This window comes from Vibrio cortegadensis (genome assembly GCF_024347395.1).
Classification (GTDB): domain Bacteria; phylum Pseudomonadota; class Gammaproteobacteria; order Enterobacterales; family Vibrionaceae; genus Vibrio; species Vibrio cortegadensis.
Genome location: NZ_AP025474.1, coordinates 1 through 57671 on the forward strand (window position 1 = coordinate 1; position 57671 = coordinate 57671).

50 protein-coding genes and 7 pseudogenes (1 of these 57 running past the window's edge) are annotated in these 57671 nt (G+C 41.0%); 32 read left to right on the forward strand and 25 right to left on the reverse strand.

Going from position 1 to position 57671, the window contains the following annotated elements; all coding sequences use genetic code 11:
• The first annotated feature begins 416 nt into the window (after positions 1 to 416).
• Complete coding sequence (locus tag OCV39_RS20065) at positions 417 to 1175, forward strand: PhzF family phenazine biosynthesis protein (RefSeq protein ID WP_261890183.1); 759 nt, start codon at positions 417 to 419, stop codon at positions 1173 to 1175.
• Positions 1176 to 1351: 176 nt separating this feature from the next.
• Positions 1352 to 1903, forward strand: coding sequence for a class IV adenylate cyclase (gene cyaB, locus OCV39_RS20070; RefSeq protein ID WP_171757239.1), 552 nt, complete (start codon positions 1352 to 1354; stop codon positions 1901 to 1903).
• Positions 1904 to 1980: 77 nt separating this feature from the next.
• Here cyaB and OCV39_RS20075 read toward each other — a convergent pair whose 3' ends face one another.
• Entirely contained in the window at positions 1981 to 2484 is a 504-nt protein-coding gene (locus OCV39_RS20075) for a hypothetical protein (protein WP_113797768.1), read from the reverse strand.
• A 771-nt stretch (positions 2485 to 3255) separates the two neighbouring features.
• Between OCV39_RS20075 and OCV39_RS20080 the strand changes: the two genes are divergently transcribed.
• Both OCV39_RS20080 and OCV39_RS20085 read left to right on the forward strand, forming a co-directional pair.
• The gene (locus OCV39_RS20080) at positions 3256 to 4329 is read left to right on the forward strand and encodes a replication initiation protein (RefSeq protein ID WP_113797760.1); all 1074 of its coding nucleotides are present in this window, start codon (positions 3256 to 3258) and stop codon (positions 4327 to 4329) included.
• Positions 4330 to 5066: 737 nt separating this feature from the next.
• A pseudogene (locus tag OCV39_RS20085) lies at positions 5067 to 5208 on the forward strand (recombinase family protein); the annotation flags it as partial.
• Here OCV39_RS20085 and OCV39_RS20090 read toward each other — a convergent pair.
• The gene (locus tag OCV39_RS20090; RefSeq protein ID WP_261890184.1) at positions 5183 to 5560 is read right to left on the reverse strand and encodes a hypothetical protein; all 378 of its coding nucleotides are present in this window, start codon (positions 5558 to 5560) and stop codon (positions 5183 to 5185) included. The pseudogene OCV39_RS20085 and the gene OCV39_RS20090 sit on opposite strands and share 26 nt — an antisense overlap.
• A gap of 97 nt (positions 5561 to 5657) precedes the next feature.
• Between OCV39_RS20090 and OCV39_RS20095 the strand changes: the two genes are divergently transcribed.
• From OCV39_RS20095 to OCV39_RS20130, 8 genes and pseudogenes are all read left to right on the forward strand, one after another.
• Positions 5658 to 6350 carry a hypothetical protein gene (locus OCV39_RS20095; protein ID WP_261890185.1) on the forward strand — a complete coding sequence of 231 codons (693 nt, stop codon included), beginning with the start codon at positions 5658 to 5660 and terminating at the stop codon, positions 6348 to 6350.
• Between the two features lie 402 nt (positions 6351 to 6752).
• A complete protein-coding gene (locus OCV39_RS20100) occupies positions 6753 to 7934 on the forward strand; it encodes a XylR family transcriptional regulator (protein WP_261890186.1) in 1182 nt (393 codons plus the stop codon).
• Complete coding sequence (locus OCV39_RS20105) at positions 7921 to 8895, forward strand: aldose epimerase family protein (protein WP_261890187.1); 975 nt, start codon at positions 7921 to 7923, stop codon at positions 8893 to 8895. The genes OCV39_RS20100 and OCV39_RS20105 overlap by 14 nt, the downstream gene beginning before the upstream one ends.
• A 161-nt stretch (positions 8896 to 9056) precedes the next feature.
• A complete protein-coding gene (xylB, locus tag OCV39_RS20110) occupies positions 9057 to 10505 on the forward strand; it encodes a xylulokinase (protein ID WP_261890188.1) in 1449 nt (482 codons plus the stop codon).
• Between the two features lie 645 nt (positions 10506 to 11150).
• A pseudogene (locus OCV39_RS20115) lies at positions 11151 to 11857 on the forward strand (IS5/IS1182 family transposase); the annotation flags it as partial.
• Between the two features lie 184 nt (positions 11858 to 12041).
• A complete protein-coding gene (gene xylA / locus OCV39_RS20120; protein ID WP_261890189.1) occupies positions 12042 to 13361 on the forward strand; it encodes a xylose isomerase in 1320 nt (439 codons plus the stop codon).
• A gap of 363 nt (positions 13362 to 13724) precedes the next feature.
• Entirely contained in the window at positions 13725 to 14261 is a 537-nt protein-coding gene (locus OCV39_RS20125; protein WP_261890190.1) for a hypothetical protein, read from the forward strand.
• 9 nt (positions 14262 to 14270) lie between these two features.
• Positions 14271 to 16442, forward strand: a complete 2172-nt coding sequence (locus OCV39_RS20130; RefSeq protein ID WP_261890191.1) for a beta-glucosidase — start codon at positions 14271 to 14273, stop codon at positions 16440 to 16442.
• 548 nt (positions 16443 to 16990) lie between these two features.
• Here OCV39_RS20130 and OCV39_RS20135 read toward each other — a convergent pair.
• Complete coding sequence (locus OCV39_RS20135; RefSeq protein ID WP_261890192.1) at positions 16991 to 18670, reverse strand: sulfatase family protein; 1680 nt, start codon at positions 18668 to 18670, stop codon at positions 16991 to 16993.
• Positions 18671 to 18919: 249 nt separating this feature from the next.
• Here OCV39_RS20135 and OCV39_RS20140 point away from each other — a divergent pair, with 249 nt between their 5' ends.
• Positions 18920 to 19687, forward strand: a complete 768-nt coding sequence (locus tag OCV39_RS20140) for an SDR family NAD(P)-dependent oxidoreductase (RefSeq protein WP_261890193.1) — start codon at positions 18920 to 18922, stop codon at positions 19685 to 19687.
• 24 nt (positions 19688 to 19711) lie between these two features.
• Positions 19712 to 20470 carry a FadR/GntR family transcriptional regulator gene (locus tag OCV39_RS20145; protein ID WP_261890194.1) on the forward strand — a complete coding sequence of 253 codons (759 nt, stop codon included), beginning with the start codon at positions 19712 to 19714 and terminating at the stop codon, positions 20468 to 20470.
• Between the two features lie 39 nt (positions 20471 to 20509).
• On the opposite strand, the gene OCV39_RS20150 is transcribed toward OCV39_RS20145, so the two are convergent.
• The gene (locus OCV39_RS20150; protein WP_261890195.1) at positions 20510 to 21406 is read right to left on the reverse strand and encodes an SMP-30/gluconolactonase/LRE family protein; all 897 of its coding nucleotides are present in this window, start codon (positions 21404 to 21406) and stop codon (positions 20510 to 20512) included.
• A gap of 186 nt (positions 21407 to 21592) precedes the next feature.
• On the opposite strand from OCV39_RS20150, the gene OCV39_RS20155 reads away from it, so the two are divergent.
• The 6 genes from OCV39_RS20155 (at position 21593) to OCV39_RS20180 (ending at position 27525) form a co-directional block, all read left to right on the forward strand.
• Positions 21593 to 22789 (forward strand): mandelate racemase/muconate lactonizing enzyme family protein, encoded by a 1197-nt coding sequence (locus OCV39_RS20155; protein ID WP_261890196.1) that lies wholly within the window; start codon positions 21593 to 21595, stop codon positions 22787 to 22789.
• Between the two features lie 4 nt (positions 22790 to 22793).
• Positions 22794 to 23705, forward strand: coding sequence for a dihydrodipicolinate synthase family protein (locus OCV39_RS20160; RefSeq protein ID WP_261890197.1), 912 nt, complete (start codon positions 22794 to 22796; stop codon positions 23703 to 23705).
• Between the two features lie 15 nt (positions 23706 to 23720).
• A complete protein-coding gene (locus tag OCV39_RS20165; RefSeq protein WP_261890198.1) occupies positions 23721 to 24803 on the forward strand; it encodes a glycerol dehydrogenase in 1083 nt (360 codons plus the stop codon).
• A 93-nt stretch (positions 24804 to 24896) separates the two neighbouring features.
• Complete coding sequence (locus tag OCV39_RS20170; protein ID WP_261890199.1) at positions 24897 to 26093, forward strand: cellulase-like family protein; 1197 nt, start codon at positions 24897 to 24899, stop codon at positions 26091 to 26093.
• Between the two features lie 62 nt (positions 26094 to 26155).
• Complete coding sequence (locus OCV39_RS20175) at positions 26156 to 26620, forward strand: YtfJ family protein (protein WP_261890200.1); 465 nt, start codon at positions 26156 to 26158, stop codon at positions 26618 to 26620.
• A gap of 446 nt (positions 26621 to 27066) precedes the next feature.
• Positions 27067 to 27525 carry a DUF2846 domain-containing protein gene (locus OCV39_RS20180; protein WP_261890201.1) on the forward strand — a complete coding sequence of 153 codons (459 nt, stop codon included), beginning with the start codon at positions 27067 to 27069 and terminating at the stop codon, positions 27523 to 27525.
• Positions 27526 to 27910: 385 nt separating this feature from the next.
• Here OCV39_RS20180 and OCV39_RS20185 read toward each other — a convergent pair whose 3' ends face one another.
• On the reverse strand, positions 27911 to 28741 hold the full coding sequence (locus tag OCV39_RS20185) for a uracil-DNA glycosylase family protein (protein WP_261890202.1): 831 nt from the start codon (positions 28739 to 28741) through the stop codon (positions 27911 to 27913).
• A 10-nt stretch (positions 28742 to 28751) separates the two neighbouring features.
• On the reverse strand, positions 28752 to 29324 hold the full coding sequence (locus OCV39_RS20190) for a hypothetical protein (protein WP_261890203.1): 573 nt from the start codon (positions 29322 to 29324) through the stop codon (positions 28752 to 28754).
• Between the two features lie 186 nt (positions 29325 to 29510).
• Between OCV39_RS20190 and OCV39_RS20195 the strand changes: the two genes are divergently transcribed.
• Together OCV39_RS20195 and OCV39_RS20200 are read left to right on the forward strand one after the other, a co-directional pair.
• Complete coding sequence (locus tag OCV39_RS20195) at positions 29511 to 29858, forward strand: hypothetical protein (protein WP_261890204.1); 348 nt, start codon at positions 29511 to 29513, stop codon at positions 29856 to 29858.
• 50 nt (positions 29859 to 29908) lie between these two features.
• Positions 29909 to 30824: pseudogene (locus OCV39_RS20200) on the forward strand (IS5 family transposase).
• 100 nt (positions 30825 to 30924) lie between these two features.
• Here OCV39_RS20200 and OCV39_RS20205 read toward each other — a convergent pair.
• The 7 genes and pseudogenes from OCV39_RS20205 to OCV39_RS20235 form a co-directional block, all read right to left on the reverse strand.
• Entirely contained in the window at positions 30925 to 32076 is a 1152-nt protein-coding gene (locus OCV39_RS20205) for a tyrosine-type recombinase/integrase (RefSeq protein ID WP_261890205.1), read from the reverse strand.
• A 663-nt stretch (positions 32077 to 32739) separates the two neighbouring features.
• A complete protein-coding gene (locus OCV39_RS20210; protein ID WP_017103369.1) occupies positions 32740 to 33222 on the reverse strand; it encodes a tetratricopeptide repeat protein in 483 nt (160 codons plus the stop codon).
• A 517-nt stretch (positions 33223 to 33739) separates the two neighbouring features.
• A pseudogene (locus tag OCV39_RS21145) lies at positions 33740 to 34322 on the reverse strand (hypothetical protein).
• A gap of 38 nt (positions 34323 to 34360) precedes the next feature.
• On the reverse strand, positions 34361 to 35026 hold the full coding sequence (locus tag OCV39_RS20220; RefSeq protein ID WP_017053113.1) for a glutathione S-transferase N-terminal domain-containing protein: 666 nt from the start codon (positions 35024 to 35026) through the stop codon (positions 34361 to 34363).
• Positions 35027 to 35114: 88 nt separating this feature from the next.
• Positions 35115 to 35741 (reverse strand): LysE family translocator, encoded by a 627-nt coding sequence (locus tag OCV39_RS20225; RefSeq protein WP_017053112.1) that lies wholly within the window; start codon positions 35739 to 35741, stop codon positions 35115 to 35117.
• Positions 35742 to 35809: 68 nt separating this feature from the next.
• Complete coding sequence (locus tag OCV39_RS20230; protein WP_017103371.1) at positions 35810 to 37465, reverse strand: SgrR family transcriptional regulator; 1656 nt, start codon at positions 37463 to 37465, stop codon at positions 35810 to 35812.
• A gap of 97 nt (positions 37466 to 37562) precedes the next feature.
• A complete protein-coding gene (locus OCV39_RS20235) occupies positions 37563 to 37724 on the reverse strand; it encodes a hypothetical protein (RefSeq protein ID WP_017053110.1) in 162 nt (53 codons plus the stop codon).
• A 262-nt stretch (positions 37725 to 37986) separates the two neighbouring features.
• Between OCV39_RS20235 and OCV39_RS20240 the strand changes: the two are divergent.
• Positions 37987 to 38689: pseudogene (locus OCV39_RS20240) on the forward strand (IS110 family transposase); the annotation flags it as partial.
• Positions 38690 to 38859: 170 nt separating this feature from the next.
• Here OCV39_RS20240 and OCV39_RS20245 read toward each other — a convergent pair.
• Complete coding sequence (locus tag OCV39_RS20245; protein WP_171757227.1) at positions 38860 to 39747, reverse strand: PhzF family isomerase; 888 nt, start codon at positions 39745 to 39747, stop codon at positions 38860 to 38862.
• Between the two features lie 51 nt (positions 39748 to 39798).
• A pseudogene (locus OCV39_RS20250) lies at positions 39799 to 40110 on the reverse strand (RidA family protein); the annotation flags it as partial.
• 607 nt (positions 40111 to 40717) lie between these two features.
• Between OCV39_RS20250 and OCV39_RS20255 the strand changes: the two are divergent.
• Both OCV39_RS20255 and OCV39_RS20260 read left to right on the forward strand, forming a co-directional pair.
• Positions 40718 to 41548: a LysR family transcriptional regulator gene (locus OCV39_RS20255; protein ID WP_171757226.1), complete on the forward strand. Its 831-nt coding sequence runs from the start codon at positions 40718 to 40720 to the stop codon at positions 41546 to 41548.
• 348 nt (positions 41549 to 41896) lie between these two features.
• The gene (locus tag OCV39_RS20260; protein WP_261890206.1) at positions 41897 to 42319 is read left to right on the forward strand and encodes a TIR domain-containing protein; all 423 of its coding nucleotides are present in this window, start codon (positions 41897 to 41899) and stop codon (positions 42317 to 42319) included.
• Between the two features lie 79 nt (positions 42320 to 42398).
• Here OCV39_RS20260 and OCV39_RS20265 read toward each other — a convergent pair whose 3' ends face one another.
• Complete coding sequence (locus tag OCV39_RS20265; RefSeq protein ID WP_261890207.1) at positions 42399 to 42542, reverse strand: hypothetical protein; 144 nt, start codon at positions 42540 to 42542, stop codon at positions 42399 to 42401.
• An 80-nt stretch (positions 42543 to 42622) separates the two neighbouring features.
• On the opposite strand from OCV39_RS20265, the gene OCV39_RS20270 reads away from it, so the two are divergent.
• A complete protein-coding gene (locus OCV39_RS20270; protein WP_261890208.1) occupies positions 42623 to 43252 on the forward strand; it encodes a hypothetical protein in 630 nt (209 codons plus the stop codon).
• Between the two features lie 234 nt (positions 43253 to 43486).
• Here the strand turns inward: OCV39_RS20270 and OCV39_RS20275 are convergent.
• Positions 43487 to 43590, reverse strand: a pseudogene (locus OCV39_RS20275) (integrase); the annotation flags it as partial.
• Between the two features lie 294 nt (positions 43591 to 43884).
• On the opposite strand from OCV39_RS20275, the gene dmeF reads away from it, so the two are divergent.
• Positions 43885 to 44799 carry a CDF family Co(II)/Ni(II) efflux transporter DmeF gene (gene dmeF, locus OCV39_RS20280; protein WP_390903279.1) on the forward strand — a complete coding sequence of 305 codons (915 nt, stop codon included), beginning with the start codon at positions 43885 to 43887 and terminating at the stop codon, positions 44797 to 44799.
• Positions 44793 to 45209, forward strand: coding sequence for a MarR family winged helix-turn-helix transcriptional regulator (locus tag OCV39_RS20285; protein WP_113797781.1), 417 nt, complete (start codon positions 44793 to 44795; stop codon positions 45207 to 45209). Before dmeF ends, OCV39_RS20285 begins: the two co-directional genes overlap by 7 nt.
• 243 nt (positions 45210 to 45452) lie before the next feature.
• Here the strand turns inward: OCV39_RS20285 and OCV39_RS20290 are convergent, their stop codons facing one another.
• The 3 genes from OCV39_RS20290 to OCV39_RS20300 form a co-directional block, all read right to left on the reverse strand.
• Positions 45453 to 46604 (reverse strand): M20 aminoacylase family protein, encoded by a 1152-nt coding sequence (locus OCV39_RS20290; protein WP_171757251.1) that lies wholly within the window; start codon positions 46602 to 46604, stop codon positions 45453 to 45455.
• An 83-nt stretch (positions 46605 to 46687) separates the two neighbouring features.
• Entirely contained in the window at positions 46688 to 48259 is a 1572-nt protein-coding gene (locus tag OCV39_RS20295; RefSeq protein WP_261890209.1) for a BCCT family transporter, read from the reverse strand.
• Between the two features lie 18 nt (positions 48260 to 48277).
• On the reverse strand, positions 48278 to 49444 hold the full coding sequence (locus OCV39_RS20300) for a M24 family metallopeptidase (protein ID WP_017051256.1): 1167 nt from the start codon (positions 49442 to 49444) through the stop codon (positions 48278 to 48280).
• Positions 49445 to 49767: 323 nt separating this feature from the next.
• Here OCV39_RS20300 and OCV39_RS20305 point away from each other — a divergent pair, with 323 nt between their 5' ends.
• The 4 genes from OCV39_RS20305 to arsB all read left to right on the forward strand — a co-directional run bounded on the left by OCV39_RS20305 (position 49768) and on the right by arsB (position 53406).
• Positions 49768 to 50445 carry a helix-turn-helix transcriptional regulator gene (locus OCV39_RS20305; protein WP_017051255.1) on the forward strand — a complete coding sequence of 226 codons (678 nt, stop codon included), beginning with the start codon at positions 49768 to 49770 and terminating at the stop codon, positions 50443 to 50445.
• A 21-nt stretch (positions 50446 to 50466) separates the two neighbouring features.
• The gene (locus OCV39_RS20310; RefSeq protein WP_017051254.1) at positions 50467 to 50850 is read left to right on the forward strand and encodes a RidA family protein; all 384 of its coding nucleotides are present in this window, start codon (positions 50467 to 50469) and stop codon (positions 50848 to 50850) included.
• Positions 50851 to 50956: 106 nt separating this feature from the next.
• Positions 50957 to 52135, forward strand: coding sequence for a diaminopropionate ammonia-lyase (gene dpaL, locus OCV39_RS20315; RefSeq protein ID WP_113796404.1), 1179 nt, complete (start codon positions 50957 to 50959; stop codon positions 52133 to 52135).
• Between the two features lie 215 nt (positions 52136 to 52350).
• A complete protein-coding gene (arsB, locus tag OCV39_RS20320) occupies positions 52351 to 53406 on the forward strand; it encodes an ACR3 family arsenite efflux transporter (protein WP_261890163.1) in 1056 nt (351 codons plus the stop codon).
• Between the two features lie 1658 nt (positions 53407 to 55064).
• Here the strand turns inward: arsB and OCV39_RS20325 are convergent.
• The 5 genes from OCV39_RS20325 to OCV39_RS20345 all read right to left on the reverse strand — a co-directional run.
• Positions 55065 to 55205, reverse strand: coding sequence for a hypothetical protein (locus tag OCV39_RS20325; RefSeq protein WP_261890164.1), 141 nt, complete (start codon positions 55203 to 55205; stop codon positions 55065 to 55067).
• Positions 55206 to 55291: 86 nt separating this feature from the next.
• Positions 55292 to 55429, reverse strand: coding sequence for a hypothetical protein (locus OCV39_RS20330; protein ID WP_170961624.1), 138 nt, complete (start codon positions 55427 to 55429; stop codon positions 55292 to 55294).
• Between the two features lie 304 nt (positions 55430 to 55733).
• Complete coding sequence (gene gabT / locus OCV39_RS20335; protein WP_113796410.1) at positions 55734 to 57005, reverse strand: 4-aminobutyrate--2-oxoglutarate transaminase; 1272 nt, start codon at positions 57003 to 57005, stop codon at positions 55734 to 55736.
• A 127-nt stretch (positions 57006 to 57132) separates the two neighbouring features.
• On the reverse strand, positions 57133 to 57558 hold the full coding sequence (locus OCV39_RS20340; protein ID WP_113796412.1) for a universal stress protein: 426 nt from the start codon (positions 57556 to 57558) through the stop codon (positions 57133 to 57135).
• Between the two features lies 1 nt (position 57559).
• A protein-coding gene (locus OCV39_RS20345; RefSeq protein ID WP_113796414.1) for a TRAP transporter large permease crosses the window boundary here: on the reverse strand, positions 57560 to 57671 show its 3' portion. 1211 nt of this gene lie beyond the right edge of the window; the window shows 112 of its 1323 coding nt (coding positions 1212-1323); its start codon lies beyond the right edge, outside the window; the stop codon is at positions 57560 to 57562.

Here is a 57671-nt window from a genome sequence, read left to right on the forward strand (position 1 = left end):
ATGATGTTAATCATACTTTTCCCTTAGTCAGACCAATCTCTACTCATTCTCAGCATAAACGTATACCACTCGCAATGCTGCTATCACTAATGTGACGCTTGAAACAACCACAGCCATGACTAATTTAATAAAATTACTCTCTCTTACCCCATAAACTTGTCAATGCTCAGCCTGAGCATTGACAAATTATTCATACCATACAAACCACATAGCAACTCCTGTATTTGAATAACAGAACAATCGAATCGATAGCATAAAAACAAATTTTCTTGCTTCACTATAGTAGTGATTCAAATGTAAATGCTATCTTTAACCCTGAAGTAAAAGTGGGGGAGTTTGATGATCTTCAATCATATAACTAAGTTATATAGCCTCAAATCAAAGATGGAGCACTCAATTTAAACAGTGAGTTAAACATGATTAAAGCCCAAATATATGACGTATTTTGCAATAAAACTGCCAAAGGGAACCCTTGCAGTGTTGTCGAGTTAGATGAGTGGGCAAGTGATGAGCTGTTACTGCAAATAACTCATAAACAAAACCAGCCAGTGACATCTTTTATTGTCCAATCTGGCGACAGTTTTTACATTCGTTGGTTTACACTTGATGGTGAGATAAACCTCTGTGGACATGGAAGTTTGGGAGCAGGAGCTGCATTAATTTCAAAATATCAGGTGAGAGAAATCACTCTCAATAGCCAATATGGCCAAGTCGTAGTCTCAGAAAAAAATGGTTCATACAAAATAATCATGCCGATGTGGCTACCAAAAAACTGTTCGCTGCCTTTAGACATATCAGGCTTAATTTCTCCTCCTATAGAAACTTTCTCAACACGAGACTTGGTTCTAGTTTTAGACTCTGAAGACGAAGTCATTAACTTTAAACCAGACTTCTCACAATTAGAAAAAATTACAGACTTTCATGCTCTTATTATTACAGCAAAAAGATCTGAGGATAGTTATGTTTTACGCTATTTCGCTCCTAAAATCGGTATTTTTGAAGATTTAGCGACAGGTTCAGCCCAATGTTCGCTTGCTCCCTATTGGTTTCAACAGCTAGGCACTGGAACTTTATCTGTTAGTCAACTTTCAAGTACTGGCGGATACTTCGAAGTTGAAAAAGGTGTCGATTCAACAATCGTATTGTCAGCTCAAGTCAAAATTAGAAAACCATAATGAAGATATCATTTCCCCTCGATATTAAGCGTCTGATTTTGAATCATTATAATAGTAAAGTTGATACTAATCATAAGCAGAAAAGCATACTCACATTGATAACACTTTGTTTCTTACATTAGTGTATTCTCTTTATTATCAATACGATAATTCCTAATTTTTTATAGAAGTAATATATGAATAGTGATCATTTTAAAGGTAAATATGAAGTAGAATTGAAGTATCGGCTTCGTTCTAAAACTGAATTCCTAAAAGCTTTAAGTCATATCCCCCATGAAATTATGCTTCAAGATAATGCAGAATCTGATTGGTACTTTGATACTCCAGATCAACTTCTACAGGCCCAAAATAAAAGCCTTTGCATTCGAACAATGGAGCCGTCAGGAATTAAATTGTGGATAGTAAAAGGTCCTGAAACAGATAAATGTGAAGCAACAAACATTACTGATGCTGATCGTGCTGTAAGTATGCTTGAAACAATGGGGTACGAAGTCGTACTCAAAGCTAAGAAAACACGCAGTATCTATTTCATAGGACAATTTCATATCACCGTAGATTCATTAGCTGGTATCGGTGATTTTGCAGAATTTGCGATTATGACGGACAACGAATCAATGCTTTCTATTTACAAAGCAGATCTCGAAGCTTTAGCCAATCAATTTAACTTAACTCAAGCGAGTTTACAGAAAAAATCGTACAAAGAAATGTTCGAGGAAAGAGGAGCCTGACAAACCATATTGAAAGACATGAATCGTGATGATTTGACTCATGATCCCTTTTCGTCTTTATTGAGCAATATTGCTCTCTAAAAACCTTGAGCCCATAAATCATATTCATCAATGATATAAACTTCTTCTTCTGTTTTTTCTCTCGGGTAATAAGGAAGTGCAAGTAGCACCGATGAAGGTAAAAGTTCCCACTCCGGGGACATTTTCATCCGAACGAGCTTAGAACCATCAGGCTTTTGAACATACATATAATACCCATCTGAGTGTGTATTTGCGTAACTTGCTATCTGCACAGTATCACCGGATGGTAATTTGACCATTCTTCCTAATGGAAATAATTGATGTAATGCAAAACTCACATGTGCATCTTCTAAATAACCTTGTTTGAACCTGTGCAAACCAATGGCAGAAGACGTTGCCCTTTTTGTCCAACCGACGAGCAGAAGCCCCTTCATCGAGTCTTTAAAGGGCTTACCTTTTGGTATTCCTTCATTTGATATAAATTGGACTAAGATAGAATCTCCATCCACATCAATAATATGAAGGTACTGCTCACCTGTTTTATCTGCTAATAATTTCATTTCATATGACGCATTTGATTCCATTTGCCTATGATACCATGTCTAACACAAGCCATCAGGTTAAGCGAATAACCAATACTTAAGCTTCACTGGCGATAAGGTTTCTTGTGTTTAACGATACCAAATAAGCTGACTAAGATGGTGAATGTACATCCTTCTTGCCAAACGACCTTAAATCACATGGGAATACTCTTAATGATTAAACAGGATTTCATGAGCACGGTGAGTTGGAGGTATGGTGAGGCACTGAAAGTATACCTTTAGAGCAAAAAATCTACTTATCTCGATTATCGAGTCGCTTGTTCAATGAGCGTCTTGCTTTGATTGGAGCAGTAAGCAAACAATAATAAGAAAAATCCCCGCCCACCCAAGCAATGAAATTCGTTCCCCCACGACAAACACAGCTAATACAGCTAATACAGTTGCAACTACAGGCTCAAACAACGTGATTATGACACCCTACTGTAGATCTCATAATGATAGAAGATGAAATAAACCATGGGTAGTTGTCAATGCTCAGGCTGAGCATTGACAAGTTCCTCTAACAAAAAAGTCAAGAATGCTTGCACATGAATTAAAATAAGCAAACATCAAACCTCTCAGTTATTGCGGATTTTCTCTCAAAATAACACAGATATAGATCGTTCATTTTCTAATGTCTTTTCATGCCATTTTCTCATCCTATTAATAACACATTTTAGGTGTCAGCTAGGCTAAACACCTAGATAGTGGTATCTTATACCTAGATTAGGTAAGCATGAGATTTTTAAAATGGCCAATAAACCACATCATTACCCAGTAGTCAGTGACAATCTTCCTAAGCATATTAAGAAGGGTCATCAAATGGTCTTCAGCCGACAGGATCTCTCAGCTCGCGAAGCCGATATGTTTGCTTTAATGATCGCCAATATGTCAGAAGGGGATTGGGATCGAACCACTCCTCACTACGAATTCACAGCTCATCAATTGTCCGAGTGGTTAAATGTCGACTCAAAACACATTGGCAGTAACTTGAGTCCTGTTGCAAATCGCTTAGCCAGTAGGAAAATTGGTATCAAAGTTGAGTCAGAAAAAAATGACACTGAATTTGATTACCGCCCCTTGTTTAAACATATCGCCTATAAAAATGGGATCCTGACCATGGTGCCCAATGATATGTTGAAATCAGAGTACATCGATTACAACCAAGGCTTTGCTTTAATCAATACGCAAAATTTTCTCAATGTGAAAAAAGAGTACTCCAAACGCCTTTATGAACTATTAAGTCGCTTTAAAACAGGCGGTACAGGCATGCACGTTCAGAAGCTAAACGAGCTCAAAGGAACGTTTGGTTTACTGGATGAAAGCGGAAAACTAAAGAAAGACAAAAGTTCGTTCAAAAATAACAGCGTATTTATGAAGCGTTGTATCCGTGACAGCATTGAAGAACTTTCGACCAATACAAGCACACGCAAAGAGTTACTGTTTTTAGACAGTGACAAAGGTGAAAAAGGTTATGAGCTGGTTAAACAAGGCCGCTCTATTGTGGGCATTAAATTTTTGTATCGTTGGGTCAAATCTGACAAATTTGAAGAGCTCAACTTACAAGATGTGCAAAGCGTTATTCGAGAGCTAGAACTCAAGCGTCTACAACATGGACAAAAACTCACGATTGAAGAGTTAGATAAATTGGCCAACGCATACCGCTTTATTGGACGTGATGAAACCGCACAACAAATTGAACTCAGCATTGCAAAGCGCACTTCAACGACAGAACAAGAGCCACAAGACAGCACCAATGAGCTTGAAAGCATGCTCGAGAAAATTGATTCGCTTAAAGCGATAGGTGATAACCCTGAATACTAAAATACTGTGATAGATAACACATTTCAGGCATTTACACCTAAATTTCGTTATCTATACAGTAATAAGCGACAGAAATAAGGCTCAACAGCACTATAAATAACATAATTTAGGTATACAAATACGGCTGGAGTATCATAAATCAAGTATATACCTAGCCAAAAGGCCCAATAAGGAAAAAACCAAGTATCAAAAGGCTTAAATCACTCTAATTTTGATCATAACACCTAGAAAATGTCCTCTAAAGTGAAAAAATTGTCAGCATTGCACCTAATTTGTGTTATCTAAATACCTAATATAAGATCAATTACACCTTAATTTTGTTAGCTAAACACCTTAAATAAGATCAACAAGGCCTTATAAATGATCATTAACACCTTAATCATGTCATCTAAACACCTAATAAATGATCATAACACGCCTTTTAGTTATTTAAATTCAATTAGTTACAAGCATCTATAGATCTAATAGTTTTTATAGTTAACATAGATTAAATAGCTAAATATAGATTTTATAGTCAATGTGGATAAGTGGAAAATCAAAGATTTACACACTTAACCACATCTGCAGCAACATTTTCTTTTTAATTTTTTATAATATTCATTAAGTCCATGATTTAATATCAAATTACGTTTATTTACGTACCACCTCCAATAGCTAGGATGTAACTTATCAAAAACATAGAGAACGAAAGTTAGACTCATGGGTTATTGGTATTATCCTTAGTAGATCCAAAATAGAAATTAAAGCTTGAAACTAAACGTGATCAAATTGAAAAAGTACTTAGCAATGGGATTAGGCGTGCGTCCTACGGCTAAGTTAATCGACAAAGCGCTAAGTACATTAAGAGATTATATTAATCGCCGTAACATCCACTTTTAATTAGCAATTCTCTTTTGGTGTCTGCTATATCTTTTGTTGTCCAGATTAGTGTTATTTCTTTATCTTCGATGGATATGATTCCGTGCAGTGTATGCATACTAGAGATCTCTGCACGTTTCGCTATCAACTCATCTAAGGTTAACGATATTTCCCTTTTTGTTTGAGGGTTAAAATCAAAGTTAGTTTGATCACTTCTAATCATCCAACTTGAGTAGGTAGCACTATCAAAAGGGCTCTCATCAGCTAACGTTCCAAAAATGATAACACCAGTCAAACTATCATCTGCTACTTGTAACTTTATTCGTTCTCTTATTTGCTCTATCTCTATGTTTTTTCGATACTTATGTGTCATTGTCTTCTTGGTTTTGTGAATATATATAAGCAATTTAGAATCAATTCAGTATTGAGTCTGAGATTGCTGTCATATTTAAGATAAGCAGGAGAGTCCATTGAGTTCATTAGTTAGTCTGTTGATGGAAAAGCACAGAGATATTTTGCTCGATGTTGAGTTAAAAACATTGTTCCAAGATGAAAACTTGTCAGGATTATTTTTAGCTAGTCCACACAAAAGTTACGAAAGTAGTTCATGTAAGTTGATGATCGTCGGTCAGGAGACAAGAAGTTGGAGAAATAGAACATGTCACTTCAAAAATGAATATTCTGTAACTGATCAAGCAGTTCTGGAATCAATGGAGTGCTCAAGTGAATTTAATACTAAAGCTCCAAAAAGATCTCGTTTTCGTCAGTTTTACAAAAAATCATCAGTGGCTTTAAATTCAAACAGTTTGGATCCTGAGAATGCGGCGGTTTGGGCAAACCAGTTTTGTGTGAGCCATTACGGAAAGAGTCCGGTGAAAGCTCCTTCGTTTAAAGTAATTGAATCTCTTTCTGCCAAATTACTCAGAGCGCAATTTGAAGTTCTTAAACCCAACGTGGCTATTTTTACGGTTGGCTCTGCCCGAGACCGGTTTATAAAAGATACCTTTCCTGAGCTTGAAACTCAAAGTGTGATTCATCCTAGGAGATTGTGGCATTTTAAAATAGGTGATACCCATTGCTTTAGAACTAACCACCCTCGTTGGAGTGGTTCAAAGCGCTACATCGACGAGGCACTCACCTTGGCAAAAGAAGTATATCCATAAAGGTATCGGATAGTTTTTTACCTGACATCACACAAATTAAAACTATGCTGCTGTCTGTTAAATATCGTAATTGTTTACGGACCATGATTGATGGATAGTCTTGCTATGACCGCAAAGCAGGGGGGATCGCGTGATTATAACTATGCGACTAAATCCTAACTCGCTAATAGCATCAGTTGGCGAAGATACAGCTGTTCTATACAGAGATAATACCGACGACTGGGAACAGATAATCTATCGATGTTTTCGACCGTTCTATTGCTCAAAAGCTAGATATGCCCTGTGTACCAATGTTCACGACATTGGGTGATCTAGTATATATTTTGAGTCAACTTCAGTTACAACCATCTATTATTTCGAATAAGTAAGGGGTACCGCCTCTTATTATCGTCTGGATATAATATGTCAGATAACAAAGCCCCAAAAATTGCCTTACTCTTCAACGCTAACAAAGTTTATGACCGCGATGTCATGAGCGGGATTGGCGAATACATCCACACCACTAATGTAAAATGGAATATTTTCGTCGAAGATGATTTTCGAGTTTCTAGAGAAGCCGTTCTGAACTGGAATGGAGATGGTATCATCGCCGACTTTGATGACGTCGAGCTATCAGAGATCCTTTTAAAGAAAAATATACCTGTTGTTGGGATTGGCAGCTCATATCGAGATGAGGCCAACTATCCTGACGTCCCTTATGTTGCTACAGATAACCTGTCTGTTATAGACAATGCGTACGAACATCTACGTGATAAGGGCGTTAATGAGTTTGCGTTTTATGGTTTACCTGAGACAGAAGGAAAGAGATGGGCGCGAGAAAGAGAGTTGTGTTTCCAAGATATAATGAACACCGGTGGGCATGATTACTGGGTTTATCGCGGCTTAGGTACATCATCGCTTACTTGGGAATATGGCATGAATCGCCTGACTGAGTGGCTAAAAAGTCTGCCTAGAGGAACTGGTATTATTGCTGTTACCGACTCTAGAGCCCGACATCTGCTTCAAGCTTGCGACCATGCTGGCATAATTGTGCCTGATCACCTTTCCATAATTGGAGTAGACAATGAGCGTGTCGCCAGACATTTGACTCGAATCTCTCTCTCGTCGGTAGACCATAACTGCAAAAAAATTGGGTATGAATCAGCAAAAATGCTTCATCACGTTCTTGAAGGGAAGCATATAAAAAAGAGTCGAGTGGTTGTCCCATCGGTTCGAATTTATGAGCGTGAGAGTTCGAACTATCGCTCTGTTAGTGATCCTGAGGTCGTAAAGGCTGTGCACTATATAAGAACCCACATAAGAAACGGCATAAAGGTCTATCACGTACTGGATGAACTTCGATTGTCTCGCTCAAATTTAGAGTCACGGTTCAAGAGTGAGTTGGGCTGCACTATCCATCACGAAATTCATGAGACGCGCCTCAAATTGGCATGCTCTTACCTAGAAAGTACGGAACTGAAAATAGGTGAGATATATAGCATGTGCGGCTACCCATCACTTCAATACATGTACTCAGTGTTCTCTAAATCTCTAAATATGACACCAAAGGAATATAAGGACAAAGTGACAAATGAAGTTGTATAGATTAGATAACAATAACGTAAAGGTTGATATATCACCTATTGGTGCATCGATTGTTAACTTTTTCGTTGCTGATCGAGAAGGAAAAGAAGTCAATATCGTTCTTGGGCATGATAACGAAAAGTCATACGAGAACAATGGCTCTTATTTTGGAGCGGTTGTTGGTCCAATAGCCAATCGTGTAGAAATGGGTCGGTTTACTATCGATGGAAAGGAATACCAACTCACACAAAATGATGGGACGAATTCGCTTCATGGTGGTGAGGCTGGACTGGATGGTAAGCTATGGAAAATCGTGAGCGAAACGGAATCTGAAATAATATTATCCACGAAAACTTTGGAAGGTGAAGGCGGCTATCCTTGTGATATAGCTTTCAGCGTCACTTACTCCTTGAATGACAATGGAGAGCTAAAAATTAGTTACGTAGCGACCCCTGACAAGCGCACCCCTCTCAATGTAACTCAGCATGCGTACTTCAATTTAAGTCAGGAAGATGACGTTTTAGGGCATCATTTACGTATAGATGCAGACAATTTCTTATCTATAAATAACAAGCTTCTTCCCGATAGCATTGATGACGTGTCCGACACGCCATTTGACTTTAGAGAGCCAACTTTAATAGGTGACGCTATTAAAGGTGAACACAGTCAGGTTGACGTCGCTGGAGGTTTCGACCATTGCTTTGTCTTAAATCACAAAGGCTTTAGCATGGAGGCTTATGGCGAGAAAACTGGCATTCATCTTAGGGCAAAAACCGATTTACCTGGTGTGCAGCTATATACTGGCAATTCTCTTGAGGGAGTCATTGGGCGAAATGGGGATGTTTATAAACGTAATGCTGGTTTCTGTCTCGAGACACAATACTTCCCTAATCAGGTGAATATGAATAATGCGGAAGAGTGTATATTTTGCCCCGACAATCCGTTTCTGTCGACTACTGTTTATCTGGCATCTATTGATTAGAAAAAACACCTGTCTTAAGACTGATTTTATATGCATTACAAATAATGGGATCGCTAGCACATATAACAATCTGCAAATATGAATTGTGAAATATCGCAATTGCGGCAGTCGGCTAAAGATAAGATATTCCAGAGAAATAATTACGGTTTAAGGTGAGATGTATGTTTATTGGTATTGATTTAGGAACTTCGGGTATAAAGGCTATCGTCCTCAATAGTGCTGGAGATATTTTAGCATCTGAAACAGTGTCGCTTACGGTTTCAAAACCGAAGCCCCTATGGTCTGAACAAAATCCAGAAGATTGGTGGAATGCTACGTGTGAAGCGATGTGCGGGCTAGGAAGGCAGATAGATCTATCTAACATCGAAGCAATTGGTTTAGCAGGTCAAATGCACGGAGCGGTACTGCTTGATAACAAAGGTGATGTTCTTAGGCCCGCTATTTTGTGGAACGATGGTCGCTCTACAGAAGAATGTCGAGAAATTGAAGAGATGATCCCATGTTCTCGCGAAATTACTGGCAACATGATGATGCCGGGATTCACAGCACCAAAACTATTGTGGGTTAAAAAGAACGAGCCTGAAATTTTTGAACAAGTAGATAAGGTTCTTCTGCCAAAAGATTACATCCGCTATAAAATGACAGGTGATTTCGCGTGTGATATGTCTGATGCTGCGGGGACAATGTGGCTTGATGTAGGACGACGTGATTGGAATGATGAACTTCTCGAAAGTACTGGTCTTGATCTATCTAACATGCCGACCCTGTTTGAAGGAACTCAAGTTACTGGTTCTGTACTTCCTGAGATTGCAAAAATCTGGGGAATGCCGTGCGCCCCAGTTGTTGCTGGCGCTGGCGATAATGCAGCAGGAGCAATAGGCGTAGGCGTTATTAAACCTGGTCAAGCAATGCTCTCGCTTGGGACTTCAGGCGTTTACTTTGCAGTTAGTGATAAGTTCATGTCTGCACCTGACAACGCGCTTCACAGCTTCTGTCATGCAATCCCTAACGTATGGCACACGATGTCAGTGACGTTGAGCGCGGCATCTTGTCTGGCGTGGTTTGCTAAGCAGCATGATACTTCGGTTGTCGAGATCATTGGCGAAGCCCAGTCACTCGATAAGGAAACAAGCATTATATTTCTGCCTTACTTGTCAGGTGAGAGAACTCCTCATAACGACCCCATCATCAAGGGTGTTTTCTACGGAATGACTGAAAAAACATCTCGAGCTGAATTGGCTAAGGCTGTTTTAGAGGGCGTGAGCTTTGCTCTTGCTGATGGCCTTGACACTTTGCATGAGGCAAGCGACGTGCCGAACGAAATTATGTTGATTGGTGGCGGTGCTCGTAGCGTTTACTGGCGACAAATGCTTGCTAACGTTACGGGCGTTACTCTGAACTATCGTGATGGTGGTGATATCGGTCCTGCTCTTGGTGCGGCTCGTCTTGCTCAAATTGGTGTCAATAAAGACTGTTCAGTTGAAGATGTATGTCCTCTTCCTGCTCTTGTTGAAACTTACACGCCAGATGAAGAGCGCTACGCTCAATATCTTATGAAGCGAGCTTCGTTCAAAGAACTTTACTTGCGACTCAAAGGATTCAAAGGTTAGACTGAAAAAACTCAAGTAAAAAATGCTGTTTGGTTAAGTATTAGATCTTGGACCTGAACGGATATTTGGGTGGTAAAAGAGGATTGAACATGGAAATGTTCGGTCCTTTTTTATTTGGAAGAACAAAATGACTCAGGCTTTCTCTCAGTCGCTTAAGCTGTTGGCGGTATCTGGGTTAACTGTTTATTAAGCTTCATGTTTTGTATTTCTTCTTGGTACTAAAGTTTTATGTTACCCGCTGAGTTTGATACTTATGCTAGAGTTGATTCGACTCTTTAAACTATCTAGTCACCTAAATAATCATTATTAGGATTATGGGCATCAACCCGGTCATCCACATCTGCGTCATTATTGGGTTATTAATATCTGACTACATATCTAGTTCGTCTTGAGACATTTCGCTTGAGTTAGGCCTACTCTTTATTTCCTTATCTAGTTGTAATAGCTTTGGGATAAATGATGTCGATACACATGAAGTTATCAGTGCTGAGGCGTGACTCGATGAATATTACTCGCAAATATGTGGGTGATTGGGTGAGGGGGATATCCTAGAAATGAAGCGGAAAGATCTGCCTTTGGGCTGATTTGATCATTAACAACCTCGTTATAATCTTTTTTGCCAAAAACAAACCACAACTCCAAATCATGCTAAGAACATCGTTAGCTGAGATTCGATGGGAACTGCTACTGGACGTTATGAAAAGCACAGGTCGTATTTATGATAAGCCTGAGCACAGAATGGCCTTTTAGTGGGGGGCTGTACCAAATAAGGGTACTCCATGGCGAGAGCTTCTTCCAACGTTTGGCTAATAGATCACTGTCTATCGATGGTTGATTTTTGGTAAAAATGATTTTTTAGATTAATTTTCAATCAGTTATAAATAATATATTTTCAATGGGACTTCTTCGATGATTATTTTGTTTGAACACATCAACATAGAACAAAGTGCGTGACTGAAAGCAAACAGGTAAAACCGTGGAGGGAATTCAACGAAAATTCATTGGCAGTAGGTAGTGGAGGTTTACCGATTTGTTTTGATTTATCAGAAAGGCAAGGCAACTACATATTGCATGTTGAAAGTTTAGTAGGACAACTGAATGAAGTTATTACCATTATTTGTGATAAGAGGATGACGGCGGATTTTTCCGTTCTTTATTCGGGAGTATGGGGGAGTCATTGTCATTGCTAAGCGCTATTACGAATAAGGTATAGACAAAGAAGGTATGGATTGTCGCTCATATAAGTCATGTCACTTAGTCGAAAATGATTTCGCTAGGATCAAGCTATTTCAATTAGACATGAAAAACTAGAAAAAAATAGTGTCAGTATGTTATTTCAGGTATTGATATTAAGTAAAAATAATCATCAGTTTTTAACGGATGCCAATTCTTATTGGCGTTTTTTTTGGGTTTTATTTGACCTCGAACACACAAAACACCCGGGTTGGTGTTTTTGTTAAAAATCATAATTGCAGGAAATAGCATAAAAAAAGATGATGCCTACGAAATAAAAATTACTTACTAATGGAGCAAATTATGACCGAGCATTTTGCTGGTATCGAAAAGATCCAATACGAAGGTTCAGAATCTACTAATCCGCTATCTTTCAAAGCTTACGACCCTAAGAAAGTCATTCTAGGCAAGACAATGGCTGAGCACCTACGCTTTGCTGCTTGTTACTGGCATAACTTCTGCTGGGAAGGTAGTGATCCGTTCGGCATGAACACATTTGACCGCTCTTGGTTGAAAGGCGCGACTCCAATGGAAATTGCGAAGAAGAAGGCTGATGCTGCTTTTGAATTTTTCACTAAACTTGGCGTTGAATACTACTGCTTCCACGACACGGATATCGCTCCTGAAGGCAACAACCTAGAAGAGTACGCTAGCAACTTCCATGAAATGGTTGACTACTTAGAGCAAAAGCAGAAAGAAACTGGTATGAAGCTTCTTTGGGGTACTGCGAACGCATTCTCTAACCCTCGTTACATGTCTGGTGCTGCTTCTAACCCGAACCCAGAAGTTTTCGCTTACGCTGCGACTCAAGTATTTAACGCAATGGGCGCAACTATGCGTCTAGGTGGCGAGAACTACGTTCTTTGGGGTGGTCGTGAGGGTTACGAAACTCTTCTTAACACTGACCTACGTCAAGAGCGTCAACAACTTGGTCGCTTCATGCAGATGGTTGTTGAGCACAAACACAAGATTGGCTTTAAAGGCACTATCTTAATCGAGCCTAAACCTCAAGAACCAACTAAGCACCAGTACGACTACGATACTGCGACTGTTTACGGCTTCCTTAAGGAATTCGGTCTTGAGAACGAAATTAAAGTTAACATCGAAGCTAACCACGCGACTCTTTCTGGTCACAGCTTCCATCATGAAATCGCAACTGCAACATCTTTGGGTCTTTTTGGCTCTATTGATGCTAATCGCGGTGACGCTCAACTAGGTTGGGATACAGACCAGTTCCCTAACAGCGTAGAAGAAAACTCGTTAATCATGTACGAAATCTTGAAAGCCGGTGGTTTCACAACTGGTGGTTTCAACTTCGATACTAAGCTTCGTCGTCAATCAATCGATTCTGCTGACCTATTCCACGGTCACATCGGCGGTATGGATACAATGGCTCTAGCTCTAGAGAAAGCGGCTAAGATGATCGAGAACGATGTCTTAGGTGAGAATATTGCTGACCGTTACAAAGGCTGGAGCGAAGCTCTAGGTTCTAAAATCATGAGCGGTGAAATGTCTCTTGAAGAATTAGCTTGTCATGCTGTAGATACTGACATCAACCCTAAGCATGTTTCTGGCAAACAAGAGATGCTTGAGAATCTAGTTAACCAAGTGATTTTTAAATAAATTATCTGTAGTTAGTCACTAATTTAAAAGCGATCACATTTGTGGTCGCCTTTTTATTTAGGCCAATCTAATTGTCACGATTAGTGAGACTAACCACTCAAATAACACCTCGCATCCGCTATATGTTAAATATCATAATTGTTGAGAACGCCTAAAAAGCGCACATTGGATGTGAGCAGATAATCTATAACGATGGAACATCAACCATGAAAAAATTATACACTCAAGACAGGCTAAGCATGCGCATAGACGTCACTTACAATGACCAAGAAGATGGCAACGTCTTCAACGTTGGCGAAAACTTCTAATTTATCCATTTTCAATGGGGTCTAATAAACCTCACGTTTCTTTATAGGTGACAAAATGAGCAAAAATAAAGAATTTGATGCAGTTATACAAAAAACTGCGAAAGTAAACGTAATCATCAATGCCGCGATAAACGGTCTTGTTCCTATTCTTGCAATGGGTAGCATGATTTATGTTCCTGTTATGGGGTTGGGTGGCATGGTGCAGGATTTAGTTTTGATGAACTTCTTCCTAATCTTCTTTGTATTCTTCTTCGCTCGCCTTGAGTGCATCAACTATGCGAAGAAAAACGGTATACCTGGTATTGCTTACGATCAGCAAACTCACGCTAGCCTAACCAAGTACCTACAACGCAGCACATTCAAGAACTTCGTAGTCATGTACGTTAAGTATATGGTTACCTGGGCTCTTCCTGTTGTTCTTCTCTGCCTAGCTATCTACCCAGAAGCTGGCGTACCTCTTGCTGACTTTGTGTTCATCAAAACGACTTTCTCTGTATTCTTAGCTAACCGTGTAGCGATGCTTGGCGGTCAACTAGGCGCAATCGATCAAGACAGCATTAAATTAGTTAAAGCGAAAATGGCTAAGGCTTAAGGACTCAACATGTTTTACGAAAAAATTGGCGCAAGCAAAGAGCGCTTCCAATCTGAAGCGCAACAATTAGTTCAGCAGATGACCTTAGAAGAAAAAACAAAACTTCTATGTGGTGACTGGGACATCATTGGTAACGTTATTAAACATGGTCATGTTTACAATCCTGTTCCTATTAAGTCTTTTGGTTGTGAGCGTCTTGGTGTCCCTGGTATTGGCTTCTCTGATGGTCCTCGTGGCGTTGTAATGAACGGCTCTACTTGTTTCCCTGTATCAATGGCTCGCGGTGCTTCTTTTGACCGTGACCTAGAGCGTGAAATTGGTGACGTAATTGGTAAAGAAGTGCGTGCATACGAGGGCGGTAACTACTTTGCCGGTGTTTGTATCAACTTGCTTCGTCACCCTGCTTGGGGGCGCGCTCAAGAAACTTACGGTGAAGATCCTTACCACGTAGGTGAATTTGGTCTTCAGCTAACTGAATCCGTTCAGGCTCACAATGTAATGGCATGTGTTAAGCACTACGCTATGAACAACATTGAGAACTCTCGATTCAAGGTTGATATCGACTGTGACGAACGTACTCTTCACGAAATCTACCTACCTCACTTTAAAAAGTGTGTTGTAGATGGTGGTGCTGCCTCTCTAATGGGCGCATACAACAAATTCCGTGGTGAACGTGCTTGTGAAAGTAAAGAGCTTTACCAAGACATTCTTCGTGACATGTGGGGCTTCCAAGGCTTCGTTTCTTCAGACTTCATCTTCGGTATCCGTGATGCTAAGAAAGCTCTAGAAGCAGGCATGGATATGGAAATGCCATCTCCTATCTACTACCACAACGCTCTAGTTAAGCGCGTGAACGATGGTGAGATTGATGTTTCTTACATTGATACCGCTTGTAAGAACGTAGTGTCTACGGTTCTAGCATTTGATAAGAACACAGACCCACAATCTTACGGTCGTCACTTGAGCGGTCATCAAGATCATATCGATCTTGCTAAACGTGCCGCTGAAGAGTGTATGACTCTAATCAAGAACGAAGGTAATGTTCTACCTCTAAGCAAGGGTGTTAAGAAAATTCTTGTTGTTGGTAACTTCGCTCTAACGCCTAACACTGGCGATAAAGGTTCAAGTAACACATTCCCTGAGTACACCACACCACCTCTTGCTGGTCTTAAGACTTACTTCGGTAACTCTGTTGAGATTGTTCACGTAATGGATAGCGAAGTAGAAGAAGCTAAGAAACTGGCTAAAGAAGTCGATGCGGTAATCATCTTTGCCGGTTGTGACTTCTCTGACGAGGGTGAATTCCTTGTACCTGACGAAGCTGTTGATTACACGCTTGTTGGTAAAGGCTACAAAAACAAAGGTCAGCCTCTTCGTGGTGCTTTAGTAGCTAAGCTGATTGGCGGTGGTCAAGACGGTGGTGCTTCTTCAGATGTTGAGGGTGAAGGCCTTGGTGGCGACCGTAGTAATCTAGGTGTTCGTCCTTCACAAACTCGAATGATTCAAGCTATCGGTAGAATCAACCCTAACACAGTTGTAAATATCGTAGCTGGTTCTATGATCATGACTACGGATTGGGACGAGTGTGTTCCTGCAATTATGTACAACTGGTACTCAGGTATGGAGGGTGGTAACGCTGTTGCTCGCACTCTATTTGGTGACGCTAACCCAAGTGGTAAGCTTCCGTTCACTACGCCATACAGCGAAGATGATCTTCCTTACTTCAGTACGACTGATCGAGACTTTACATATGATTTCTATCACGGTTACTTCCTGCTAGATAAGCAAAATATCAAGCCTATGTATCCGTTTGGTCACGGCCTAAGCTACACCAACTTCGAGATCAGCAATCATAGTTGTGAGATGTTCGGTGACCGAATCATTGTTAGCGTTGACGTGAAGAACACTGGTGAAGTGTTTGGTAAAGAAGTTGTTCAAGTGTACGTTGGTAGCAAAAACTCTTCGGTAGAGCGTCACAACAAGGAACTTAAGGGCTTCGAAAAAGTTGGCCTTAATCCTGGCGAAAGCAAAACAGTTAAAGTTGAAGTGTTGCTTAAGGAGCTTGAATACTTCTGCGATCAAAAACGTGGATTTGTCTTTGAGGATACAACTTACGAGCTTTACGTAGGTAACACCTCAGACAATGAGAAACTGGTTAAGTTAGACGTTGACCTGAAATAAGACAGTAACTTGTCATCACAAAAGCCCTCGTCATTGAAAATGACGTTCAGATAGGCATTCGCGCTCGAACTTGAACGGAAATTTGGCTGGGACAAAAAGGACTGAACGTGGGAACGTTCGGTCCTTTCTTTTATCTGATTCAGGCTTTTTCTCATCTGTTTAAGCTTCGTTTAATACATACCTCTGAATGATTTCTCTCTTTTATCCAACCTAAGAGGACTTCGATGCCTGAGATTTTAAATCATGCCGACGAATGTAATCGCTTAAAGTACTCATTGAAATATCCAATAATTTAGCAATAGGTGCCCAGCTTAATCCCATAAGTAAGTATTCTATGATTTTTTCTTTCTGCTTTCTTGAAAATGTCACTTATATATCTCGCCAGCTAAAAGACTTTCACAATATTGCTGAAACTTAATACTTCAGGGAAGAAGGAAAGAACATTCCCAAAACCTTTAAATTTAAGCCCCAACGGTATGCTAAAAAAATGCCGTTCACTCTTCAGTGAACGGCATTGACTAATTGAAGGTTTTTATTATCACGGCTACTTATGGGAGTAGAATGTCTGTCTTTTCACTTTCTGCCCAACCGTAACGAACGGCTTTGGTGATGATGTTTTGGTTCTCGTCAGCAACCGTAATCGGACCACTGTAAAGCAGCCATGGACCGCCATCTAGACGATAGCCAATTGATGCTGCAGGGTTAGGGTTAACGATAGTCACGGTATTGCCTTCAACGTTGATTTCGCTAGGCTCAGTAATTGGCTGAATGCCATCAGGCCAGAACTGTAGTGCTAGTTCTTTCTCTGGAATCAGGCCGTAATCTGCAACTTCTTCTTGCCATTTAGCAAGTTGAGAACGAAGACGTGCTACATCTTCCGCGTAAGCAGGATCATCAATAACATTGTTCAACTCGTAAGGGTCGTTACCTAGATCGTAGAACTGCTCGCGAGGACGCACTTTAAAGAACTGCTCTTGCTCTTCGTTTAGATTGCCTGCTTCATGCTCTTCTAAAAGAGACGCCATCATTGGCATGCCAGAACGGAAGCCGCTGAATTGGTATCCTGGTACATCGCGGTAGTTAACAATCAGCTTAACGTTGCTATCACTAACGGTGCGAGTGCGTTCTTGTGCTTCTTCAATACGGTCTGCTGCTGCAAAGTAGTATTCACGACCGCCACCACCTTCCTGCAGGAAGTCATTACCAATCATGAATTCTGGTTGCTCAGCGCCCGCCATGTTTAGGATAGTTGGAGCCATATCAATAAAGCTGATGATTTGCTCGTCGACATCACCAGGTTGAAGATGTGCAGGACGCCATTTCTCTGGCCAATAGATAGTCATCGGTACTTGAAGACTTACATTGTTACCTTCACGCTTGATTCGAGGGAATCCGTCACCGTGATCTGTTGTCCAGATGATGATAGTGTCGTCAGCTTCACCGTCAGCTTCTAGTTTAGCTAGCAAATCACCCACAATCGTATCCATTGTGGCAACGTTGTTGTACTGCTGAGCGATGGTTTCACGAACGCCAGCCGTATCAGGATAGTAAGGTGGGATGATAACGTCTTCTGGCGTCACTTTAGACTCATAACCTAAGTGCCATTTCCATTGCATGATTCCCATGATTGCAGCAGTTACTGGTTGGTCGAACTCCCAGCGAGGAAGAAGGCCAGATTCGTGAGTCTCTAGGTAAGCGTACATACCAAACCAAGGCTTATCCTTGTCAGCGGCGGTCCAGTCTAGAGAAGTGTTATTTGTGCCTTCTGCATCCCAAATGGTGAATGGGCCTTGACCTGGCAATGGGCCTGAAAATTGGTAATCGAGCTTGTTGTTTTCATAAGTCCAGTAACCGGCTTCGCGCAGTAGCTCTGGGAATGCTTTAACTTCAGCAGGGGGAACAGAAAGGTATTCAGTGCCGCCATTATGATGGTAATCGCTCGTTCTCATACCACCGGCGCCAATAGCGTTAGGGTGAGCACCTGTAATAAGTGCAGCACGAGATGGAGCACTAACGCCTGCCGCAGTATATACGTTCGTATATTTAACACCTTTTGCCACTAACTTATCGATATTTGGAGTCTCAGCAAGCTCATCACCCCAAGCCCCAATTCTAGGGCTCAAATCTTCAGCTACTAGAAATAGAATATTAGGTTGGTCTGCCGCAAGAGCAGGGGATAGAGCTAAGGCTGTTGCCATAGCTAGTCCGGTCTTTTGTAGTACGTTCATGGTTAGTTCCTTATGTTTTCTGATTGATTTTCTCAGTTACGAACCCCCTAGCAATTACGATATTTAACAAACATAATATTCTATTTGTTTTTTGAGGCATGCGACTGTTATTGCTCAACCTAATAGAAAGGAATTAATTATTTAATACTATCTAAATTGACTTTTTACGGAAAAAACCACAAAGTACCCCTGTATTACTAAATATATAGCACTTAAAATACTATCTAATATGATGCGGAGTCGAATATCATGAAACTGAATGGCAAGAAAGCACTTATCACTGGCGCTCTAGGAAGTCTGGGTAGGGCAGAAACTGAAGCAATGCTTGAACAGGGTGCAGATTTATACATCCTTGACTTGGATAGTGAACGCGGCAACGAGTACATCGAAAGCATCAAAGGCACGCTTGCAGATGGACAGCATATCGAGTTTATCGAGTGTGACCTAAGTAACCTAGACAATAGTTATAATGTCGTTAAAGACCTTTGTGAGAAGGTTGGCGGCATCGATATTCTTGTCAATAACGCTGCGATTATGCCTCATGGTGCAATTGAAGATATCTCGTTAGATACTTTTGAATTGGCTCAGCGCATCAATACATCAGCGGCATATGCGCTTATTAAAGCGGTTGTTCCTTTCATGAAAGAGAAAAAAGAAGGGCGCATCGTAAACTTTTGCAGCATCACAATGAACGGTGGGTGGGGTGATTATTCTCCGTACATTGCATCTAAAGGCGCAACATTGGCTCTAACTCGCACTATGGCTCGAGAGCTTGGCGCTTGGAATATTCTAGTGAATGCCGTTGCCCCTGGTGCAATCCCGTCAGAAGCCGAACAGAAAGTATTTGGCGACAAATGGGAAGAGTACAACGAGTGGGTTCTTGAGCATCAGTCATTGAAACATCGAGGCGACCCTAAAGACATCGGTGATATGGTAGTATTCCTGTCATCAGAAGAATCTAGATTCATGACCGGCCAAAACTTGCATGTTAACGGTGGATGGTTAATGGAGGGGTAATTCTCTCGATACTAGGATAGAAACATGATAGCTAACATAAATGCACCTCTTTCTGAGGAAGAGAAATATATATTAGGAAGAAAAACAGAGCGCCTTAACATTAGCGTGGCGATGGTGCTTGGAAAGAGGATCGTAGCAGGGGGTATGAAAGAAGACTCTTTGTTGCCGAAAGAGCAAGAGTTGTGTGAGCTGATTGGAGTGAGTAGAACGGCACTTAGAGAGGCAGTAAAGACTCTCATCGAAAAGGGAATAATACGAACTAAACAGAAAGCTGGAACTTTGGTTAATCCTCGTAGTCAGTGGAATCTATTCGATAGTGATGTTTTAACTTGGGTTTTCGAAGGAGATATTCCGGTTAGTCTTCTACATGACGTAATTGAACTAAGAAGCTCTATTGAGCCAATGGTAGTGAGACTGGCTGCGCAGCGAGCGACAAGCGCAGATATCGAAGAAATGGAACTTGCTTACGAGCAGATGATTAGCTCTGAGACGAACGTACAGCACTCTGAAGCTGATGTCAGATTTCACATGGCAATACTCGAGTCTTCTAAAAATGAGCTAATGCTGCAATTCAAGAGCGTGATTAAAACGATTCTAGAATGTAGCTTTAAGATTCAGCATAGCACGGAGCTTGGTTTTCATGCGTCAGAAGAGGGGTTAGACCTCCACCGTAAAATATTGGAAAGAATCAAAGCAGGAGATTCAGAAGGGGGGGAAATTTTAATGAGGTATATAATCATCCGAGCTAAAGAAGAACTCGATTCGAATATTCTAAAGATATAAAAATAGCCCGTAAGGGCTATTTTTATATCTATTGAAAGCTTAGATTTTCCAAGAGAATGTTTCAGTGCCTTGAATACCGGTTTCGATTGCGATTACCGCCCCCTCAGTAGAGTTCTGCTTGATAGTATCATCAGACAAGGTAAATCTAGCACTAGTTACGAATAGAGTAGTGTTATCTTTACCACCAAAGCAGCAGCTAGTTGGATTTGTAACTGGTAGATTAATTTTTTCTAAAATCTCACCGTCACGACCAATACGAACAACACAGCCAGCACCGAATCGAGCATTCCAAACACAGCCCTCAACATCCATTGCTGAACCATCAGGCGCACCTAAAATGGATTTCTGGTAGAAGAAGTCTTGAGGGTTCTCAATTTCACAAGTCTCTGGGTTGTAATCATATTTCCACATCATGTCTTTAATGCTGTCGGCAATGTAGAAGTTCTTGTTTGGTTCATCCCATACAAGCGTGTTAGAGATACCAAAACCGTCAGCCATCTTAGTGATGTCGTCCTTGCTTCGAACGATATAAAGCGCACCCGAGTTCTCAGTGATATCCATACCAGAGCCATCAGGGGCAACGTTGTTTTGCATCGTACCAACCCAAAGGTGCCCATTACGACCACACTTCACTTCATTGATACGGTTTTTAGGTAAGTCGTCTTCTATTTCAAATAGTTTTTCAATGTTGCCGGTTTTTTGGTTTAACTCAAGAAGGTCGTGCTGTAGGGCTACACAAATGTTGCCGTTTGCCATAGGTACAACACCACACGTTAGGTCGTCAAAGGCCCATGTAGTCAACTTATTGTCCTCAATGACAAGGCGATTAACGGTTTTACCGATGATATCTACCCAATAAAGAGCATTTTCGTTTTTACTCCAAAATGGAGACTCACCTACAGTATTAGCAGAGCTGTGTAGTACAGAAAGTTTCATGTGATGTTGTTTCCTTTGTGATTTCGATGTTTAGATATTATCTAAGAGGTACTTTAAGCGCTAAAAATTAAAATACAACGAAAAAAGAGCCTTTTTGATAGTATGTAAAGTAGATCACATTAATAGGGTCTACTATCCTCTATTATTTTAGCATTAGTTACTGATGTAAGAATTTGAGGAAAGAAAGTGAAGATTACTAAAGTTGAAACTCTTCGTTCTACGGAGCACGAAAACATACTGTGGGTTCGAATCCACACAGATGAGGGGTTTATAGGTCTTGGCGAAACATTTATGGGAGCAGCGGCTGTTGAAGCTTACATCCACGAATTTGCAAAACTTAAGTTAGTTGGCGAAGACCCACTAGCTATTGAGAAAATCAGTCGTGATCTAAGAGGCTACTTAGGCTTTGTCGGCACTGGTACTGAAATGCGCGGTAACTCTGCAATTGATATCGCTCTTTGGGATTTATTCGGTAAAGTTGTTAACCAACCTTTGTATCAACTTCTTGGCGGTAAATGTCGCGATAGCATCCGTACATACAACACTTGTGCAGGCGCTAACTACATCCGCAACGCAGAAACGCAATCATCTTCTAACTGGGGTATTGGCGCGGCATCAGAAGAAGGCTTTGATGATCTTAACTGGTTCATGACTAAAGCTGACGTTCTTGCGGAAAGTCTTCTTGCCGAAGGCATCACGGCTATGAAAATCTGGCCTTTCGACAAGTACGCTGAAGCCTCTAACGGCACATACATCTCTGATGCCGACCTTGATGAAGCACTTGAGCCATTCCGTAAGATTCGCGCTGCTGTTGGCAACAAAATGGATATCATGGTTGAGTTTCACTCGCTATGGAATCTTCCAATGGCAATTAAGATTGCTCGAGCTCTAGAACCATTCAACACGTTCTGGCATGAAGACCCTATTCGAATGGATAACCTAACAAGTCTTCCTCGCTACGCAGCTAACTCTAAAGCGCCAGTATGTGCCTCTGAAACAATGGGTGGCAAGTGGGCTTACGCAGATCTGCTATCTTCAGATTCTGCTGGAGTGGTTATGGTCGATCTTTCTTGGTGTGGTGGTGTAACTGAGGGTCGTAACATTGCAGCTATGGCTGATGCATACCACTTACCAATCTCTCCGCATGACTGTACTGGCCCTGTTGTTCTAACGGCTTCTACTCACCTATCTCTACATGCTCACAACGCTCTAATCCAAGAATCGGTACGTGCGTTCTATCGTGGTTGGTACAAAGAGTATGTAACAGCGATGGCAGTAGTAACTGACGGTCAGATTACTGTACCAGAGGGCGCAGGCCTTGGTATGGAGCTTGTGGACGGCATTGAATCGTTCGACGACATCATCATTCGTGTAAGTGAGTAATAATATGTTTATCCCTAAAGGCGTTTGCTCTGCATTTTATACACCAATCAATGACGACTTCACAATCAACGAGAAAGTGGTTCGTGAAATGGTCGAATTTCAGATCGAACAAGGTCTGGATGGAATTTTTCCTGTAAGCACTGCTGGTGAGTTTTTACACCTATCTCTAGAACAGTGTGAAGAGCTAATGGAAATGGTTGTAGATCAAGTAGCAGGTCGTGTGCCAGTAGTACCTGGTGTATCTGCTTCATGTCTTCAACACGGAATTCGTTTGGCTAAGAAAGCAAAATCACTAGGCTGTCCAGCTGTTGTGTCTTGTTCACCTTACTTCTTCAAACAAAGCGAAGCTGAGCAAATCTCTTACTTTGAAACTTTGGCTGAAAAGTCGGATGTACCGCTAATCATCTACAACATTCCACTGTTTGCTCCACCATTGCCTTTAGACTCAGCGATGAAACTTGTGGAACACCCAATGATTATTGGTATTAAAGACTCAAGCGGCAGCATGGTTGATCTAATGCACCTTGTCGATCACATCGAGCGAAACAACCTAGATGCTGTTTACTTGTCTGGCCGTGAAGACTTCTTTGATTCAGCTTTGCTTGCAGGATCTAAAGGCTGCTATACGTCATGCGCGGGTATCTTCCCTGAGATTATGACTGGCATATACGATGCAGTTCAAAGTGGCGACTTGACTAAGGCTCGAGAGTTACAGAAAGCCCTACTTCCTGTGGTGAAGAAATGCTTCTCTCTACCTTTCCCTATTGGATTCAAAATTGCCCTTGAAGCTCGCGGATTTGAGATGGGCCCTTACTGGTCGCCAATGGATAGCATCACTTTAGATAAAATCGAAGAGATGAAGCCAATCATTGAAAAAGAAACTCTAGCTCTAGTTGAGCTTGGTAAAAATTTGTAATTTAAGGATACAAAGATGAACAAATCAATTATCGCACCAGGTCGTTACGTCCAAGAAGCCAATGCAATGAAAAAGCTTGGTGAGTACATCAAACCACTTGGTAAGAAAGCTCTAGTTATCGCCGATGACTTCGTAACTGGTCTAGTAAGTGACTCTGTTATCTCTAGCTGTGTTAACGCTGATGTAACAGTGAAGTTTGATGAATTCCAACGCGAGTGTAGCCGTGAAGAAATCGAACGTGTAATGGCTGTAGCTGAAGAAATGGGCGCAGAAGTTATCGTTGGGATCGGTGGTGGTAAAACTTTCGATACAGCTAAAGCGACTGGCTTTTACAACAACATCCCTGTGGTTATCTGTCCAACAATCGCATCAACGGATTCACCAACAAGCTCACTTGTTGTTATCTACACACCAGAGCATGAGTTCAGCGAGTACCTAATCGTACCGACTAACCCAACTGCTGTTGTAATGGATACTGCGATCATTGCTCAAGCTCCAACTCGTCTACTTGTAGCCGGTATGGGTGATGCACTTGCGACTTACTTCGAAGCTCGCGCTAATGCTAAGTCCGGTAATGTTGCAATGAGCGATGGCCTACCAACTCTAGCAGCTCAAGCACTGGCTAAGCTTTGCTACGAAACGCTACTTGCTGACGGTCTGAAAGCAAAAGTATCTTGCGACCAGAACCTAAACTCTATTGCTCTTGAGAACATCATCGAAGCTAACACTTACCTAAGTGGCATCGGCTTTGAATCAGGCGGGCTAGCGGCTGCTCACGCTGTTCACAACGGTCTAACTAAGTTAGAAGAGTGTCACCACCTATATCATGGAGAGAAAGTAGCTTTCGGTACTCTTACTCAGCTAGTTCTTGAAAATGCACCGATGAGCGAAATCCAAGAAGTTATTAACTTCTGTCGTTCAGTTGGTCTACCTACAAATCTTGGTGACATGGGCGTTAAAGAAATCAACATGGACAAAATGCTTGAAGTAGCTACAGCATCATGCGCTGAAGGCGAAACAATGCACAACATGCCTTTCCCTGTTACTGCCGAAGCAGTTCTAGCGGCAATGCTAACGGCTGACAAACTAGGCCAATAATTAAAGAAATTGCTCTCATGGCCGGACTTCTCGGTAATAATTTTGGCTGTGAGAGCCCTCATTTTATCCAAACTGAAATAATAGGTAACAACTATGTACCAAATGACTGGTAAAGAACTTTTTGAAAGCGGCAAGCGCTTCGCTGTAACAATGTTTGAATATTCTTGGATGGTTCAACGTACTGGCTTACAAGCTGAATACGCTGATTGGGATAAAGTTCTTGATGAAGTAGTTGAGCGTGGCTATGACTGTATTCGTATCGATGCATTCCCTCACGTACTTAAGAAAGATGCAGACGGCAACCGTCCTGCTGAAGTTACGTTCCAACCAATCCCTGCTGATTTCATGTGGGGCAACCACGCTGAAGTAACTGTAAACGTTGCTGAAGGTCTTGTTGAGTTCGTTCAAAAAGCAAAAGATCGCGGTATCTACATTGGTCTTTCTTCTTGGTACAACAACACTGTTTGCGACCGCAAATCTCTTATGAAAACACCTGAAGATTACATTAGCGCATGGACTGACGTTCTTGACCTACTAGCAGAAAACGATCTTCTAGACGGCATCGTATGGGTTGACGTTTGTAACGAGTTCCCACTAAATCACTGGGCTCCACATGCTTACAGCTACATCGCTGAAGAGCCTGTAGGCACTCCAATGGACGCTAAGGCACTTGAGCACCTAGAAAGCGATTGGGATGAAGAATACGTTGCTCGTATGAACGAATACCTAGTTGGCGTTCCTAAGAAACTTAAAGTTAAGTACCCACAATTCAAGTACGCATTCTCTAACCAGTGCTACGGTGAAGACAACTTCCTTAAAGGCGACTTCTCTGAGCTAGACATGGTTGACCCACACATTTGGGCTACTGATGACATGGCAACAGCTATGGAAATCGGCTTCTTCGAAACTCTAGAGCCTAACCAGTTCCCTGTTGGCGTTGCTAATATGCGTAAGAAAGCGGAAGCGGCTGTTAAAGAAGACGTTGATGTATTTACTGATATTCTAGACGAGCGTACTGAGAAGTGGGCTGATGCGGCTAAAGAGCGCAACGTAGAGCTTGTTACTACTGAAGCTTGGTGTTGTGTAGCGTATGAAGATCTATCTCAAAACGGTCACTTAGGTGAGTGGGATTGGGTTAAAGCAGTTCTAGAAACTGGTGTTGACTTCGCAATCGATCGTGGTTGGAAAGGCATCTGTACTAGTAACTTCGCAGAACCTCATTTTGAAGGTATGTGGCAAGATGTTGAGTGGCACAAACGCATGACTGATCGCATCCGTAACGGTAAGTAATCTCTCTAATTAATTATTTATTGCCCTAACATCTATTAGGGCATTTTTGAAAGGACAATCAAATGACAAATCTAGTAGTAGGCGCAAAATTACCAGCTATCGAAATCATCAAAGACGGTCAAATCTCTGAAAAGAACAAGTACGTTCCTTGGAACTCAAGCGAAGTAGTGGGCGCACCTAAACTCCTAGTAGTTATGGCTGGTCATCCTGAGTCTGGCGAAAAAGTAACTGATCTTCTAGCTAAGGTTGACGAAGCTAAGCCAGAAGTTAGCGTTATCAAGGTTGTGAACACTAAAGAAGCTCCTATGGGCGCTGCTATGTTCATCAAGAGCGAATTCAAAAAGGCTTACAAGAAGAATCCTGCGAACACTTTGATTCTTGATAAAGACGCAGTAGCTAAAGCAGCGCTAGAAGTGGCTGACTTAAGCGCTCTTGTTGCTGTTCTAAACGCTGATGGTGAAGCTGTTCTAGTTCACGAAGGTCACTGTGGCGATGCAGAGATTGAAGCGGTTCTAGCTGCTCTATAGTCCATCTAGATAATATTAAGCCCCTCAATTGAGGTAATGTCGATCGTTTAAGAAAGCTTGAACGTTCCTGACGTTGGCTGATAATCCCCATCAATAATGTTGATGGGGATTTTTTATGCTTGAACAAGAATTAGCAATGGCGCACGAAACTATTGAAGATGTGAATAATTATGAATCTGTTATCAACGCCATTCCGGTTTAGTTTTGAGTCGTTCGTTGCTCGTTAACTCAAACCACTTAGCCATACGGGTAATTCGATATTACATCAGGTGGTGTATATAAAGTATTGAGTAATTTTCGACCTTGTTTATAGAAAAGATAGTTAAATTAAAATGTTAGTTTGCATACAGCCATGTGGACATTCATGCGATTTGTCGTTTTTGTCAAAGTTTGTAGAGGCGTAAATAGGTTATAAATTATCAATCATTCAACTAATTAGCGCTTACATGTCATTCCAAAAATTAATAGTTACATTTTTTATCATTATCCTCACAGGATGTGCAGCTCATGCCCCAAGAGGTGATATTGATGATGAACTTGAACAAAAGCAATTTTCCACACCATCCGCATCAGAGGTAGGGCTTTATATATATCGTTCTCAAGATGGGCTTTTTAATAATGATATTACGTCTAAGAAAAAAATATGGGTTAATGGACAAGAACTAGGTGGACTAATAACACACTCTTATTTATATATTGTGGTGAAAGAAGGCGTTGTTTCAATCGAAACAGAGTCTGAATTTGGTAATAATGATCTTGTTTTTGAAGCTTTTGGTGGAAAAAATTATTTTATAGAACAGAACTTGAAAATGGGTGTTGTTGTTGCAGGTTCGGAGTTGCATCTGACTTATGATAAAAAAGGAAAACAAGCTGTTCTTTCAGCTAAGTTATTGAAAAATATCTAGTTATTGTTGTCGCGTGAATAAAGTCTCGATCACCAAACCATTCCCTGGTAATTACAGTGAGAAAACATGTAATCGGCTGTGGCTTCTTGCCCCACAGCCGATTACATAAACCTTCTACCAAGTTTTATTTAAAGATCTGTGACGACCTTTTTAATTATTAAATATGCGAATATTTTCAGGTAGTATTTCATCACGGAAAACTTTGTAGTTATTCTGAAAGTTTATACCTAGTGATGTTTGCCCATGCCTCCGTTGGGGCATAATTGTTATCGTTGCGATAACGTTGCCATTTTCGTCTGTTAAATGTACAGATTCATTCGTTTTTCGAGAAATTAAGAGCATTGGTTTTCCATCGGGTTTTCTTTTAAAAGGTACAATAGATTTATTATTCAATGCCGTAAAAGCTACGAACTTTCGCAATATTTTCCCAACGAGATCTTCGTGCTGATTTGTATTTCTCTTCACTTTGCGGCTTATCTGATTTCGTGCTTCGAAGGTACTTCTGATACATAGCGTCTTGATACTCTTCTAATGAGGGATAATGCATTTCGAGCATAAGTGCTACTGATTCGGCATTAGCACCACTTGGATGAGGTAATCCCTTGATAAGCTGGTTCTTATGGAGCATTCCTTGGCTTACCATATATTCAAGAGCATCTGTTGCTCCTTTTCCAAGCGGGACCCAAAGGCAATCGTTGCCTAGAACCTCAGTTTCTTCTGCCAAATACGTATCGAGCATCTGCTTTAGAAATGGGTGACGAGAGGCTTTTGGTGTACCGCTATAGTCTTTACCGTTGATCGTGGTTGGATAGCGAACTGCGCTTGTGTAGTGAACTATGGCGCTATGTTTATCAAACAGTTCGTCACAGCTTCTAATGCTCAACCTTTGATGTAAACCAATCTTGTCTAGCATCTCTCCTAAATTCTTTCTTAGTCCTTTGAAACTCGCAGCTTGTTTTGAGCGTTGTTGCGTCACGCTTAGACTCAACTTTTCTTTTAATCCAGATTGAGCAATACGAAGGGATTCTTCTGCCTGAGTTTTCCCCGGTGTTATACCGCAAATAACAATTTTCGCTTGCTTATTAATATGTTCGAAAGGAGCATAGTGAACCGCAATTTTACCATCATTAAATAGCGATAGTGGAGTCTCGAAAGGAAAAGCAGGGTTACATTTCTGAACCTCATCAATGAAATGAGACAAATCTTTTTTCATCATAATAGCGCCCTTAATAGGTGTTACAAGTTGGAGTGAATTTTCTTTTTTTAGCCAATGATATTCTGGCTGACGCTATAGGAACTAAGATCTGATTGCCTTTTTTTTCTACGATGAGAGGGCTATCTTTACGGCATACTTCATTTCTTACCGCTCCGATGTGGCTGAAGCCAGCAAGGAGTGCGTATTCATGAGAAGTCAGCATTGTCGCATGCGTCATAGGAAATAGTGCACAAGCACCAAATTCATGATCCATATCGAGTTGCAGGTCAAGTTTTAGCCTTGCTATTAACTTATATAATAATTTACTGCCAACCTCATTGACCTCAAGGCTCTCATTTCCAAACTTACCGTGATGTATTAGGTAGGCATTACAAGTTATTGTCCAACGGTAAATAAATATTAACGGGTCGTGATATGCCCCTTTAGACATTGTTTTTAAATGAAGTCCACGCTCAGCGTATTCCCAAGCAAACATCATAGTTTCACCCAAGAATGATTGGTTCACAATTTTTCGCTCTTCTTCAGTATTGTTCCAACTTGTGTGCATTTCAGGCCAATCAAATTCCTGTGCTAATTGGGACATTTCACTTAAGCACTTAAGTGCGTAATAGCAGTACTCATTCAAGTGCTCTTTAGTAATGGGACTCAATTTACAATTAGGGTCGATTGTTACGTGGGGTGCTGTCATTTACCGCTCTCATCAATTACGTTGAGAGCATAATAAAGCATAATTTATTATACTGTCAACATAATATTTATGAGGGCAGTAATGAAAATTAACGCTAGTGATGCACTCAGTATTCTGGGCAATTTGAAAACAACGGTTCGTCTTCATAAAAAGGACAATAACGATAAAATGTGGTCGTATAAAATGCTTAGTGAAAGCAATGCTGAGTTTGCTTTTGACCCTCAAACAAAAACCAAATTAATCGTAAGGTTTGATCAAATTCCGCCTATAGTTCCTGGAGTTAGTAAAATTGAAGACTTAAGAGGGAAAAGCATATCTACAGCCTTAAAAAGGGTATTTTCAGGGAAGCAGCATGTAGCTAAATATAAAGCCGAAATTGAGAGTGAAGAGTGTTTGTTAAGGCTTTGTTGCGTAATTCAATGGAACTAAATCCAGAACCTACGATCTGATCTGCTACGTCCACTATATCTCGTAGCCTCATGCCTAAACCACGTTACAAAACAACCAACTGGAAGCAATACAACCAATCACTTATTAACCGTGGCTCTTTGACCTTTTGGATTGATGAAGAAGCGATAAGCGGGTGGGCGCAAAGCAAACAGAATAAGCGCGGGAGGCCACGTCGGTTCAGTGATTTAGCCATCACGACAGCACTAATGGTGAAACGAGTTTTTTCTATGCCGCTGAGAGCGCTGCAAGGATTTATCGACTCGATATTTAGCCCATGTACCGTTAAGTTGTCCGCATTACACCTGCATCAGCCGTAGAGCCAAGCAAGTTGAGGTCTCATTTAAGACTAAAACGAGAGGAGCGATACAGCACCTAGCCATTGATGCAACTGGCCTTAAGGTTTATGGCGAAGGTGAATGGAAAGTCAAAAAACACGGGACGGATGGCAGGCGCAGAGTCTGGCGAAAGCTACATATTGCCGTCGATACAAGCACTCATGAAATTATTGCAGCCGAGCTAAGTTTATCGACGGTTACGGATGGGGAAGTTCTCCCGAACTTACTGAAACAAACACGCCGCAGTATCCTTGAGGTATCTGGTGATGGGGCTTACGACACGAGAGCGTGTCATGCTGCTATTAAGATTAAGGGAGCCATTGCTCTTATTCCCCCAAGAGAGGGGGCAGCCTTCTGGGAGCGTGGTCACCCTCGCAATCTCGCCGTGGGTTGTCAGAAGTTATACGGCTCGAATAAGTATTGGAAAAAGCGGTATGGATACCATAAACGTTCATTGTCAGAAACAGCGATGTATCGAGTTAAACAGTTGCTAGGAGGACGGTTGAGCTTAAGAAATTACAATGCACAAGTGGGTGAAACTTACGCGATGATAAAAGCGTTGAATAAGCTCACTAGGCTAGGTATGCCTGAAACTTGTCGTATTGACTAAAAAGCATGCAAAACGGGCGGCTCTGTCTCTAAACTGAATTACGCAACAAAGCCATTACAGTGCTACCTTTACTAAGGTGGTTTGTTGATATTTGTACTCTTCAATCTTGCAGTAATAAATTAGGACTTTGGTCATTGTTCAACCCCCTCAGATAGCGCAACACCATTTCATTACTCTTCCAGTCACCAAGTTGGATCAATTGGGTTAAGGTTAATCCCGCCGCATAGCCATCTTGTAGCGCGCCGACTCGACTTGAGTGCCCACTCCACACTTCACGATGCGCGCCATCTTGTGTGACAATGTCACCTTTGGCAAGAAGCGTTTTATGTGCCCGTTGATAAATGCGATCCACGGTCATGCCTGACATGGGGGTTTGGCGATAACCCGCCGGTCGACGTCCTGTTGGCGTCAACCAGCAGAAAATGAAGTCATCCTCTTCAAGCCCTTGGCAATAATGGGCTAAATACCGCTTCACAATTGTGGAAAACTGACGGGTGAGTCGTTTCGGCTCTGGGCTGATGGTCGTTTTTGATGTCACCCGTTCAATGTTAATATCCCCATTATCGAGTATTTTAACGTGTTTTTTGCGGATCTTACCAATTTCGCCTTCACGAAGTAACGTGCCGTACGCTAATGTAAGCAAGGTAAGATCTCGGTAAGGAAGTGGGACTTTGTCATTGCCCCACAGGCTCATTAATTTATCTAAATGAGCCCGACGAAAAGGTTTGGCTTGCAGTTCGATAACCTGAGTGCCGGTGAGTTCCATTTCATCTTTTGCTAATGATTTAAAAAAATGTTGGAGGCTTGGATCTTTGGTGATGTCCTCTATGCCCATCATTTTATGAAAAAGGCTGAGTTGCGCTCGATATTGTTTTAGAGTGTTGATTTTTATTTGTTTCTCGAGTTTTAATGCTTTAAACCAAGTCAACAAGAGCGGCGCGTGAATAGGGAAGGAGTAAAGGTCGCCTACTTTACAATGCTCATCCCACTTCCTGATCACAAAAGCCAGCATTTTCAGTGTATTGGTACTTAACCCTCCCCGGTTTTCTTCAAAGGCCTTCAGGTGTTTGAGCGCGATAGGGAGCATGTCCCAGTCAGGTGAAAAGCTGTCGGTGAGATCGGGGAAGTTGAGTTTAAAGCGACTGAGTTGATGTTGCTGTTCTTGCCACTGATTGAGCACATCTTGCTGAGATTTCAAATGTGACAGCGTCACTTGATTTTTCTTGTTGTGTGACTTGGTTAGCGTGCTCATCTTGGGCTCTCTATCTCAACAGTGTGATATAACTGTAATTATATCACACTGTTGACGGATTTAAACTTAGACTTACACAACCCAAAGGCTATAACGATGTATTCAAGACCTATGATCTATTTCCTGAATTATATGTACATAATGTTCATTGTAAATAATGTCATTCGTAACTAACTTATGGACAGAAATGGCTTAGAGTTGATGCTCCAAGCCATGCAGTTCGGATAAGCTGAGTTTGGTCAAAATCTAGCTCACAAAAGCCCATCTATACTATAAAAGAAGAAATAGTTATATCTTTACGAAATGCAGCATCGTTTGTATTTTTTTCCACTTCCACTTCCACTTCCACTTCCACAAGGACAAGGATGATTTCTCCCTATTTTTCTTGTGCTGTTTTACGCTGAGAACCAAAAGAAAGCTGATCAAGATTTTTTACACGATACCTAGGTGAAAGTGGAGGTAGGTTTGCCACTTATTTATCCATATCATCAGATTGACACCACTCTCTTTCATGATAAGTCGAAACCTTAGCCTCTCTCTTTTAGGGCTGAAACAGCAGTTAATCAGTTATCTGAGATCCAAAACCTTAGAATTCATGACTAGAACCTCGCTATTGTGTCTACTCCACGGTTAGACGAACAAATATACGTAGGAACGCAATATTTACCACTTTTTATCAAGGTCTTCTGCATACAGCAGTATTGCTCTTTGGTATTCTTTTATTGACTGATTATCAGTTGTCGATACCAACAAATTAAGAAGCAAAGCGGTTGCCTCCTTATGTCTACCTAAGTTATATAAACACATCGCATAAAAAGGCTGAGCTTCTAAATTACTTGGGAACTCGGTAATCGTTTGTTGAAAGTAATCCAGCGCATCTCCATAACAACCGAGGCTTCTGTAAGTGCTCGCTAAACCAAACAAAGCATCAAATCGCTCGTTAGGTGAAAGCAGCCCCTTTAATGCTAACCGATAGTGCTCTACAGCTTGTTGTTCTTTACCTTCGTTATCGTAGGACCAAGCAATATTCAAATGCGCGGAAGGCGCATAGGAGGAATTCGCTAACACCGTGCGTAATAACTGACGAGACTCTTTATAGCTCCCTTTTTTTCTCAGCAAGATAGCTTCATTTATTCTTGTTCTCATACGTGTGTTACCTCCCATTAACTATGCTACAGTTTCAAGAATTCTGTCCGTCTTATATTAATTTAGGCACTAACTAACCCAAAGAGTAACAAGGTTATGTACATTAGATTTATCGCTAGCAATAATGAAGAAAAACAGTTGCAGAATACTCATGGCATCATTACACAGGCGAGATTAATGCTCGAGGAAGATCTAATACTCCATGAATATCATAGAGAACATATCGAACAAATATTTTCTCAACTCAATTCCTCTTTACCTTGCCCACCATTTGAAGAAAAATCATGGCCACGAAATGCAATTTCTTGGTTTTTAGACTCTAGTACCCAATACATATCGATCATGTACGAGTTAAAGTACATATTAGAAGAATATGATACCAATGTCTCAGTATTACAATATTCGGATATAGGTACGATTTTATATAGAGATGATTTTCAAGCGGTGGCTAGGTCTAGCTTACTATAGCCCCAATATTCAGATCTATAATGACGTTAATTATTGCGATGCGCATACGTTAAAATGAGAACTGCAACCCAAGCTCATAGCTCACTTCCGCTTTCTCACGCTCTGCATATTCTAAATTTGCGACTAAGCCAGACACTGAGCCGAATTGAAAGACGTTATTCCACTTGAACTCATCTCTTGCTAGATCTAAGAAATCATGCTGATAGGAAACTCCCATCTGCCAATGATTAGCTATTTGTTTTCTAACCATCGCTTGACAGTATGTTCCATGCTCGGAATATGGTGAACTGTAATCACTATCAGCACGATAGTTTACTGCGCCACAGGATAAAGAACTTGCCATTACCCCTCCCAAACGCCCAATGAGTCCTCCGCCGGCTTACCAACTATCTACCTCCGAACTAAATCGAGTGAGAAAATCTGCTTTTCCTTCGATGAATACGTAATCGAAAACTTGAGCGCTGACATCTAAGTATAACCCTCCCATCGTCTTACTCTCTGTATTGTCATACTTATCGTTAAGGTAAGGTTTTAACGCCCCCGACTTAAAACTAGCTCCTTGTATAGCCAAATCCTATGTGCGAAAAATTATCAACGATCTCACTTGATGCAAAGCTTGAACATGAAACTATGCGATGCGTTCACATTTCCGTCGCTGTCTTAAGCATGTTTAAATTCCAGTGCCAATCCTATCTAGGCAGTCATACCACTTTAAAACATGGTTAGTCAGCATTTCCTCTGTGAAAGCGTTACTCGTAGACAGCAGCCACTTCAACGTTCCATAGACGATATAGTCTGAATACATGGGCGCATCGCCCGATAAATATCGTGTCTTAGCTAAATAAGATTCCAGTACTCTCATTTTTTTGAGTAAATCGGCCTTTGCTAAATCTTGGTTGTTGTTTTGTACATTTTCCAAGCTGTCCTGAAAGTGTTTCTCTCTAGAGGAACGAAAGTATTCTTTATCTCGATCTTTAAGCTTGCAGTAAATGTCGAAGATGGCAATTTTGGCAATGTCCGAATGTAATGATGCTGCCCACTCATGGAAAAAAAGTGCCATTAAACGCCCTTTTTTACCGCCAAATAATGAGGGTAATTCAGGGTAGTGAGCCTCAAGATAATCAGCGATGTTAAACGAATCAGAGAGTACCGTTTCACCATCTTTGATGGCGGGGAGTGTAGAAAATTGCCCCTTAAACTTAGCCTGAAGGTCGACAAAAGATAGGTCAGTGGTATCAAACGCTATATTTTTGTGTATCAAGCACATTTTCGTTCGCCAACAATAAGGACTGAATTTTAAGCCATCGTCCCCACACAGTTCGTAAAAAGTGATCATAAGTGTCTTACTCCGAGAGTTGCTAAATAGGTGTAATGGTTGTGCTGGGCACAGTGTGTTCAATCTTGAACGCGGTTCTCAGTCGAGATTAAGTGGGTTCTTTAACTGCTAGAATACCTGCGGCTCCGAGCAGTAAAGCACCACTTCCTCTGGTCACAGTGTTAAGAGATAGTCTGCTCGCATTAACAATGCGCCTGGCCGAAAATGCATAAAACATTACTAAGCTGAAATCAAGAAATGCCATGGTTGGGCACATCACCATCAGTTGAGGTAACACTGGCAAGTCAGGGTTGATGAATTGCGGAAAAAAAGCAGAGAAGAATATGATGGCTTTGGGATTACCAGCGGCGACTAAAAAGCCAGAATAGAACAACTTTTTGTTCGAGGCCTGCAAATCCGAGTCGTTGAGGTCTAAGCGCTCAACTTGTTTGGGTTTAACGAGGAGCATTTTTAGCCCCATGTAAACCAAGGTCATGACACCAAAGACTTTAATGACAGTAAATGCCATTACCGAACTCGCAAGGATGACTCCTAAACCCAAGGCAACTAACACCATTTGAATAAAGTTAGCAGAGATATCCCCAAGGGCGGTATATAACACACGTTTATGACCATATCTCAGTGCATGTGCAATACCTAAAAATATGCTAGGCCCCGGTGTTGCGGTAAGAATGAGGGAGGCTGCGACAAAACTGAGCCAAACGTTAAAATCCATTTTCTATCCTTAATTATCCGTTAAACACTGCAAACAAAATTGCCACTCAAACACTACCATACCAGCGATTACTCCAACCACATATTCACCAGAGACATGACACCCATATTGTTTGTTTCTGTGCCATACAAATTGTCCGCTCGAGTGACGGTGAAATGATTGCGCCAGAGAGGGCAATAATAATAGTTCTGAATAAGCCAATCCTCCGCTCGATACAGCTTGTGCAGAAATTCCTCACTGTCGTTACTTTCCTGCATGAGCATATCAATAAAGGTTAATAGGCTTTGTTTTCCACGTTCAGGCAAACATAGGCTAAACACATTGCCGCAAAGTAGCCATTCGTAATACTGGAACGTCAGGTCGTCGCCAAATACGTAACAGTCGTAAGAGACATCAACAGCCACATCTTGAGACTGTCCTTGAAGATATACCTGCCAAATAACCCCTTTTTGAGACAACGCATCAAGCAAAGGTTGCAACTCCCTCATATGACTGTCTACCACTTCAATGACCACCGGGCGAGCCGGCAGTTTCATGTCGTGATTGAACAAGTGAAATCCCTTGTCTTGATGGCAATCCATCACGCTGTTCGCTGATCTTTTTGGGCCATCAAGCGTAAAACGTCGACTATGATGAACAAGCCAGGCTCTTTCTTGAGCGGACAAGGCGTTTGCATGATGATGAAACTGAAAAACAGTACACCCACTGCGATCGACTTTTTGTGGCTGAGCTGGTTGAGATTCGCAATAGAGCAGTTCTGCCACGTGCATAGGCGTTTGAGGTTGTGCATCGCTACACCAAAACTCTACTCGTTCAATATGGCCACCAAAGCCAAAATAGTGGTTGTTACGAACCAAACTCCAATACTGTTTTTCCAGACTTTCGGCCCGATATGCTCCACACCCGATAGGTTTTGATGCCTGATAATCAAAAATCGCACTGTGAGAATCGGCTAATAAATGAAGCAAAACTGGGTCAGATTGACGCATAGAGAAAATGACCCACTGTTTATCTATGTCAATCCGCTCGACATGGCGAAATAAAATTTGATATGGGTGAGGCGTGTTGAGACGCATCTCGATATTTTTTTTGACCAGCTCCGGTGTCAGCGCTTCTCCATTGTGCATCATTATGTCAGTGCGAATGCGAAGACGGATTTGTTTGTCGCTGAAATGAAATTGGTGTGCGATGTGAGGCACAATATCATTTTGAATGGGGTCATAGCGCACTAAGGTATCGAACACGCTTTCGATCAATAAAATAGAACGAGCGGACTGTGCCAAATGTGGATGCCATTCAGGCAGCATATATGGCACTAAATACATTAAAGTGTTCTGCTTTTTCAGTTCCTGTTGTGCGTCCCCTAACCAGAGAGGTATGTGATCTTGAAACAGGTGGACTTCGCCAAATTGAGTGGCTAGCCGAAATGCCTGATTCATTCTGCCAGACCGAGCCATTTGCTCTAACTGAGTCAGCAGTGAGGCCTCAAAACTTTTGAGTAGTGTCAGTTTAGAACGATGGCCACGTCCCTGGCCCGCAGCCCAATGGATAAGCCCAAAACTCTCAAAGGCAGCCATTAGCTTACTCACGTACCTTTCTGAACAGACCAGAATTTCGGCAAGGGTGACGATATCGACATCATAAGTTTCATTGCGAAAAAAATGTTTCTCGAGTTGCTTTAAGCGTTGTAGATGACTCGTAGACAACGACTGAGAACCTACCATGTCAACCTCAAAAATATGTTCATTAGATACGACGGCTCACTCTGACACTTGACGAAATAACGTAAAATTGTTCTTTTTGTCATCTCAGAGTCCGAGTTTAATATAGGTGGACGAGCTGACCAACTAAGAAGCCCACCAAGAAAACTATACCAGATAAACGCGGACGGCTTTGAGTTTGTATCACTGTCATCGTTTGAGGTTGTTCTGGTAAGTACTGTTTCGCATTTAAAGTATAGAAGGTGTAATCTAATGGATTCATGGTTCACTCACACAGCAGGGGATCATCATGTCGCTATTATCAGTGAATAAACCCGAAGTAATAACGTTCGCTTTACTGTGAATAGTTCATCTTTTAATTAATAAAGGAAGGCTCTATTTTTCATCTGCCACCAAACCAACTAATTCAATAAACACGTAGAGGTAGATCAATCCCAGTCACATTCAATATTAGCAATCGACACTACATCTTCATCAGAGCAAACGTAGGTAGGCTTGCCAACATGGGGCTCAAAGGTTACGTAACCCGCTTTGTTCCTACCAAATCTCCTGACTCTGTTCATCGTGCGTAAGTATTGGGTACGTGAACGTACTACTCTAATGAACAGTATTCGAGCGTTACTGTCTAAATTCGGTCTCATTATTACGGGCGGACGATTTTCTTTAATGAAACCAGTTCCCCTCACGCTGGAAGATGCTGAAAACGAACTTCCACACTTAGATCGAACTGTTATTGCTGACGCGTACTATCACCTTGAACAACTTAACTAACGTATTGCGGATACCGAGCAAGTCTTCGATGCCTTTTCAAAGGTCAGTGATAATGTTCTACAGATCATGAAGCTCAGAGGAATTAGCCCACAAACAGCAACGGCTATTCTGGCCTCTATTGGCAACGGCTCTCAGTTTGTGAAAAACAGAGATTTTTCCGCTTGGCTAGGGTTAGTTTCGACGCAGTATTCAACCGGCGGCAAACCCAGATTGGGCAGGGTTACCAGACACGAAGACTAGTATCTACACACCTTACTCGGCTATAGTGCTAGAACGGTCATTGCTAATCTAGTTGATAAACAAGACAGGATCAGTCAGTGGTGTCGAGGTGTGTTGGAACGACGAGGAATGAACCGAGTTATTGTCGCTCTTGCAGCAAAGAATGCTCGAACTATCTGGTCGCTATTACACACCCAAACGGAGCAAAATTTAAGTTATATGGATTACAATTTCTAGGCGAGAAAGTCTGCGTTTGAATGCGCCACAGACAACGAGTTAACTTGTTTTTGGACAAAAACGTGCTAACCGCTTTGCTAAATTAGCAATTCTCGAATAACTATATGGATGGTGAGTAACCTAACTCAGAATCCAAAACTGCTAGGTACGGAGCAGTTTACAGGTTTCAGTTACAACTCTTCGACTCTCTTACCAACTAGTACAGCTTGCCCTGCAATGCTGACGAGTAATTGTGTATCGGTTTTCTCCACTGACACTAGTACTCGGCCGGGTTTTCCTATTGCCAATCCCTGATAACCCCAAAAGCATACTTTCGAGTTAAACTCAATCAAACTGTGCTGAACAAGATACGCTCCTACTGGGCCATTTGCATTGCCCGTTACAGGGTCTTCGTCAATCCCAATTGCAGGGGCAAACATTCGTCCGTAAGTAATAGGTTTTTGCTTGCTCCCCTCTAAAACAAAGGGAAAGAATCCATTGCAGCCTATCTCACCACTGAGCGCTTTTAACTTCTCGTTATCTGGGTTTAATCCATCAAGCCTCTTCCTGCTAAGCATAGGAACCATAACCTTAGAATGACCTGTCGAGACAATTTGTATTGGCAGTTCAGCAAAATCACTCACACTAATACCTAGGGCATTTGCCAGCCCATTCCGTTGATTTTGGTCAAATGGCGGTAGAAACTCCACGCGGCCCTGAGTCATTTTCACCAAGATATCATTTGGATTACCCGAAATTGATACAGGTAGATTGCCTGCCCCTGTCTTCGCTATTAACGGATAGTCTGATAGGTGCCCAGTGCTTGCTCGCAAAAAATGAGTGGCTATGGTCGCGTGCCCACATATTGGGACCTCCTTGGTCGGGGTGAAGTATCGAACATATACGTCATGGCTTTGATCTTTAGGTGACAAAACAAAGGCCGTTTCTGAATAACCCGCAAATGCAGCGATGTGTTGCATCTCCTGAGTGGTAAGCCGGTCTGCATCTAAAACAACTCCCGCCCGATTTCCTGTGTTAGGTTCGGTGGTAAATGCATCAACCACATAAATGGTAACCATGGCACAATTCCTCCTTTGCTGGCATAGTGATTTCAGTGATAGCTTCCCCCATCACCAAAAATCTTGTTTAATCGCTGCAGCACATATTACGGCTCTTGCAGGTTTATGCTCACCCATAAAATCGGCAAACGTTCGATCTTTTATTGGCCAGTACGTTACATCTGTAAAAGATAACCTTACCAACGCAAGACTGTGTAGTGTACCGCCTGTCGTTTGAGTAAGCGCTAGATTGTTATTTAAAACAGAACGAGCCTGCCTTTCAACCTCTTTCGTCATGTCTTTTTTTTCAACACTTACCGCAGTATCTGAAAGTTGTTCAGATATGTACAATGTATTACTTATTAAGGTAGCTTGACTGTAATGACCATTTGGTTGTTTAGCGCAGAGGCGGTGTCAATGAATCCCACTTTGTGATTTCCTTAGTAGTTCTTGTTTTAATGGTATAAATAGAAATCTCGTGGATACTATTTTTTATTGCAAATACGTTTCGGATTGTTCGAGTGGAAACTCCCAATCAATCTAAACCAAGATCCCGTTTCATGTGCTCACTAAGCTCAGATGTACTTGGTAAATTGATGTTACTTTTTCTGTGGCGAGCTCTCATCTCATCTCCAAATAATGTAACAAACACTTTTGTGTAATACTGGATAACACAATTTATCAGGTTATAAAAAAACTCGTGATAAAATAGATATTTCTTTTTATTTTGACATTCTGCTTTCATAGTTTACTTCTCTACTTTGATTAGGTTATAGATAAATATTAAAAAACAAAAAATAATTAGTTCTATTATTAGAAAAATTTTGATGAACACTAATGAACTTTTAATTGACTAAACTCTTAAAACTCAGAATTTCAAATGAGTCTGATTAATAATTAAAATATCACTTTCATCCTCCGACGAAAGCTAGTTATACTAAACGGGCATTTGAAAGACAACGTGACTCAGAGTTGCAAATAGGTAACAATCATGGAATTGATGAACAGTGAACTAATCTGCTTTGCGGCAGTTTGTAAGAACCTTTCCTTGACGGAGGCTTCAAAAGAGCTTGGAAAATCGAAGGCTCAAGTAAGCCGTCAACTGACATCCTTAGAAAAACAGCTTGGGGTTACGCTCGTTCACCGAACAACAAGAAAACTCGTTCTGACTGATCATGGCGAAAGCATCAAAGAGCTTGCCATCGAAGCTTTAGATAATTTACAAGAATTGAATTACAGAGCAAAATCACTGAGTGACTGCATTAGTGGAAAATTTAAAATAACAATGCCTAATTCAATAGCCTCATCTATTTTTGGTGAAGTTCTTAAAGGTCTTCAAGATCGATATCCTGCTGTTAACTTTGAAATATCATCAAGTAACAACATTGAAAACTTATTGGAAAGTAATGTAGATATGGCAATTAGGCTTAATAACGTTGTTGATGACGCATTGATTGCACATAAAGTAGCAAATTATAACGATGTTTTAATATCAAAAATCGATGACATTAAAAATAAAACTTTACTCATCTATAAAAACCATTCAAGCAAAGAGTTGATAAAAAAGAATTATAATGATGTCATTGAAGTTGATAATACATCTATTTTAATGAACTTTGTTGCTAGAGGAGTCGGTGTTGGTGTCATTCCAAATTATCTCATGAAAGGTAGCCATATAAATAGCCATATCCATATTACGGAAATTTTCGATACGGAAAGATCGATGTATATCGCTTACCCTTATCAAAATCCACTGCCGAGAAAATTGGCCGAAATCTCAGTTTTCATTAGAGCAGAATTGGATAGTATTTTGAATCAATAAGTTGCCATTGATTATATAAAGTACAGCACCCAAACTACTCTGATATTTTAATACCAAAGCTCAGAAGGTGGAGGTTAGATGATTAGTTTTTGTAAGATGAAGTTTTCCTTTTCAAATGTAGTGAAAAACTGGCTAAACACACTTTGGGGCAAGGATGAGTTTTACACGATGCCCTCTTGACTTGCCCTTGGGCGGTGCCTTTGAGCTAAAACTAGCGATGATAAGAGAAAGCATATTACATGATATCTGTGACTGTTTTCGCACTTAGTGAAGTATACCTCAATAAATAATTGTTATTTTTGTAGTGAGCAACCATGTCATTAAACAAACCATACAAGGATAAATAACATGACAACAGTATTCATTAGCCACAATCATCAAGACAATCACTACATTGAACAAATTAAATCAATCCGACAGAATCCAAATCACCCATTAACATTTGAAGATAGATCCTTAGCTGAGGCGATATGTAACGAACATGGCCATACCAATCGTCGCCCACCATCAGATATGCGTTCAGAGTCAGTGCGAGAAGCTATCGCTAAGTTATTGGGTGGGTCGCATAAGCTATTAGTACTTGTGGGCAAGGATACTCACAGCAAGTTGTGGGTTGAGTGGGAAATAGGACAATTTAAAAAGCACAACAGTGAACGTAATATATTAGTCATGCGGACACCAGATAACATTTACTCAGGTGCTCCCAAGGGCGTGCAAGAGTTAGAGCTATACGCTTGGGATCTCAATCGTATAGCTCAGTGGGCAAGCTAATTACTTTTTGGGTGGGCAGTTGCCACGGCCTTTACCAGATGGTCTGCCCGTCTGACTAGGGAGATTCGGGACTTTAGATTTACTCATCTCTACTCTCCCAGTCACTTGGTCGCTCATCATAGTCACGTGATTGCCAGTAGGCATCGTTGTTATCATTAAGTTGGTTGCTGTGATTATCTAAATCATCTTGTGTTGGTTCGAAATCTTGACTAAAGCCACTCATAAGGTTTTCCTTGTGTTGTTTGTGTGTTTTTAATTTAATTGAAATTGTGGGTGTACTGAAGGGAAGGAGAAAGGGAAAGTATGTCGAAAACAGGGAAAGAACCTTCTAATCAAGAAATTTACAATAAATTGGCAGCCGAATTGAAAAGCGAGCTTGCAGAACATGAACTGCTAAATCAACGAAAGTTCTCAGATGATTATTATCAAAACGAAGTCAACCTCTGCGCCAGTGAAAATGATCTAGCGGCTCATCATGATCGCTTTAAGAAAGTTATTAGTGCCACTGATACCCGCTCTCTAGAACGTATTAAAGTCTATCACTCTTACTTTTTTGACAAGTTTCGTGCCGACGGTAAGTACACCTATGCTGATAAACAAGCAGCGTGGGATATGTTCATTGAACTTGATAGCCGTATTGCCACACAGCAGCTAAAAGGGGGGGTTCTCGAAACCGCACTAGCAAGCCTTGCGTCATTATTCACTTTTCATCGCCAAACCGCTCACACGCACGGATTTAATTGTAGGCAGTATTATCAGTTGGTGAGTGAGGTGTTGGATAAGGAGTTACGACCATTTACCGCAAAGTGGCATAGTCAGTTACCGGCACTTAAAGAGTCTTCTAAGTTAGAAAAAAGCTGCCGTACCGAGCTAGAAGATGTTCAAACTAAACTATCTGAGCTGAAAACTTCACTGAGCAATATATGCCGTTAATTTAATGATTGAACTACTCCGTCATAATTCTTATCCAACCATTAAAGAAGAGCCCCAGCTTAATTGAACATAACACACGCTCTATGAACAATGCAGAAAATCTACCCAGAAACCTACATTATAAAATTGATTGATAAACAATATTTACGATTCGTGAATGAGCATCCACTCTAAACAATAATGGGGCAACAACTTGTCAGAATAGTGGCTTCTAAGAAATAGGGTTTCTTTTGACTAACAATCAGTGCCTTCTGAAAGTAGCAATGCTCTTCTAATTCAACACCAAGATAGCGAATAGTGTTATCTACATTTGTATGTCCCAGTAAAAGCTTTCGTGCCAAAGGTATTCACTTGAACTAAAAAAACTCGGTGAATTGGAGCACGACAAATTCCTAACTGTTTACAAATTTCAGACCGTTCGGTCTAGCACAAGTTTGGACATTTCTGAGTTAGGTTTTTTATTTAACAAGTTGATTACGGATGAGTCTAGGTAAGGAAAGAAGTAGTTTTCCCTCAACTTAAATATCAATGTGACCACCTCTTCAGTTGCACCCTAGACATCGTTTGTTGACATAGTTTGGTAATCAAACTAAATTTCATATCAATATACTTTGATTATCAAACTAAAGGGAATGACCTTGGACACTTCACTTCAACATAGCCACAGCTTTTCTGGGCACAACCATCATGGCGAGAAACGCACTTTCTACGTTTTGTTGCTTACTTTAACTACTATGGTTGTCGAAATAACGGCTGGCACTGTTTACGGTTCAATGGCTCTACTTGCTGATGGGTGGCATATGGGAACCCATGCCGCTGCTTTTTGCATTACCTTATTCGCCTATCGTTATGCGAAAAAGCATGAGAGTAGTGAGCGATTCTCTTTTGGTACGGGTAAGGTGAGTGTTCTGGGGGGATACACGAGTGCGGTCGCTCTCGGGATAGTTGCGTTATTGATGTTTGTTGAGTCGCTCGAAAGGCTATTTAACCCTCAGGCGATTCAGTTCAATGAGGCAATCATCGTGGCTTGTATCGGCTTAGTTGTAAACGTAGTAAGCATGTTTTTGCTCGGTGAGCATCACCATCATCACGACCACTCTCATGATCACGAACACCATCACCATCACCATGATCACAATCTTCGAGCTGCTTACTTACATGTTTTGGCGGATACTCTAACGTCTCTATTGGCAATTGTTGCGTTAATTTTTGCTAAGTTTTACGGCTGGAATTGGCTTGATGCCGTAATGGGAATGGTTGGAGCTTTGGTTATTTCTAAATGGACGATCAATCTGCTTCGTCAAACCAGTCCTATTTTGTTAGACGAGAATATAAATGAAAATTACAGTCAACAAATTCGAGCTGAATTAGCCCCTTTTGCTGATGTTACGGACTTGCATATATGGAAAGTGAGTGGCCATCATTACAGTGCTGCGATAACCTTGGTATCACATAGCGAATTATCACTAGATGAGTACAAACAGAAGCTACTTAAGTTCGATAAAATTAACCACCTAACCTTAGAGGTACACCTCAAGCCATGTTAAACCTAGAAGTTTTGAATCAATTAGTTACTGAATTTTATGACAAAATGTCTTCTTGGGAGCATTCTGTAGTCAGAGAAACAGGGTACTCATTGGCTCAAGTGCATACTATCGAAGTGCTTGGGAATCATGGTCATCTGCGAATGAAAGAGTTAGCAAATAAGCTAGGGATCACCACTGGAACGTTAACAGTGCAGGTTGATAAGCTAGTATCTGCTAACTTGATCGAACGTCTTACCGATCCTGAAGATGGAAGAGCAATCGTTGTCTCTCTTACAGAAGAGGGGCAATCCATTCATCAATACCACAACCAATTGCACTTAAACTTAATGAAAGAGCTGACTAGAAACATCAGTACTGAAGATGGGGAGCGTTTGATTGCTATCTTGAGTCAGATGAATAAAGAGTTTTAGTCGTTAATATTGTAGATCTGACAACTTTTTCATTAGCAAAAGTATAGTTACTGTAAGTATATAGTTTGTTTTGAAACTATTGCCCCAACTCGTATTGGGGCAGATCTGAGCTAACAGGCACTTCGAGAGATAAGTGCCACGAGTAAAACTTCAGGCCCATGAAGACTCTGGACATTTTCGTGTCAGCGACTTTTCTAATTTAACAAACCATGAATACCCTCAAGCATGCTCGAGGGTATTTACTTATTGCGACAATTGTTGTTCTACAAGCGTCTTCCAGAACCCAACACCGAATTCTAGGATATTATCGTTGAAATCGTAATGTGGGTTATGAAGTGCAGTGCCTCCACATTCACCAACGCCATTCCCAACTAACACATAACACCCTTTTACTTCGCGCAGCATGAACGAGAAATCCTCACTGATGGTGAAGCGTTCACAAGCTCCATTCACACTATCTTCACCGACAACTGTCTGTGCTGCTTTCACTGCGTGAGCTGTCTCTTCAGGCGAATTAATAGTAGACAAGAAACTATTGTTGAAATTGTATTGGTAATCAACGCCTGCTGACATACACTGACCAACCACTACACGCTCAATCGCTTTCTCTATTTTGTGCAAAGCCTGATCTGTAAAACTCCGAGTATCACCAGAAATAGTGACTTGTGATGGGATCACATTAACCGTTCCATTGGTTACAAAGTTCGTTACTGATATCACAGCCGTTTCATCAATGGCACTCAAATGGCGCGAAACAATGGTTTGTAGTGCTGTTACAACCTGAGCACCCACTACGATAGGATCAGTTCCCATGTGTGGCATCGCAGCATGACCGCCTGTCGCTTTGATTACAATTTCGAAACTACTTTCGCTCGCCATTAATGAACTTGGCCGAGTCACAAATTCACCAGCAGGAATGCCCGGTAGGTTATGCATTGCATAAATAGCATCCATATGCCACCGAGTAAACAACCCGTCAGAGATCATAGCTTTAGCGCCAGTACCTCGCTCTTCATCGGGTTGAAAAATAAAATATACCGTCCCATCAAAGCTTTGAGTTTTAGCTAATTCATGGGCTGCACCAAGAAGCATTGCGGTATGGCCATCATGCCCACAAGCATGCATTGCACCATCATGCCTTGAAGCATGACAAAAAGTATTCTCTTCATGAATACGCAAGGCATCCATATCAGCACGTAAACCAATTGAACGATCACTTGTGCCATTTTTTAAAATTCCCACAACGCCTGTGCCGCCAACCCCACGATGCACAGTGAGACCAAACTCTTCCAGTTTAGATGCTACAAATTCAGATGTTTTAAATTCTTCAGTACCAAACTCTGGGTGCTGATGTAAATGACGACGCCACTCTGTAACTTGTTGTTCAATAGCCATCGGAACCTCTCCAATATTCTTTAATAATCAGCCCCTGAACTTAATTAAAATTCAGGGGCGTCTATTTTATCGCTAGACTGTGTTTAGATGGTTTGCTCTACGTTTTCTAGATTTACTTCTACAGCCTCTTCAACTATTTCGGGCTCATCAGCAAACTCAGCACGAAACATCTTGAAAGTACTCCAGATACATAAGAAAAGTACAAACATCAATGGCAGAGCAAATATCAGGCTAATACTTTGTAGCATGTCTATACCTGTCTTGGTTGCCATCATTAGTGTTAAAGCCATTGCACACTGAGCAATAACCCAGATGATTTTCATTTTGTTGCTTGGATTGTCAGAGCCGTCTTCACACATACTTGCTAGTGTAAAAGTTGAGCTGTTTAGCGAAGTGATAAAGCACGTAAATAGAGCAATGACTACACCAATTGAGATTACCGTACCCATTGGATAATCTTGAAGTACGATAAAGGTAGCTGCTTTTGATGATGCTGCAGCTGCTTTTAGTACCTCAGGCTCAGATTGAATACCGATAGTCCCGAAAAATGCAACCCAGATGAAGATACCGACACAAGGGATTAACATTGAACCAAGTACAAACTCACGTACAGTTCGCCCCTTTGATACACGAGCAATAAACGGACCTACAAATGGTGCCCAAGCAATAGCCCAAGCATAGTAGTAGATAGGCCAGCCACGAATCCAACCAGCTTCTTCTTCTGCTGCAAATGTTGGTAACATCAGCGCATCTTTGAAGAAATCATTCATATAATTACCGATTGCATCAAAGTACACATTAATCATAGTGGTCGTAGGACCAACAATAGCGACAAGAACAATCAGGCCGACTAATAAATAAGCATTATAGTCAGATAAAAGCTTAATTCCTTTTTCCAAGCCAGTTGTTGTGCATATGATTGTAATAAATGCCACCACACCCACTAGCAAGAAAGTAACCCATGGAGCATCAGGTGTACCGAACAGGTATGAGAAACTAATACCTAACGACAAACCGGTTTGCCCAAGAGAAGTGGAAATACCAGCAATAGCACCAAACACACAGATCAGGTTTACAATTTTCCCTAGGCTGCCGTTTGCCTTCCCTCGCCCCCAAGGAATAAGGATATTACTGATTAGGCCACTCTCATTCTTACGGAACATCAAGTAGCCAAGAACAAGGCCAACAACAGAGAATGCAGCCCAAGCTTGAATCCCTTGGTGAATAAAGCTTTGCTTCATTGCAAATTCCGCGGCGGCTGCAGTTTGTGGATCAATACCTGTAGTAGAAAGTGGGTTCATATAGTGATAAACAGGCTCTGCAACACCCCAATAGAGCATTACTGTCCCCATACCCGCTGAGAACAACATCCCAATCCAAGAGAAAGTACTAAACTCTGGTTTAGCATCATCTGGCCCAAACTTGATATTACCGTACTTACTAAATGCAAAGAAAAACATAATCATGACGTAGGAAAATGAGCCTGCCATGTATATCCAACCAAATGTATCAGTCAGATAAGTCATGGTTCCAATACCTACGTTGTACAACTGCTCTGGAAATAATATCCCAGCAGCTACGATAGTTAAGATAAAGCAGATAGTACTAGTAAATAGCATTTTGCCTTGTTTTAATTGTGGTTGATTCGCTGACATTATCAGTTCTCCTGAAAATTATTTAATTACAATGAGTTCTGGTTCTGCACGTTCACTTAACCATTCAGCACCATCTTCCGTGATCACAATGTTCTCTTCATGGACCATTGATTTACCCGGCGCGTAAACCATGCCCGGTTCTAACGTCATCACCATGCCAGGCTTAAGTATTGTATTATCGGTAGCGGTGTTAGATGGACGCTCTGTCAGTTCCATACCCAAGCCATGCCCAAGACGACCGACATCGTTACCTAAAGCTCCGTTTGCTTCTAATACGCCCCACATTGCATTATAAATATCAGTTGTTGTCGCTCCTGGTTTAGCCGCTTCGAAACCTTTTGTCGTAGCTTCGTAAGTCGCGCGGTATGCCGCTTTCGTTTCATCACTTGCATGACCAAATGCCCAGTTGCGATCGAAATCAGAGAAGTAACCATCACGCACGGCACCGGTATCGATGATCAAGACATCTCCCGGCTCGATGATGCGGTCGGTTGGGCCCATGATGATGCTGTCGTAACCGTCAGGCCCTGAACCCGCGATGATGTAAGGGCACTCATCAGCCCCTTCTAACAACATATCGATACGGAATTGTTTACAGATTTCACGTTCTGTCATACCGGCTTTGGCGTATTGAGGGATTTTGCTAAAGCCAACATTGGTAATGCGGCAGATTTCACGCGTTTTTTCGATTTCAGCTTGTGATTTGATCTGACGTAGCTCATGCATTGCTAAAGACACATCAACAAAGTCTTTCTTAACCATAGTGGTTAACTTGAGGTAGTTGTTCACAGGCATACGTAGGTGAGACTCAATGCCCAACGTTGCGCCTACTCGGCCATGACGACAAGGCAGGGAGTTCAATGCGCTAGCAACTAAGCTAATACCATCATCTTCAGGACGAGGAGAAGGCCAAGTAATAATGTTATCGACCCATGTTCCGGCCATACCGCTAGCACCGATTTCAGGAACTATAGCGATAGGTTTACCTTCAGCTGGAATAACCACAAACCATGGTCGAGTTGGGCTATGCCAAAACTGAGTATGGAAACCAGTAAAGTAGCGAACGTTTGGCTCTGTCGTAAAAATCATTGCATCTAATTTCTGCTCATGCATAACTTTTTGGGCACGTGATGTTCTGTTTTCAAACTCAGCTTGTTCAAAGCCGCGGTTCAGATAGTTAGTCATTGGGACCTCTAATTATTATTGTGGGTCAGTAAATGCTAACCAACCCTATAGTTCAACTTTGTTTACGTTACGTTGAACATATTACTGACATTTCAGTCAAATAATGTGACCAAGGTCTTACAGTTAACTATAGTGACCACAAGTTGTATTAAACTAATGCTCACATTGATTTCGATCACTTTTGGGTACTTATTTGTAACTTTAATCTTGCATGAAAAAATAATATATAGTTTTATAGTTACATAAAGTTGATTGAAATCTTGAAATTTATCGAATAACCAATGATAATGAAAGGCACTTAAAGTTAACTACAGTGGTCTAAAATGAATGCATCAGCATATAAATCGTTTAACGTAGAATTCACCGACAGCGACAGAGAACATCTCGAACTGAACTTTCGCTTAGCCGAAACTATTGCTGACTTTATTGGTCCGCATTGTGAAGTAGTGATCCATTCATTCGAGAGTTTTGAAAAGTCGGTGGTGAAGATAGTGAACGGTCATCATACAGGACGAGAAGTGGGGTCTCCGATTACCGATCTGGGTTTGAAGATGTTGAGCGTATTTGAGAGTACAGGAGAGGTCACGCCAAAAAGTTACTTCACGACCAGTAAAGATGGCTCATTACTAAAATCAACGACCTGTGTGCTGGCTGGAGAAAATGGTAAACCGATCGGGTTGTTCTGTATCAACATGAACTTATCTCACCCGTTTCCAGAGATCATAAAGACTTTAATGCCGGACATGACTCATGCTCCAGTAGGTGTGCATGAAAACTTTGGAGCTTCAACTACAGAAGTGATTGAGCAAGCGCTTGAGCACGCTATTTTTGAAGTCGATAACAATGAATCAGTCAACTTAAAAGGTCGAAACAAAGCCATCACCAAGCGATTGCTTGAGAATGGTATTTTCGAGTTAAAAGAGGCGACAGCATTCGTATCTGAGCGTCTTGGAATTACTCGCCATGCTGTGTACAAATACATCCGCGAGTTCAGAGCATAAAATCATATAAAGAGAAGCGTAATGAAAACTAAAATCCATACAGATCTAGCACCCGCAGCAATCGGCCCATACTCTCAAGGTATGTCATTCAAAGATCTCATCTTTACTTCAGGTCAACTACCGCTAGATGCAAAAACAATGGCGTTTGTTGAAGGTGGCATTAAAGAGCAAGCTCGCATGTCACTAGAAAACCTAAAGGCAGTATTGGAACAGAGTGGTGGTTCACTCGACACTGTAATTAAAACCACATGTTTCCTATCTGATATGGAAAATTTCGTTGCATTTAATGAAGTTTACACAGAAGTATTCGGAACAGATAACGCGCCAGCACGCTCATGTGTTGAAGCAGCTCGTTTACCAAAAGACGCATTAGTTGAAGTTGAAGCGATCGCTTACATCAAATAATAACGCTGTATTAAAAGTAATACTGTTTGTACTACAAACGACTAAATAGGTCATTGAGTACCCATTAATGACCTTCCATTCCTTTGCCTGAATCTAAGTGTGCCCTATGTTAAAACTATCAAAAAATTCATTCTACACTGGTCAAGTCTGCGAACTATTTACCGCTTATCAAGCGCAACAAGCACGTGAGTTTCACAGCCAGATCGAAGGCTATCAACCCACTCCACTCGTGTCTCTTCCACATCTTGCTAAGCTGCTTGGTGTTAAGGCGATTCTAGTTAAAGACGAATCAAAACGCTTTGGTTTGAATGCATTCAAAGTACTCGGTGGTTCTTACGCTCTCGGTCGTCAATTGGCAAAACACCTTGGCATTGATATCTCTGAAATCAACCTCAAGACAGTAGCTTCAAAACTAGACGAACCACTTGTTTTCACTACGGCAACCGCAGGAAATCATGGTACAGGTGTTGCTTGGGCAGCGCGCGAAATGGGACAGAAAGCCGTGGTTTACATGCCTAAAGGTTCATCTCAAGCAAGTGTGAATCGCATTAAAGGCTTAGGCGCTGAATGCATAGTAACAGAGGTTAATTACGACGACACGGTGCGTATGGCGAACCAAACTGCGCAAGACAAGGGCTGGATGCTAGTACAAGATACTGCATGGGAGGGCTATGAAGAAATCCCTACATGGATTTCTCAGGGCTACATGACTATGGCAGATGAAGCTATTGAACAAGCTCAAGCATTAGAATTCAACGCTCCAACTCATGTTCTTTTACAAGCAGGGGTTGGCGCTATGGCTGGAGGAGTCTTAGGCTATCTTGCAGACAAGTTAGGACCGAATACTTTTGAAACCATCATTGCTGAGCCATCTGCTGCCGATTGTATTTTCCGCTCAGGTGAAAAAGGTGAAATGGTAAACGTAACTGGTGAGTTGAACTCGATTATGGCTGGTCTTGCATGTGGTGAACCAAACCCAGTAACGTGGCCAGTATTACGAGATTGCAGCAATCACTTTGTTTCGGTTGACGACAATATCTCAGCAACGGGTATGCGTATCCTTGGCAACCCACTTAGCGGTGATGCGCAAGTGATCAGTGGCGAATCTGGCGCGATCACTCTTGGCTTACTTTACACGTTATGTCGTGAAGGTGCAGACCAAGCAACTCGTGACGAGCTAGGCCTAAATGAAGATGCAACCATCATGCTATTTAGCACTGAAGGTGATACCAACCAACCTCGCTACCGTGACGTTGTTTGGAACGGCTTGCATCATTCTAGCTAGTATTTAGCAACAAATACTCCTCAACTTTATTCAAAAGCCACAGTATTCACTGTGGCTTTTCGTTAAAACTCAAGGTTTAGTGAGACACTAATCATCCGCTTCCCCCCTCATAGAACAAAACGATAATGTGAAAGTTAATATTGACCCTCATATAAAATTACTTTACCTTTAATCGCATTTCGACGATTAACGATAATTATTAAAGAGAAAATATTATGACATCAAAATTAGGCTTTCTAGATCGCTACTTAACATTGTGGATTTTTATCGCCATGGGCATAGGGATATTGCTTGGTATCATATTTCCACAAATCGAGCAGTGGAATGAAGTAATGTCGGTGGGAAACACCAATGTTCCTTTAGCAATTGGGCTGATTCTGATGATGTACCCACCTTTAGCTAAAGTTAACTACAGCCTATTAGGCGCTGTGGTGAAGGATAAAAAAGCGATCAAGCTATCTTTAGTCATGAATTGGCTAGTTGGCCCTGTATTAATGTTCATTTTAGCTATCACCTTTTTAGGCGATCATCCTGGCTACATGGTAGGCGTTATTATGATCGGTCTTGCTCGTTGTGTTGCTATGGTTCTAGTTTGGAATGACATTGGCGGTGGTAACAAAGAATACGGAGCAGCTCTAGTTGCATTGAACAGCGCATTCCAAGTTGTGGGGTACAGCTTCATGGCTTGGTTATTCATCAGTATCCTACCTCCAGTATTTGGTTACGAAGGAATGATGGTTGATATCTCGATGATTGATATAGCATATAGCGTATTAATTTATTTAGGCATACCATTTTTAGCAGGCTTCTTGAGTCGTAAGATCTTGGTATCGATGAAAGGCGAACAATGGTACACAGACGTATTCATTCCGCGCATTTCACCGCTCACTTTGGTTGCGCTACTAGCAACAATTATTTTGATGTTTAGTTTAAAGGGCGAAATGATCTTCGAACTCCCAATGGATGTACTATTGATCGCCATTCCACTAATTATCTACTTCACGTTGATGTTCTTCATCAGCTTCTTTATTGGTAAGCAGATAGGTATCGATTACGACAAAAACGCCTCGATTGCGTTCACAGCAACAGGTAATAATTTTGAATTGGCGATTGCTGTATCTATCGCTGTATTTGGAATTAACTCAGACCAAGCTTTCGCTGGCGTGATCGGCCCACTGATTGAAGTACCTGTTCTAATTTACCTAGTGAACGTAGCATTGAAGATGAAAGATAAGTACTACAACGGTCTAAGAATTAAATCTAGCAACTAGCAACTAGCGAAAATTACTTAGCGTTTTTATGGGCCGCAACGTAGAACTAAACTCAATTAATATTGCCTCAATTTTTTCATATATTCGTTTTTTCTTTCCGAAGTGAATAACGAACATTACAATACATTGAGGCTAGTTGAACCTCTTTTTTGCATCGAAAAATGACTGTAATTCTCAATAAAAGCCGAAACCACAATCATTATTTACGTGTGCATTTAATGAATAAACAAACATATATTAAAATACAAAATTGGTCGTCAAATCATTTTTATTTTGTGGAGATTTTTTACGAAACACTAGTACTCCTTTAGGCGTAATTTTTCAAACTATTTCTTCGACAATCTAGCCAGCAAAAATCAGAATAAACAGACTCAAACCTTAAGACAAACCACCCCTTAACTATACCTCTATCATGTGGGTAAAAGTTTCAGAACCACGTCGTCGTAATCATCAAAAGAAGACAGTAAATAGTGTCTAGAAAGTAATATTAATCATGCAGAGTTATGTCGGTTTACTAAAACATGGGAAGGCATTAATCATAGAATTAGCCCTGAATTCAAACGTCAATTCACTACAAATTTTATGTACACAACAACAGCAAATTTTTGTGTACAAGTAGTATTCTAACAATGAAGCAAGATAGCGCCACAGGTAGCGCCTCGTAAAGTTAGTACTACCAAATAAATAAGATACTAAATTTGTCACATTGTTTGCTGAAAGCAATACATATTAAGTCCTCAAAACTTCGAACTACACTCACAAATTACGATGAAATATTTTGAACATCATAAACATTCAACCATTAAAGGTGAATTAAAATACATAAAATAAGGATTTTAATTCACAATTATCAAAAATCACAATAACACTCTCCCCTTTTTCTCTTGCGCTACTAGCGCAAGAATTTCCACTAAATTGAACTTACCACTTGCGCTACTGACGCAAGATTTTCATTTTCGACTTGCGCTAGTAGCGCAAGTTTTACTTAACGGACAAAATTGCGCTAATAGCGCAAGAATTCCCACAAAATTTGACTTTAACTTGCGCTACTAGCGCAAGATTCTCACTTTTGACTTGCGCTAGTAGCGCAAGTGTACAAAAAACAACCAGAGCTAGTGGTTAGACACCTAATAAAACAGTGTGTTTTTGCAAGTTTAGAGTGAGTTTTAATCGTCAATTCAACATGATAAATCAGTGCTATCCCCCAGCGTATAAAGCCTATATAGATATATAAAGAATATATAACGATAAGATATATATTCTTCTAAAGACGTTGCATGATGATCGAAACGTGATAATTTTCACACACTACTTTTGTTGCTTTATGCATTTCTTATTCATGCATATCAATCGCCACTCTTACATAAACAATAGCAGTGATACATGTAAAGGATACACACTAATGAATTTATAATTAGCTATTTTTATAAGGCTTTTAAACTTAAACGAACTCAAGTGTAAGAGTAAAAAAACAAATTATTAACCCCCAAAACTATAAGGAAATAAAAAACCTCATCATTTAAAGCCCTTCTGTTCTGAATGCATGTGCTAGCACGGAAGTCAGAATACTCGTTACCAAAATCCCTGTTAAGTATGGGCAGCTAAAGTGTCGTAACTAACGATGTGTAGACAAAACTACTTTTACATTTATATGGAGATTAACCACAAGCTGAATTAGTCAGCAGCTTCGGCCATTGAGAAAATTTGAACCGACCTTTTATTTGGCCAATTTCATTTAAGCTAAACAGCACCACTTCATTAAATTCGTTTCTTTCAGATTCAGATTCAGATTTTAGCATTTGATATCTGATGAATTCTACGATAGCAATCATGTAACGTTTAGCCCGCTTATCAGTTATCTTGTATCATGATAGATCTCTAGGATTTAGCTAGCATTCGATCGCGATTTTATCTCTCTAACTTTGCCTTCAGGGATAATGTGCTTACCACTCACTTCAATCACAAACGTTGAGTTACCATAATTGCCTTTATCTAGACCATTAGTACTAAAAGAGATACTCATTTAATTAATCAACCTGGTAACGAAATCATCGCTTTTAACCAGCCTTTTCCTAGCATGCCTTGCTTAAATTTTTCTTCAGCAGAAAAAGCAAGAAAGCTACTTGCAACACATGCTGGATATAGCTGTAAATATAAGCCTACATATATCACAAACCATTCGACGACTTTTCAACAGAACAGCCCCATAAATTTATCGAAACTTTGGGATTTTGAGGCCTGAAGTTGGCCCTGATACGCTAGCACTAACAAAAAGGACCGAGTGATAACACTTGGTCCTTATTAACAACCCTTGATAGTGGATTAAATCACACCACTTCTATGATTATTTTCTCTAGTTTATCTAAACCTTCACTAAGCACTTCTTGCTCAATCGTCAATGCTGGAAGCAAACGAATTACGTTGCCTTTAACACCACAAGAAAGCAGAATTAGGCCGTTTTCTTGCGCCTTGCTAATAATGGTTTTAGTCAGTTCTTGCAAAGGCTGACCGGAATCCGGATCAGTAAATTCGATAGCCATCATCGCACCAGTAGTACGAACTTCACCAATCTCTGGTACTGATTGCTGTAGTTTCGTCATACGAGAGTAAACAACCTCACCAATACCCATTGCTTTGGCGCACAAATCTTCTTCTTCAATAATTTTCAGTACTTCTAAACCTGCCACACACGCAAGTGGGGATCCGGCATAAGTGCCTCCTAATCCCCCCGCAGTAGCAGAATCCATTACCTCTGATTTCCCCACAACCGCAGAAATAGGGAAGCCACCGGCAATACCTTTTGCCATGGTGATCATATCCGGCTCAATATTCAAATATTCAGTAGCAAACATTTTACCAGTACGTGCAAAACCTGTTTGAATTTCATCAGCAATCAACATAATTCCGTGTTTATCACAGATTTCACGTAGACCTTGAGCAAATTTCACTGGCGCTTGATAAAAGCCCCCCTCACCTTGAACAGGTTCAAAGATGATCGCGGCAACGCGCGAAGGTTCGATATCACAAGCAAATAAATCTTCCAACGCTTGTAGGCTTTGCTCAACACTAATGCCATGAAACTCATTAGGATAAGGAGCATGGTAGATTTCACTTGGGAAAGGACCAAAATTTGCTTTATATGCTGCTACTTTCCCTGTTAATCCCATAGTTAAATTAGTACGGCCATGAAACCCGCCTTTAAATGCAATTGCACCACTACGCCCTGTGCGCGCGCGGGCAATTTTAATTGCGTTTTCAACAGCTTCTGCACCCGTAGTTAAGAAAACCGCTTTTTTATCGCTTTCTCCCGGTGCAACTTGCGTTAATTTCTCTGCCAACTCAATAAATGAGGCATATGGAGTAACCAACGCACACGTATGAGAGAAGTTATCTAACTGTGCTTTCACCGCTTCACTAATACGTTTATTTGAATGACCCGTATTGGTGACGGCAATGCCCGCGGCAAAGTCGATATATTTATTCCCTTCTACGTCCCACACATGTGCGTTTTCTGCTTTTTCAACATAAAGGGGATAAAGAGCGCCCATGCCTTGAGCAATGACTTGGCTTCTTCTTTGGTGCAATTGTTGGTTGGTCATCATCATTTCCTTGAGTTTGTTGCTTTTACTAATACGAGCTAGATGCCTCTTTCTATTTAGGCACTTACTTACCGGTTCTATCGCGATTCTTACTACGAACTATCAACTTAGTTGAATCGCTACTGCTTTACTTCACAACAAACACTGAGCAATGTGAATGTCGTACAATTTTTGCTGCGTTGGAACCAAGCAGATATGAGCGTAGTCTAGGTCTTGAAGATGCCATGACTATTGCATCTGAATTTGATTTCTTTGCCTGTAACACAACTTCATCAAAAACCACTCCGCAACGCACAATACTCTTACCTAGATGGGGCTTCGGTACCAATTGTTCTAACATCGTCTGCACGCTATCAAACGCACTTTGATGCTGCGTTGAAAAAACGTTGCCCGATGCTGTGGGCACCGTTCGGCGATGAACACGAGCTTCATCGACATAAAGCATGTCAATGACCCCATCTTCAGCGATCAATTTAAGCGCCAAGTTAACTTCTCTTTTCACTACCTCTGGGTAGGCGAGATCAACGGGCATTAAGATACGTTGTAAACTCATATCAATTCACTCCCATCACTTTATTAGGTAGCCACATCACGACTTCTGGGAACAACATACACGTCACCAGCACGCACAACTTGAGTAAGATGAACGGCAAAATGGAGCGGTAG

Excerpts from the sequence above, each read along its gene's own strand:
- OCV39_RS20125 (WP_261890190.1), top strand. The coding sequence starts at position 13,725 with ATGAGCAAAAATAAAGAATTTGATGCAGTTATACAAAAAACTGCGAAA.
- dpaL (WP_113796404.1), top strand. The coding sequence starts at position 50,957 with ATGTTAAAACTATCAAAAAATTCATTCTACACTGGTCAAGTCTGCGAA.
- OCV39_RS20330 (WP_170961624.1), bottom strand. The coding sequence starts at position 55,429 with ATGAGTATCTCTTTTAGTACTAATGGTCTAGATAAAGGCAATTATGGT.
- OCV39_RS20290 (WP_171757251.1), bottom strand. The coding sequence starts at position 46,604 with ATGGCTATTGAACAACAAGTTACAGAGTGGCGTCGTCATTTACATCAG.
- OCV39_RS20180 (WP_261890201.1), top strand. The coding sequence starts at position 27,067 with ATGTCATTCCAAAAATTAATAGTTACATTTTTTATCATTATCCTCACA.
- OCV39_RS20160 (WP_261890197.1), top strand. The coding sequence starts at position 22,794 with ATGTTTATCCCTAAAGGCGTTTGCTCTGCATTTTATACACCAATCAAT.
- OCV39_RS20165 (WP_261890198.1), top strand. The coding sequence starts at position 23,721 with ATGAACAAATCAATTATCGCACCAGGTCGTTACGTCCAAGAAGCCAAT.
- OCV39_RS20220 (WP_017053113.1), bottom strand. The coding sequence starts at position 35,026 with ATGATCACTTTTTACGAACTGTGTGGGGACGATGGCTTAAAATTCAGT.
- OCV39_RS20105 (WP_261890187.1), top strand. The coding sequence starts at position 7,921 with ATGAAGTTGTATAGATTAGATAACAATAACGTAAAGGTTGATATATCA.
- OCV39_RS20100 (WP_261890186.1), top strand. The coding sequence starts at position 6,753 with ATGTCAGATAACAAAGCCCCAAAAATTGCCTTACTCTTCAACGCTAAC.
- OCV39_RS20075 (WP_113797768.1), bottom strand. The coding sequence starts at position 2,484 with ATGAAATTATTAGCAGATAAAACAGGTGAGCAGTACCTTCATATTATT.
- OCV39_RS20080 (WP_113797760.1), top strand. The coding sequence starts at position 3,256 with ATGGCCAATAAACCACATCATTACCCAGTAGTCAGTGACAATCTTCCT.
- OCV39_RS20210 (WP_017103369.1), bottom strand. The coding sequence starts at position 33,222 with ATGAGAACAAGAATAAATGAAGCTATCTTGCTGAGAAAAAAAGGGAGC.
- OCV39_RS20300 (WP_017051256.1), bottom strand. The coding sequence starts at position 49,444 with ATGACTAACTATCTGAACCGCGGCTTTGAACAAGCTGAGTTTGAAAAC.
- OCV39_RS20175 (WP_261890200.1), top strand. The coding sequence starts at position 26,156 with ATGACAAATCTAGTAGTAGGCGCAAAATTACCAGCTATCGAAATCATC.
- cyaB (WP_171757239.1), top strand. The coding sequence starts at position 1,352 with ATGAATAGTGATCATTTTAAAGGTAAATATGAAGTAGAATTGAAGTAT.
- OCV39_RS20195 (WP_261890204.1), top strand. The coding sequence starts at position 29,511 with ATGAAAATTAACGCTAGTGATGCACTCAGTATTCTGGGCAATTTGAAA.
- OCV39_RS20285 (WP_113797781.1), top strand. The coding sequence starts at position 44,793 with ATGTTAAACCTAGAAGTTTTGAATCAATTAGTTACTGAATTTTATGAC.
- xylA (WP_261890189.1), top strand. The coding sequence starts at position 12,042 with ATGACCGAGCATTTTGCTGGTATCGAAAAGATCCAATACGAAGGTTCA.
- OCV39_RS20185 (WP_261890202.1), bottom strand. The coding sequence starts at position 28,741 with ATGATGAAAAAAGATTTGTCTCATTTCATTGATGAGGTTCAGAAATGT.
- OCV39_RS20090 (WP_261890184.1), bottom strand. The coding sequence starts at position 5,560 with ATGACACATAAGTATCGAAAAAACATAGAGATAGAGCAAATAAGAGAA.
- OCV39_RS20305 (WP_017051255.1), top strand. The coding sequence starts at position 49,768 with ATGAATGCATCAGCATATAAATCGTTTAACGTAGAATTCACCGACAGC.
- OCV39_RS20295 (WP_261890209.1), bottom strand. The coding sequence starts at position 48,259 with ATGTCAGCGAATCAACCACAATTAAAACAAGGCAAAATGCTATTTACT.
- OCV39_RS20265 (WP_261890207.1), bottom strand. The coding sequence starts at position 42,542 with ATGAGTGGCTTTAGTCAAGATTTCGAACCAACACAAGATGATTTAGAT.
- OCV39_RS20260 (WP_261890206.1), top strand. The coding sequence starts at position 41,897 with ATGACAACAGTATTCATTAGCCACAATCATCAAGACAATCACTACATT.
- OCV39_RS20065 (WP_261890183.1), top strand. The coding sequence starts at position 417 with ATGATTAAAGCCCAAATATATGACGTATTTTGCAATAAAACTGCCAAA.
- OCV39_RS20255 (WP_171757226.1), top strand. The coding sequence starts at position 40,718 with ATGGAATTGATGAACAGTGAACTAATCTGCTTTGCGGCAGTTTGTAAG.
- xylB (WP_261890188.1), top strand. The coding sequence starts at position 9,057 with ATGTTTATTGGTATTGATTTAGGAACTTCGGGTATAAAGGCTATCGTC.
- OCV39_RS20190 (WP_261890203.1), bottom strand. The coding sequence starts at position 29,324 with ATGTCCCAATTAGCACAGGAATTTGATTGGCCTGAAATGCACACAAGT.
- OCV39_RS20230 (WP_017103371.1), bottom strand. The coding sequence starts at position 37,465 with ATGGTAGGTTCTCAGTCGTTGTCTACGAGTCATCTACAACGCTTAAAG.
- OCV39_RS20325 (WP_261890164.1), bottom strand. The coding sequence starts at position 55,205 with ATGCTAAAATCTGAATCTGAATCTGAAAGAAACGAATTTAATGAAGTG.
- OCV39_RS20150 (WP_261890195.1), bottom strand. The coding sequence starts at position 21,406 with ATGAAACTTTCTGTACTACACAGCTCTGCTAATACTGTAGGTGAGTCT.
- OCV39_RS20170 (WP_261890199.1), top strand. The coding sequence starts at position 24,897 with ATGTACCAAATGACTGGTAAAGAACTTTTTGAAAGCGGCAAGCGCTTC.
- OCV39_RS20340 (WP_113796412.1), bottom strand. The coding sequence starts at position 57,558 with ATGAGTTTACAACGTATCTTAATGCCCGTTGATCTCGCCTACCCAGAG.
- OCV39_RS20310 (WP_017051254.1), top strand. The coding sequence starts at position 50,467 with ATGAAAACTAAAATCCATACAGATCTAGCACCCGCAGCAATCGGCCCA.
- OCV39_RS20205 (WP_261890205.1), bottom strand. The coding sequence starts at position 32,076 with ATGAGCACGCTAACCAAGTCACACAACAAGAAAAATCAAGTGACGCTG.
- OCV39_RS20130 (WP_261890191.1), top strand. The coding sequence starts at position 14,271 with ATGTTTTACGAAAAAATTGGCGCAAGCAAAGAGCGCTTCCAATCTGAA.
- OCV39_RS20245 (WP_171757227.1), bottom strand. The coding sequence starts at position 39,747 with ATGGTTACCATTTATGTGGTTGATGCATTTACCACCGAACCTAACACA.
- OCV39_RS20140 (WP_261890193.1), top strand. The coding sequence starts at position 18,920 with ATGAAACTGAATGGCAAGAAAGCACTTATCACTGGCGCTCTAGGAAGT.
- arsB (WP_261890163.1), top strand. The coding sequence starts at position 52,351 with ATGACATCAAAATTAGGCTTTCTAGATCGCTACTTAACATTGTGGATT.
- OCV39_RS20270 (WP_261890208.1), top strand. The coding sequence starts at position 42,623 with ATGTCGAAAACAGGGAAAGAACCTTCTAATCAAGAAATTTACAATAAA.
- OCV39_RS20145 (WP_261890194.1), top strand. The coding sequence starts at position 19,712 with ATGATAGCTAACATAAATGCACCTCTTTCTGAGGAAGAGAAATATATA.
- dmeF (WP_390903279.1), top strand. The coding sequence starts at position 43,885 with ATGACCTTGGACACTTCACTTCAACATAGCCACAGCTTTTCTGGGCAC.
- OCV39_RS20225 (WP_017053112.1), bottom strand. The coding sequence starts at position 35,741 with ATGGATTTTAACGTTTGGCTCAGTTTTGTCGCAGCCTCCCTCATTCTT.
- OCV39_RS20135 (WP_261890192.1), bottom strand. The coding sequence starts at position 18,670 with ATGAACGTACTACAAAAGACCGGACTAGCTATGGCAACAGCCTTAGCT.
- OCV39_RS20235 (WP_017053110.1), bottom strand. The coding sequence starts at position 37,724 with ATGAATCCATTAGATTACACCTTCTATACTTTAAATGCGAAACAGTAC.
- gabT (WP_113796410.1), bottom strand. The coding sequence starts at position 57,005 with ATGACCAACCAACAATTGCACCAAAGAAGAAGCCAAGTCATTGCTCAA.